Annotated in this window: 43 protein-coding genes, 7 pseudogenes and 1 riboswitch; of the genes and pseudogenes, 42 read left to right on the top strand and 8 right to left on the bottom strand. The window is 42.1% G+C overall.

The genetic code is table 11. The features are described 5' to 3' along the window. The first annotated feature begins 199 nt into the window (after positions 1-199). The 12 genes and pseudogenes from gmk to JCM14108_RS07180 all read left to right on the top strand — a co-directional run bounded on the left by gmk (position 200) and on the right by JCM14108_RS07180 (position 12,985). A complete protein-coding gene (gene gmk, locus JCM14108_RS07235; RefSeq protein ID WP_035179711.1) occupies positions 200-814 on the top strand; it encodes a guanylate kinase in 615 nt (204 codons plus the stop codon). Positions 815-816: 2 nt separating this feature from the next. Beyond that, positions 817-1,029 (top strand): DNA-directed RNA polymerase subunit omega, encoded by a 213-nt coding sequence (rpoZ, locus tag JCM14108_RS07230; RefSeq protein ID WP_035179709.1) that lies wholly within the window; start codon positions 817-819, stop codon positions 1,027-1,029. A 150-nt stretch (positions 1,030-1,179) separates the two neighbouring features. Continuing rightward, entirely contained in the window at positions 1,180-2,388 is a 1,209-nt protein-coding gene (gene coaBC / locus JCM14108_RS07225) for a bifunctional phosphopantothenoylcysteine decarboxylase/phosphopantothenate--cysteine ligase CoaBC (RefSeq protein ID WP_035179706.1), read from the top strand. A 26-nt stretch (positions 2,389-2,414) separates the two neighbouring features. Beyond that, positions 2,415-4,809 (top strand): annotated as a pseudogene (priA, locus tag JCM14108_RS07220) (primosomal protein N'). Positions 4,810-4,825: 16 nt separating this feature from the next. After that, positions 4,826-5,779, top strand: a complete 954-nt coding sequence (gene fmt / locus JCM14108_RS14320; protein WP_369385530.1) for a methionyl-tRNA formyltransferase — start codon at positions 4,826-4,828, stop codon at positions 5,777-5,779. After that, complete coding sequence (rsmB, locus tag JCM14108_RS07210; protein ID WP_035179703.1) at positions 5,780-7,114, top strand: 16S rRNA (cytosine(967)-C(5))-methyltransferase RsmB; 1,335 nt, start codon at positions 5,780-5,782, stop codon at positions 7,112-7,114. Positions 7,115-7,130: 16 nt separating this feature from the next. Further along, a complete protein-coding gene (locus JCM14108_RS07205) occupies positions 7,131-7,880 on the top strand; it encodes a Stp1/IreP family PP2C-type Ser/Thr phosphatase (protein ID WP_035179700.1) in 750 nt (249 codons plus the stop codon). After that, positions 7,873-9,939, top strand: a complete 2,067-nt coding sequence (gene pknB / locus JCM14108_RS07200) for a Stk1 family PASTA domain-containing Ser/Thr kinase (protein WP_035179697.1) — start codon at positions 7,873-7,875, stop codon at positions 9,937-9,939. Before JCM14108_RS07205 ends, pknB begins: the two co-directional genes overlap by 8 nt. A gap of 120 nt (positions 9,940-10,059) precedes the next feature. After that, complete coding sequence (rsgA, locus tag JCM14108_RS07195) at positions 10,060-10,950, top strand: ribosome small subunit-dependent GTPase A (RefSeq protein WP_035179694.1); 891 nt, start codon at positions 10,060-10,062, stop codon at positions 10,948-10,950. Between the two features lie 11 nt (positions 10,951-10,961). Then, entirely contained in the window at positions 10,962-11,615 is a 654-nt protein-coding gene (gene rpe, locus JCM14108_RS07190; RefSeq protein WP_035179691.1) for a ribulose-phosphate 3-epimerase, read from the top strand. After that, on the top strand, positions 11,615-12,277 hold the full coding sequence (locus tag JCM14108_RS07185; protein ID WP_035179688.1) for a thiamine diphosphokinase: 663 nt from the start codon (positions 11,615-11,617) through the stop codon (positions 12,275-12,277). Before rpe ends, JCM14108_RS07185 begins: the two co-directional genes overlap by 1 nt. A 177-nt stretch (positions 12,278-12,454) precedes the next feature. Continuing rightward, a complete protein-coding gene (locus tag JCM14108_RS07180; protein WP_035179723.1) occupies positions 12,455-12,985 on the top strand; it encodes a nitroreductase family protein in 531 nt (176 codons plus the stop codon). Between the two features lie 116 nt (positions 12,986-13,101). On the opposite strand, the gene rpmB is transcribed toward JCM14108_RS07180, so the two are convergent. Then, positions 13,102-13,287, bottom strand: coding sequence for a 50S ribosomal protein L28 (gene rpmB / locus JCM14108_RS07175; protein WP_035179685.1), 186 nt, complete (start codon positions 13,285-13,287; stop codon positions 13,102-13,104). Between the two features lie 227 nt (positions 13,288-13,514). Between rpmB and JCM14108_RS07170 the strand changes: the two genes are divergently transcribed. The 19 genes and pseudogenes from JCM14108_RS07170 (at position 13,515) to JCM14108_RS07080 (ending at position 33,308) form a co-directional block, all read left to right on the top strand. Next, on the top strand, positions 13,515-13,880 hold the full coding sequence (locus tag JCM14108_RS07170) for an Asp23/Gls24 family envelope stress response protein (protein ID WP_035179682.1): 366 nt from the start codon (positions 13,515-13,517) through the stop codon (positions 13,878-13,880). Between the two features lie 72 nt (positions 13,881-13,952). Next, positions 13,953-15,631 (top strand): annotated as a pseudogene (locus JCM14108_RS07165) (DAK2 domain-containing protein). A 129-nt stretch (positions 15,632-15,760) separates the two neighbouring features. Continuing rightward, complete coding sequence (gene recG / locus JCM14108_RS07160; RefSeq protein ID WP_035179720.1) at positions 15,761-17,791, top strand: ATP-dependent DNA helicase RecG; 2,031 nt, start codon at positions 15,761-15,763, stop codon at positions 17,789-17,791. Between the two features lie 11 nt (positions 17,792-17,802). Continuing rightward, positions 17,803-18,845, top strand: a pseudogene (plsX, locus tag JCM14108_RS07155) (phosphate acyltransferase PlsX). A gap of 65 nt (positions 18,846-18,910) precedes the next feature. After that, positions 18,911-19,153 carry an acyl carrier protein gene (acpP, locus tag JCM14108_RS07150; protein ID WP_035179680.1) on the top strand — a complete coding sequence of 81 codons (243 nt, stop codon included), beginning with the start codon at positions 18,911-18,913 and terminating at the stop codon, positions 19,151-19,153. 60 nt (positions 19,154-19,213) lie between these two features. Then, positions 19,214-19,924, top strand: coding sequence for a ribonuclease III (gene rnc, locus JCM14108_RS07145; RefSeq protein ID WP_035179678.1), 711 nt, complete (start codon positions 19,214-19,216; stop codon positions 19,922-19,924). A 14-nt stretch (positions 19,925-19,938) separates the two neighbouring features. Further along, a pseudogene (smc, locus tag JCM14108_RS07140) lies at positions 19,939-23,489 on the top strand (chromosome segregation protein SMC). Then, complete coding sequence (gene ftsY / locus JCM14108_RS07135; protein ID WP_035179675.1) at positions 23,490-24,911, top strand: signal recognition particle-docking protein FtsY; 1,422 nt, start codon at positions 23,490-23,492, stop codon at positions 24,909-24,911. It abuts the pseudogene before it with no gap. A 130-nt stretch (positions 24,912-25,041) separates the two neighbouring features. Beyond that, positions 25,042-25,389: a putative DNA-binding protein gene (locus JCM14108_RS07130; protein WP_035179672.1), complete on the top strand. Its 348-nt coding sequence runs from the start codon at positions 25,042-25,044 to the stop codon at positions 25,387-25,389. A 13-nt stretch (positions 25,390-25,402) separates the two neighbouring features. Further along, the gene (gene ffh / locus JCM14108_RS07125) at positions 25,403-26,842 is read left to right on the top strand and encodes a signal recognition particle protein (protein WP_035179669.1); all 1,440 of its coding nucleotides are present in this window, start codon (positions 25,403-25,405) and stop codon (positions 26,840-26,842) included. A gap of 106 nt (positions 26,843-26,948) precedes the next feature. Then, complete coding sequence (gene rpsP, locus JCM14108_RS07120; protein ID WP_035179666.1) at positions 26,949-27,224, top strand: 30S ribosomal protein S16; 276 nt, start codon at positions 26,949-26,951, stop codon at positions 27,222-27,224. 17 nt (positions 27,225-27,241) lie between these two features. Continuing rightward, complete coding sequence (locus JCM14108_RS07115) at positions 27,242-27,490, top strand: KH domain-containing protein (RefSeq protein ID WP_035179663.1); 249 nt, start codon at positions 27,242-27,244, stop codon at positions 27,488-27,490. Positions 27,491-27,556: 66 nt separating this feature from the next. Next, positions 27,557-28,081 carry a ribosome maturation factor RimM gene (gene rimM, locus JCM14108_RS07110; protein WP_035179661.1) on the top strand — a complete coding sequence of 175 codons (525 nt, stop codon included), beginning with the start codon at positions 27,557-27,559 and terminating at the stop codon, positions 28,079-28,081. Then, a complete protein-coding gene (trmD, locus tag JCM14108_RS07105) occupies positions 28,071-28,868 on the top strand; it encodes a tRNA (guanosine(37)-N1)-methyltransferase TrmD (RefSeq protein WP_035179658.1) in 798 nt (265 codons plus the stop codon). Before rimM ends, trmD begins: the two co-directional genes overlap by 11 nt. A gap of 92 nt (positions 28,869-28,960) precedes the next feature. Next, positions 28,961-29,320 carry a 50S ribosomal protein L19 gene (gene rplS, locus JCM14108_RS07100; protein WP_035179656.1) on the top strand — a complete coding sequence of 120 codons (360 nt, stop codon included), beginning with the start codon at positions 28,961-28,963 and terminating at the stop codon, positions 29,318-29,320. A gap of 180 nt (positions 29,321-29,500) precedes the next feature. After that, a pseudogene (gene xerC / locus JCM14108_RS07095) lies at positions 29,501-30,432 on the top strand (tyrosine recombinase XerC). Between the two features lie 11 nt (positions 30,433-30,443). Beyond that, the gene (hslV, locus tag JCM14108_RS07090) at positions 30,444-30,986 is read left to right on the top strand and encodes an ATP-dependent protease subunit HslV (RefSeq protein WP_035179654.1); all 543 of its coding nucleotides are present in this window, start codon (positions 30,444-30,446) and stop codon (positions 30,984-30,986) included. Between the two features lie 13 nt (positions 30,987-30,999). After that, complete coding sequence (gene hslU / locus JCM14108_RS07085) at positions 31,000-32,415, top strand: ATP-dependent protease ATPase subunit HslU (RefSeq protein ID WP_035179653.1); 1,416 nt, start codon at positions 31,000-31,002, stop codon at positions 32,413-32,415. Between the two features lie 20 nt (positions 32,416-32,435). Continuing rightward, positions 32,436-33,308 carry an aldose 1-epimerase family protein gene (locus tag JCM14108_RS07080; RefSeq protein WP_035179650.1) on the top strand — a complete coding sequence of 291 codons (873 nt, stop codon included), beginning with the start codon at positions 32,436-32,438 and terminating at the stop codon, positions 33,306-33,308. Between the two features lie 167 nt (positions 33,309-33,475). On the opposite strand, the gene plsY is transcribed toward JCM14108_RS07080, so the two are convergent. Beyond that, the gene (plsY, locus tag JCM14108_RS07075; RefSeq protein ID WP_035179645.1) at positions 33,476-34,105 is read right to left on the bottom strand and encodes a glycerol-3-phosphate 1-O-acyltransferase PlsY; all 630 of its coding nucleotides are present in this window, start codon (positions 34,103-34,105) and stop codon (positions 33,476-33,478) included. A gap of 148 nt (positions 34,106-34,253) precedes the next feature. Here plsY and parE point away from each other — a divergent pair. From parE to msrA, 6 genes and pseudogenes are all read left to right on the top strand, one after another. Continuing rightward, a pseudogene (parE, locus tag JCM14108_RS07070) lies at positions 34,254-36,208 on the top strand (DNA topoisomerase IV subunit B). Between the two features lie 20 nt (positions 36,209-36,228). After that, a pseudogene (parC, locus tag JCM14108_RS07065) lies at positions 36,229-38,666 on the top strand (DNA topoisomerase IV subunit A). Positions 38,667-38,867: 201 nt separating this feature from the next. Beyond that, complete coding sequence (locus JCM14108_RS07060) at positions 38,868-39,827, top strand: LysR family transcriptional regulator (RefSeq protein WP_035179642.1); 960 nt, start codon at positions 38,868-38,870, stop codon at positions 39,825-39,827. A 26-nt stretch (positions 39,828-39,853) separates the two neighbouring features. After that, positions 39,854-40,783 (top strand): manganese-dependent inorganic pyrophosphatase, encoded by a 930-nt coding sequence (locus tag JCM14108_RS07055; RefSeq protein WP_035179639.1) that lies wholly within the window; start codon positions 39,854-39,856, stop codon positions 40,781-40,783. Positions 40,784-40,946: 163 nt separating this feature from the next. After that, positions 40,947-41,378 (top strand): peptide-methionine (R)-S-oxide reductase MsrB, encoded by a 432-nt coding sequence (gene msrB, locus JCM14108_RS07050; RefSeq protein WP_035179638.1) that lies wholly within the window; start codon positions 40,947-40,949, stop codon positions 41,376-41,378. Between the two features lie 44 nt (positions 41,379-41,422). Beyond that, positions 41,423-41,956 (top strand): peptide-methionine (S)-S-oxide reductase MsrA, encoded by a 534-nt coding sequence (gene msrA, locus JCM14108_RS07045; protein ID WP_035179635.1) that lies wholly within the window; start codon positions 41,423-41,425, stop codon positions 41,954-41,956. Between the two features lie 118 nt (positions 41,957-42,074). Here msrA and JCM14108_RS15240 read toward each other — a convergent pair whose 3' ends face one another. Together JCM14108_RS15240 and JCM14108_RS07040 are read right to left on the bottom strand one after the other, a co-directional pair. Beyond that, positions 42,075-42,347, bottom strand: a complete 273-nt coding sequence (locus JCM14108_RS15240; protein ID WP_237745748.1) for a hypothetical protein — start codon at positions 42,345-42,347, stop codon at positions 42,075-42,077. Beyond that, the gene (locus JCM14108_RS07040; RefSeq protein ID WP_237745747.1) at positions 42,308-42,805 is read right to left on the bottom strand and encodes a class I SAM-dependent DNA methyltransferase; all 498 of its coding nucleotides are present in this window, start codon (positions 42,803-42,805) and stop codon (positions 42,308-42,310) included. The genes JCM14108_RS15240 and JCM14108_RS07040 overlap by 40 nt, the downstream gene beginning before the upstream one ends. 46 nt (positions 42,806-42,851) lie before the next feature. Further along, positions 42,852-42,944, bottom strand: a riboswitch (TPP riboswitch). Between the two features lie 193 nt (positions 42,945-43,137). Here JCM14108_RS07040 and JCM14108_RS07035 point away from each other — a divergent pair. Continuing rightward, positions 43,138-44,394, top strand: a complete 1,257-nt coding sequence (locus tag JCM14108_RS07035) for a M20/M25/M40 family metallo-hydrolase (RefSeq protein ID WP_035179633.1) — start codon at positions 43,138-43,140, stop codon at positions 44,392-44,394. A 431-nt stretch (positions 44,395-44,825) separates the two neighbouring features. Beyond that, positions 44,826-46,019 (top strand): CPBP family intramembrane glutamic endopeptidase, encoded by a 1,194-nt coding sequence (locus JCM14108_RS07030; protein WP_035179630.1) that lies wholly within the window; start codon positions 44,826-44,828, stop codon positions 46,017-46,019. Positions 46,020-46,370: 351 nt separating this feature from the next. Here JCM14108_RS07030 and JCM14108_RS07025 read toward each other — a convergent pair whose 3' ends face one another. From JCM14108_RS07025 to JCM14108_RS07010, 4 genes are all read right to left on the bottom strand, one after another. Continuing rightward, positions 46,371-46,868 (bottom strand): helix-turn-helix domain-containing protein, encoded by a 498-nt coding sequence (locus tag JCM14108_RS07025; RefSeq protein WP_152536916.1) that lies wholly within the window; start codon positions 46,866-46,868, stop codon positions 46,371-46,373. Between the two features lie 411 nt (positions 46,869-47,279). Next, positions 47,280-47,480: a hypothetical protein gene (locus JCM14108_RS07020; protein ID WP_035179627.1), complete on the bottom strand. Its 201-nt coding sequence runs from the start codon at positions 47,478-47,480 to the stop codon at positions 47,280-47,282. 30 nt (positions 47,481-47,510) lie between these two features. After that, a complete protein-coding gene (locus tag JCM14108_RS07015) occupies positions 47,511-48,023 on the bottom strand; it encodes an NUDIX hydrolase (protein WP_035179626.1) in 513 nt (170 codons plus the stop codon). Between the two features lie 85 nt (positions 48,024-48,108). Further along, the gene (locus JCM14108_RS07010; protein ID WP_235807107.1) at positions 48,109-49,293 is read right to left on the bottom strand and encodes an MFS transporter; all 1,185 of its coding nucleotides are present in this window, start codon (positions 49,291-49,293) and stop codon (positions 48,109-48,111) included. 150 nt (positions 49,294-49,443) lie between these two features. On the opposite strand from JCM14108_RS07010, the gene JCM14108_RS07005 reads away from it, so the two are divergent. From JCM14108_RS07005 to JCM14108_RS06995, 3 genes are all read left to right on the top strand, one after another. Then, complete coding sequence (locus JCM14108_RS07005) at positions 49,444-49,824, top strand: winged helix-turn-helix transcriptional regulator (RefSeq protein ID WP_035179625.1); 381 nt, start codon at positions 49,444-49,446, stop codon at positions 49,822-49,824. 1 nt (position 49,825) lies between these two features. Then, a complete protein-coding gene (locus tag JCM14108_RS07000) occupies positions 49,826-50,635 on the top strand; it encodes an alpha/beta fold hydrolase (RefSeq protein WP_035179623.1) in 810 nt (269 codons plus the stop codon). 111 nt (positions 50,636-50,746) lie between these two features. Beyond that, positions 50,747-51,106, top strand: coding sequence for a DUF1648 domain-containing protein (locus JCM14108_RS06995; RefSeq protein ID WP_035179621.1), 360 nt, complete (start codon positions 50,747-50,749; stop codon positions 51,104-51,106). Positions 51,107-51,215: the final 109 nt, after the last annotated feature.

The raw sequence follows: 51,215 nt of genomic DNA, 5'->3' as shown, positions 1-51,215 counted from the left end.
TTAGATAAGATTGATTGCTTTGCATTTTTCCTCACTCCGAACGCTCGTTTGTGACTCTATTATACGAACACTGGTTCGAAATATCAACCCCTAATATTAATTTTTTTATGATTTTTGCCGAAACAGAGGTTGGACTTGTAAAATTTGTGAAAATGAACGATAATGGTTGTTACTACAAATATTTGAAGGGATTTTGACGATGGCAAAAAGAGGAATGTTAATTGTTTTATCCGGCCCTTCCGGTGTTGGCAAGGGAACTGTCAGAAAGGCACTTTTTGAAGAACCGGATGTTGACTTTGAATACTCAACTTCAATGACGACAAGAAAACCTCGTCCTGGGGAGAAAAACGGTGTTGACTATTATTTTGTTTCAAAGGAGCAGTTCGAACAGAATATTCAAAATGGTGAGATGCTGGAATACGCTAAATACGTTGACAATTACTATGGAACCCCATTAAAATATGTCAATGAGACTTTGAATTCTGGTAAGGATGTTTTCCTTGAAATTGAAGTGAATGGTGCCATGCAGGTACGGGCAAATTGTCCGGACGCGGTCTTTGTCTTTTTGACACCACCGGATTTAATGGCGTTAAAGCACCGTTTAATTGGCCGTGGAACCGATAAAATGGATGTGATTAATAAGCGCATAAAAAAGGCAGTCGGTGAGATTAGTATGATGCGCAATTACGATTATGCTGTTTTAAATGATCGGGTTCCATTGGCAGTCGATCGGATTAAATCAATTATCAGAAGTGAACGTTTAAAAGTTGCCAGAGTAATGCCTGATTATGAATCGATGTTAGGAGACGATTAATAATGTTACTTTATCCATCAGTTGATAAGTTATTGGATAAAATTGATTCCAGATACTCGTTGATTATGCTTGCAAGCAAGCGGGCCCACGAGTTGGATTCCGGTGCAAAACCGTTACTGGATAGTTACAAATCAAAAAAATCAGTTGGCAAGGCCTTTGAAGAAATTGCGGCTGGTGTTTTAAAAATCGATCCCAAGAATCGCGAAATGGATTGATCAAATAACTTTTATAAAGTGGCCGGGACAAGCAGCGTTTTGTTCCAGCCATTTTTTTGGGAAAGATGAAAATTCAAACAGCTTTGTCTTTTGTCTACCCGGTTACTCTTGGTACAATTAAGAGTGAATTCTGAAAGGGTGGTGGCCAATTTGTTTCAAAATAAACGGGTTTCACTTTACGTAACCGGCAGTATCGCGGTTTATAAATCGCTCATTTTAACAAGATTATTAGTTAAAAACCATAATGACGTCCGAGTTGTCATGACTGAAGCAGCACAGAAATTTGTTAGTCCGTTGACGTTTCAAAGCCTAAGCAAAAATAAAGTAATCAAGGACGATTTTTCAACAGACAATCCAAAAACAATTCCGCATATTGATCTGGCTGATCATTCGGATTTGGCAATTGTCGCTCCGGCAACGGCCAATACAATTGCTAAAATGGCCAACGGCATTGCTGACAATGTCGTTAATGCGGCACTTTTGGCTACGACTGCGCCGATTTATGTTGTTCCGGCCATGAATGTGCATATGCTGGCTAATTTTGCCACTCAAGCAAATTTAAAAACGCTGACCGATGCAGGCATTCATATTATGGACACCGCGGAAGGCTTTTTGGCTGAAGGTTATGCTGGTAAAGGGCGGTTTCCCGAACCCGAAGAAATTTTAACGTGGCTTAATCAGCAGTTCAAATCACGGACAGCTGAACTGGCCGGCAAAAAATTATTAATTTCTGCCGGTGGTACCAGAGAACCGTTGGATCCGGTCCGCTATTTGACCAATCATTCTTCCGGTAAAATGGGGTTTGCAATTGCTGAGGCTGCTCAAGCTGCCGGTGCCGACGTGACATTAATTGCGGCCAACACCAGTTTACCCGTGCCTGATAACGTTAAAGTTGTTCGTGTTCAAACGGCTCGTGAATTATTAGCTGCGATTAAGGCGCGATTTAGTGAAGCGGACGCGTTAATCATGGCCGCTGCAGTGGCAGATTATCGGCCCGCCAACGTTGCCGAGCAGAAGATCAAAAAAACAGCTCAAAATACAACCATGACTTTGGAACTGGTTAGAAACCCGGATATTTTAAAAGAAATTGGACTGCTTAAAAAACCGGATCAGTTATTAATCGGTTTTGCGGCAGAAACTAATGATTTAATAACGAACGCCGAAAAAAAGATTAAGGCTAAGCACCTTGATTTAATTGTTGCCAACGATGTTTCACAGCGGGGAATTGGTTTTAATGCCGATAATAATCAAGTGACGTTCCTATTTAAAAATGGTGAGCAGCAAAAAACCGCGATTGAGAGTAAGCAAAGGGTCGCCAAGCAATTAATTGAAATTTTAAGCCATCGGTTATTTAATTAGTATTTTGTAAAAGGGGAGACTTATTTTTGCAGATTGCGCAAGTTATTGTAGATGTTCCAACCCGACAGACAAATGAACCGTATAGTTATGAAATCCCCGCCAATTTCGATGGTCAGGTCCAACCCGGTATGCGGGTTCAGGTCCCCTTTGGTCCCCGGAAAGTAACAGGATTTATTGTTGGCCTGACAGACCATTCGGATTTTGATGGGAAACTCAAAAAAATCAGCGGGTTGGTGGACCTTTCGCCGGTCATTACACCGGAGTTGCTTAAATTATCCGAATGGCTGGCTGGTCAGACGTTTTCATTTAAAATTAGTTGCCTGCAAACGATGCTGCCGGGCGGGATGCGAACTAAATTTAAAAAGAAATTGTTGACCGATAATCAAACCAAAGCAGCTTACCCGGAGATTTTTCACGGTGAAAACGAAATTAACTATGATCAGCAAAAGTTCGATAATCAAACTATCGGTAAAATTTTAACACTTCGAAAAGCCGATAAAATTAAAGTTCATTATGAACTGTCCAATCATTCAAAGCCGATGTTGGTCAAAGCGTTTCAAAGTAAACTAACCCCGACACAAATCGATGAAGCATTGGCAACCATTTCTAAACGGTTTGTTAGTCAGAGCAGGTTGCTGCAGATACTAAAAGACCAGCGCGACCTGCCGCTTCAGCAGGCGTGGTTGTCTAAGAAAGGCGTCACCAGCACGACTTTGGAGACGGCTGTTAAACGTGGGTGGGTTGATGAAACCCGTGTTAGGCGGATTCGTAACCCATTTTTGCAGCCGGTTAAAAAAAGTTATCCCCTGGCGTTGAACGACGATCAACAATCAGCAGTCGATCGTATAAATCGGGCGATTGAAAATCAGGCCAACACAACGTTTCTGCTGGAAGGGGTTACCGGTTCCGGAAAAACGGAGGTCTATCTTCAGGCAATGGCCCATGCGTTAAAAACTGGTAAGACCGCTTTAATGTTGGTTCCGGAAATTACGTTAACGCCTCAAATTGTTGGTAGAATTCGAAGTCGTTTCGGTGATCAGGTTGCGATGCTGCACAGTGCCATGTCCAGTGGTGAGCGTTACGATGAGTGGCAGCGAATTAATGACGGCCAGGCCAAGGTTGTGGTCGGTGTCCGCTCGGCCATTTTTGCGCCGTTGGAAAACATTGGTTGATTATTATGGACGAGGAACACGACAGTAGTTACAAGCAAACGGAGACCCCCCGTTATCAGACTCGGGACGTGGCCAAATGGCGGGCCGCATACAATCACTGCCCAGTTGTACTGGGAAGTGCCACCCCATCATTAGAATCCCGTGCGCGGGCAATGAAGGGGGTTTATGAGCTGATTTTGCTGCCGCATCGGTTTAACAATCACGCACTGCCCCATGTTTCCATTGTAGATATGAAAGATGAGATGGCCCGCAGCCGGAATATTCTGTCAAAAAAACTGGCTGATTTGGTTGATGACCGGTTGGCAAAACATGAACAGATTATTCTTTTGTTAAACAGACGGGGATATTCATCGTTTATTATGTGTCGGGATTGCGGATATGTCCCCCAGTGTCCGAATTGTGATATTTCATTGACAATGCACAAAGATACACATACTTTGAACTGTCACTTGTGTGGCCATAAAGAACCAATTCCGGTTGTTTGTCCAAAATGTCACAGTAAACGAATCCGCCATTATGGGATTGGCAGCCAGCAGCTTGAAGAACAGGTAAAGGAAATGTTTCCAAAGGCCCGGGTATTGCGGATGGATGTTGATACAACCCGGAAAAAGGGTTCCCATGAGGCGATTATTAACAAATTCGGTGCGCATCAGGCTGATATCCTGTTGGGAACCCAGATGATCGCAAAAGGGCTTGATTTCCCCGAAGTAACGCTGGTAGGCGTTTTGAATGCCGACTCAGCACTTCAATTTCCCGATTTTCGTTCAAGTGAGCGGACATTTCAACTATTGACCCAGGTTTCCGGACGTTCCGGGCGGGCCGATAAGCAGGGTGAAGTTGTTATTCAGACATTTAATCCGGATCATTATGCCATTCAACTAGCTAAAACCCAGGATTATGAAAAATTTTACCAAACGGAAATGCAGATTCGTCACATTGGGAAATATCCGCCGTATTATTTTACGGTTAAAATAACCGGGAGTTCTCCAAGTGAGAAGCAGACAGCTTATGAAATGCACCAGATTGCCCATTTCTTGAGGCGTTATTTAACGAACCAGGCAATTATTCTCGGTCCAACGCCAAAAACGATTAAACGGATTAATAATCGCTACTTCTACCAGATTATTATTAAGTATCGTCAGGAGCCCCACTTGAAGGACGTACTGGATAAAATATTGACAACTTCTCAAACCAAGGAACGAAAAGGGTTATTGATTTCAATTGATAATGAACACTGGATTTCATGTAATTCTCAGCAGAAAGGAATGATCGTGTTGACAACAGTCGTATTTATGGGAACCCCCAGTTTTGGGGTACCCGTTTTAAAAGGATTGGTTGATCACGGCTATCAGGTATTGGCAGCTGTTACCCAGCCGGATCGACCGGTCGGCAGAAAACATAAGATTCAAAAATCGCCAGTCAAACAGCAGGCCGAAGCACTTGAAATACCGGTCCTGCAGCCTGAAAAGATTAGCGGTAGTGACGAAATGAAACAAATTATTGAAATGCAGCCGGACTTAATTGTTACAGCTGCCTTTGGCCAATTTTTGCCCGACAAATTACTCAATGCTGTAAAAGTTGCCGCTGTAAACGTTCATGGTTCATTACTTCCCAAGTATCGCGGCGGCGCTCCGGTACAGTACGCGATTATGAACGGTGACAAAGAAACCGGTATCAGCATTATTTACATGGTTAAAAAAATGGATGCCGGCGATATTCTGGCACAACAGGCTGTGCCAATTGAAAATACGGATGACACGGCATCGATGTTTGAAAAACTAAGCCTGGTTGGCCGGGATTTATTACTTAAAACATTGCCGAAGGTGATTGACGGTACCGTTGAACCGGTTAAGCAAAATCCGGAGAAGGTAGTTTTTTCACCAAACATTAAACCGGAAGAAGAAGAATTGGATTTTTCCAAGCCGGCTTTTTTGGTTGATGCCAAAGTCCGGGCACTTCGCCCCGATCCAACTGCTTATACCGTTCTTAACGGGAAACGGACAAAAATTTGGCAGTCGGCCGTCGTTGACGAGACGACCACAGCGGCACCTGGAACAGTGGTTGAAAAGACAAAGCACGCATTAAAGCTTGCAGCGGGCAGCGGAACGGTGTTGGCCATTTTGGCACTTCAACCTGCCGGCAAACCCCGCCAAGCGATTACTGATTATTTGAACGGCGCAGGCCAAGCCTTAAAAGTTGGCCAAAAGGTGATTAATTAAATGAAATATCAGACAAACAACCCACGTGAACTGGCTGTAAAAACATTACTGCGAACCAGCAATGGTTCCTATTCAAATTTACAGATCAACGCGGTAATTGAATCAACAGCAATGAATGATGCCGATAAAGCGCTTTTTACCAATATTGTTTATGGCGTTATTCAGCATCGGCTGACACTTGAGTACCAATTGGCGCCGTTTTTAAAGAACCCTAAGAAGACCGATGACTGGGTAAAGGAATTACTTTATACGGCAATGTACCAGTTGACGTACTTGGATCGGGTGCCTAAACGGGCTATTTTTGACGAGTCAATTAAAATTGCTAAACAAATGGGGCATGATGGTACGCGTCGATTTGTGACGGGAATACTTCACCAAATGGATCGGCAGGGGCTTTTGGATCCCAATCAAATTAAAGATCCAATCCGTCGGGTTTCCATTAAATACAGCGTTCCTGAATGGCTGGTTTCATTGATTGGCGATCAGCTTGGTCAGGCCAAAGCTGAAAGAATTTTTGAATCGCTCAATCAAGCACCCAAGCAGTCGGTTCGCGTGAATAAAGTTAAGACCACCAAAGCACAATTACTTGATCAATTAACGCAAGCCGGCTATGAGACTGAAGAAAGTCGAGTAGCTGATGAAGCCCTGATTATTGATAAGGGTCAAATTGTGCACAGCCCGTTTTTTGAAAGCGGCTTATTAACAATTCAGGATGAAAGTGCGATGCTGCCCGTTGAATCGATGACGATTAAACCGGATGATATTATCTTGGACGCCTGCAGTGCCCCCGGCGGCAAAACAACGCAGATTGCTGCTAATCTAAAAACCGGTAAAGTGATTGCCTTGGATATTCATCAAAATAAGCTTAAAAACGTTACCCGAAACGCGAAACGGTTGGGCGTTGATCATTTGATTGAAACGCAGGCACTGGATGCCCGGAAGGTAAGCGACCGATTTGAAGATCAGATATTTGACCATATTTTGGTCGACGCACCCTGCTCCGGCTTTGGATTAATGAGACGCAAACCGGAAATTCGATATGATAAAAGCTTGGCCGATGTTAAACATTTATCACAGGTACAGCTTCAAATTCTTGAAGCCGTTGCCCCGAAAGTCAAAACTGGTGGTACTATTACATATAGTACCTGTACAATCGTCCAACAGGAGAATCAGGAGGTTATTAGGCAATTTATTGAAGCCCATCCTGATTTCCGGGTCGAACCAACCAAAACAGACCTAAATCTGCCGACCGATGATAACGGCATGCTCAATCTTTACCCTGATGATTTCGGTTCTGATGGATTTTTCGTGTGTTCTTTGGTTAGGAAAGCGTAACGGAGTTGATACAAATATGCAGATTGCTTATCAATCGTCTACCGGAAAAGTTCGGGACAAAAACGAGGACGCAGTTGGAAAATTTGAAAATAAACAGGGCTTGATTTTGGCTTTGATCACCGACGGTATTGGTGGTAATAATGCTGGCGAAGTCGCTTCCCAGATGGTTGTGGATCATATCGGCAGTAGTTTTAAAAAAACGGAAATTGATAGTTTGGCTGAAATCAAGGATTGGTTTATAAAAAAATTAGCCCAGGAAAACGCTGCGATTATTAGTGAATCAAATTCAGACCGCCGTTTAAAAGGAATGGGCACAACCATGGTGGCTGCCCTGATTAATAATAACGAAAGTTTGATTGCCAATATTGGCGACAGTCGCGGATACGTTCTCTCGGATAATAAGCTGACGCAGATTACCGAAGATCATTCGTATGTGAATGAACTTGTTAAGCATGGTGACATTACGCCTGATCAGGCGAAAAATAATCCATATAAAAATATTATTACCAAGAGTCTTGGAATTAATGACGACGCTACGGCTGACTTTAAATTCTATAAAATTAAAGAAAACGACCAGATTCTGCTTTGTACGGATGGGTTAACCAACATGGTTGACGATCCTGAAATTGAGAAAATTTTGTCAATGAAAGATGATCTTCAATCAAAATGTAATTTATTGGTATCACTTGCCAATCAAAACGGTGGACTTGATAATGTTACCGTTTTGGTTGCCCGATATGATTCGGAGGTGATGCCGGATGAATAAAGGGTATGTTTTGAATGGTCGTTATAAAATTATTGATCGGCTTGGCGAAGGTGGGATGGCGGATGTTTATCTGGCTGAGGATTTAATTTTGAACCGGGAAGTCGCAGTTAAATTGCTGAGACTTGATTTTCGGGATAATCCAAAAGCAAAGAAACGGTTTCAGCATGAAGCCATGGCTGCCACCGAACTGGACAACCCACACATCGTCGGTATTTATGATGTTGACGAGGTTGAGGGGATGCAATATCTGGTTATGGAGTATGTCGACGGGGAGGACTTGAAACACTATATCAAGGATCACTTCCCGATTCCCTATGCTGAAGTTGTTAATATCATGGAACAAATCTGTTCGGCTGTCAGTGAAGCGCATCATCATAACATTATTCATCGGGATCTAAAGCCTCAGAATATTTTAGTTGATAAAAATGGTTATATTAAGATTACCGATTTTGGGATTTCGCGGCTTGAGAGTGAAGACACCATGACACAGACCAAATCGATTATCGGTTCAATTCATTATCTTTCGCCCGAACAAATTAAGGGCCAAATGGCAACCAAACGGTCTGATATCTATTCATTGGGAATTATCCTCTATGAAATTTTGACCGGCAAAGTGCCTTTTAATGGTGACACGGCTGTTTCAATCGCGATTAAGCATTCCCAACAGCCGATTCCTTCCGTTCGGGATTTTGATCCGCGAATCCCCCAAGCTTTGGAAAATGTTGTTTTAAAGGCCACCACTAAGGATCCCCGTAATCGATACCCGGATGTTAACGCGATGGCTGCTGACTTGAATACGTCGTTAGACAGATCCAGAGCCAATGAGTCCAAGTTTGTGGTTCCCGATGAAGACGCGGAGATGGATGAGCGAACCAGGGTGATGCCGTTTTCGGCGTTATCAGAAAACGAAACGTCCGCGGCTGCCAATCCTGATAAACGGGAAGCTCAGGAAACCGACGAATCAGCTGAAGGCCGTCCCAAGCGAAAGAATCATAAACGCCGCCGTCGATGGCTGATTAGTGGCATTATCGGTTTTTTGATTTTGCTTTTTGCCGTGATCTTCTTTGTGAGTGCCAATAGTCAAACGACGGTGCCGGTGATTACCGGGACATTGAAGAGTGAAGCGGCCGAAAAATTGGAGAACGCGGATTTACAAGTCGGTAACGTTTCCTATCGCTATAGTGAAAAAGTTGATCGAAACCGGGTTATTTCGTCAAAGCCAAAGGAAAATACCAAGGTTAAAAAGAATACCCGGGTAGCTTTGGTAATCAGCTCGGGGATTAAAAAAGTTCGGTTGGATAATTATGTTGGCCAAGACTATGACGAAGTAAAATCACGGTTGGAAAAACAGGGCTTTAAAGTTCGCAGGCGAAACGCACCGTCCGGCACCTTTCAGTCTGGCAAAATTCTTCAACAGGACTTTGCTTCGGGAACCCGGGTTAATCCAAGCAAGCATACATTAACTTTTGTTGTTTCAACCGGGATTCAACAGGTTATTTTAAAGGATCTGACGGATATGACAAAAGCGCAGGTTATCAGTTACGCAAACAAGGAAAAAATTAATCCGACTTTTGACTATGTTTACTCAAATGAGCAAAAGAAGGGCCGGGTAGTCCGCCAGTCGCCGGCTGCCAATGAAAGTATTCAGCAAGGCGGCAATATCATTGTTTGGTTATCCAGAGGCCCGCAGGCAAAGGCCAAGGACCAATTGGAAAGCTTTAACGTTAAAGTAACGATTCCCTACTTCAATAACGCGACTGACCAGTCTTCCTCAAGTTCAGCCTTCAGCAGTAGTTCTCAAGCTCAAAGCTCATCGAGTACGCCTGCTGTGCCGGAAACTGAAGCCAGCACGACCGGTTCAGGAGAAAACGTGGTATTAATCTATTTGAAGGATCACGATCATGATTATTCCACGGTTTACAAACAAATGGTTATCACACGTGATACAACTGTGATGCTGCCGTTTAAACTAACCAAGAACGAGGTTGGCCGTTATAAGGTTGTTCGGGATGGCAAAACAATTTTGCGGGATAATAACATTACTTACGATTCCCATTAGTCTAAAATTTCCGGGGGAACTTTATTAAATCCCCCCAAGCGACCTGAGAAAGTTACACCGTCTGTTGTATAATAATAGATGGTGTAGCTTTTTTATTAATTTTAAGATAGAGGTGATTAATTGGCCAAAGGAAAAATTTATCAATCGTTGGCAGGCTTTTATGATGTCCATACTGAGAATCAGGTTTATCGCACGCGTGCGCGGGGGAACTTTAGGAAACGTAAAATTACCCCTTTGGTAGGAGACGATGTTGAATTTCAAATTGAGGATGATAATCAAGGCTATATTCTTGAAATTCTACCCCGGAAAAATTCATTGGTGCGCCCGCCTGTTGCCAACATTGACCAAGCAATTGTGACGACGGCAGCCACGCAACCGGTATTCTCCAGTAACTTGTTGGACCGTCAATTGATTGCGCTGGAAATTAGTAATATTAAGCCGATTATTTATTTTACGAAGACGGATTTGCTTGATCGGGCGCATCGGCAGCAGTTACAGGAAATTGCCGCCGGTTATGCAGCCATTCCGTATGAAGTGATTTTCCCGGAAAAGGCGTTTTCAGAAACGGCATTGACACAATTGCGTAAATTATTTTCAGGAAAAGAAAATGTGATTATGGGGCAGACCGGGGCAGGGAAATCCACACTGCTGAATCATTTGGCACCGCAATTGAATTTGAAAACCGGTGAAATTTCAGCTGCTTTGAATCGGGGCCGGCATACAACCCGCCGAGTGGCACTATTGGCAGTTAATGATGGTCTAATTGCTGATACACCGGGGTTTTCTTCGTATGATACTTTGGCGATTAATTTCCGAGAATTAGCTGCCTATTTCCCTGAATTTAAACGGGCATCGGTAAAATGTCGTTTTCGGGGATGTTTACATGTCAACGAGCCGGATTGTGAAGTGAAACGACAGGTAGAATCTGGTAAAATTATGAAAAGCCGTTACGAAAATTATTTACAGTTGTATACTGATATAAAGAATCGTAAACCAAATTATAAAAAGTGAGGAAGTTGATTATGATTAAGATTGCACCTTCAATTTTGAGTGCGGATTATGTAAATTTGCAAAGAGACATTGAAAAAGTTGATAAGGGCGGCGCTGAATTGCTGCACATTGATATTATGGATGGCGCTTTTGTGCCGGCACTGTCATATGGTCCAGGATGGGTAAAGGCCATTAAGCCGATTACCAACCTAACATTAGATGTTCATATGATGGTCCAAAATCCGGAACGTTATGTGGATGATTTTGCGGATGCCGGCGCCGATATTATCGGCGTTCACACGGAAGCCACGCCTCACATTCACCGAGCACTTCAAATGATTAAGAATCGAAATGTTAAGGCTGAGGTTGTTATCAACCCCGGCACACCTGTTGCGGCCATTACGCCGGTGCTTTACATGGTTGATCAGGTTTTGGTAATGACAGTCAATCCCGGCTTCGGTGGTCAAAAGTTCTTACCGGAAACCGTTAAAAAGATTGCTGAACTCGATCAAATCAAGAAGGAGCAAGGCTTGAATTTTGATATTGAAATTGATGGTGGTGTTAACGAGACGACCGTTGTCGGGGCTTATAAGGCCGGAGCAACGGTTGCGGTTGCCGGTTCATACATTTTTGATGCTGACGACCCTGTTTCAAGGATTAACGCGTTAAAGGATGCTACTAAATAATGAAAGTATTAAATCTTTTGGTCGGCGGACCAATTGACTTATGGCCCGATGATCTCAAAGCGGGTCGAATAAAGGGAAATTGGATCGGCATTGACCGTGGGAACCTGCATTTAATTGATATGGGTATTGACCCGCTGGTAGCGATCGGTGATTTTGATTCCTTAAAACCTGAAGAATTGCAGTTGGTTAAGGAACATATTCACGATATTCGCCAGTCCATTCCGGAAAAAGACGATACTGATACCCAGTTGGGCTTAAAGGTTGCGATTGAAGAACATCATGCTGATCGGCTTGATATTTACGGGGCAACGGGCGGTCGACTGGATCATTTTCTGGCTAATCTATGGATGGTTTTGGAACCGCGATTTAAAAAATACGCGCCCAAAATTCGGTTGATTGATCGCCAAAATACGATAACGTTTTTTTTACCGGGGGAATACGAGATTGTAAAAGAACCCGATAAGAAATATTTGGCTTTTGTGGCGTTGACACCGATGGCGCATTTAACCCTGTTTGATGAAAAATATAAATTACACGACTATCAGGTGAAACGACCAATTTCACTGGCAAGTAACGAGTTTGTCGGTGAGACTGCCCGCTTTAAGTTTGCGAGCGGTGTGATGTGTGTGATTCAAAGTAAGGATATTAATCGGTTTAATTAAGCTGATTTTATCCCAAAGCGGCGATCGATTAACTGGAAACAGTTGATCAATCGCCGCTTTTATTGAAATACGGGCGTGGTATAATTAACTATTGAAAGCGTTTACCGAATTTGAGTTGAGTGGCAGCTCAAGTGGGAAAATGCTTTGCAGAAAAAGGATTTGAAGGGAAGCTTTATTTTGAGAACAATCGATGCAATCTTAAATCGAAAATCGGTTCGAACCTATACCGGTAAACCGGTCTCGGATGCAGACCTGAAACAATTATTGAAGACCGCTTACGCGTCACCGGTTTCGATGGGTGAATACAGTCATTTAACACTTACTGTAGTAACGGCTTCCAAATGGCTGCAAAAATTGGATCAAAATGCACAGAAAACTTTTCATACTGATAAATCGATGTTGTATGGCGCACCACTGTTTATTATTGTTTCGACAAAACTACAGGGAACGCCAGCGGATAACGGTGCCTATTCCAATGCGGCAACGATCGTTGAGAACATGAACATCGAAGCAGTTGAACTTGGTTTGGGAGCCTGCCATATTTGGGGCGTCACCACCGCGTTAGCCCAAAATCATGAGCTGATGCGTGAAATAAAGGTACCAGACGGCCAAACACCGGTTGCCGGGCTGGTAGTTGGTGAGACGACCGAAGCGTATACCCCTCGTAATATTCCGATGGATCGGATCAACACCATCAAGTTGACCTGACTATATATTGTAGTTGCTAAAAAAGGATTCAGAAAATTGCTGCCGATAGTGGCGGTAACTTTCTGAATCCTTTTAAATTGTAAAAGACTGGTAAAACCAATCTCTTCAGTAATTAATTAAACGCGGGTAACTTTACCTGATTTAAGCGTCCGAGCAGATACCCAAACTTTCTTTGGTTTACCATCAACAAGGATCCGAACTTTTTGCAAATTTGGCTTCCAGCTGCGACGGCTTGAGTTCAAGGCATGTGAACGTTTGTTACCAAAGTGGGTCCGTTTGCCATTGATAAAATCTTTAGCCATGGGGTAACAAATCTCCCTTCTTTAAGTATTCCAGTGTTGAATTTCTGAATCATTACACTTGAATAATTTATCATAGTTGCCTTGATATTGCAATACTTTTCTTTCAAGTAATTATACTTGACACTGCTTTTTAATTTGAATGTGCTTACTTTGGTTTTGTACGGGATTGTGGTAATATTAATTATCGTTAATATGTTGACAGATTAATTGAAGGAGGCTGTTTATACATGGCCGTCAAAATAAAGACAAAATTTGGCACGGTAGATATTGACAACGACGTTATTGCAAACGTGGTTGGCGGTGCTGCCACCGATAATTACGGTGTTGTTGGTATGGCAAGCCGCAACCAAATTCGTGACAATATGAATGATATTTTGAATAGGGAAAACTATTTTAAGGGTGTTGAAGTTAAACAGCACGACAATGAAATTGTTATCAATGTCTATATCATTGTTGCTTACGGCAATAAAATTTCTGAGGTTGCCAAAGCCGTTCAGGCAAAGGTTAAATATGATTTACAAAGCATGCTTGGCGTAACCGCTAATTCGGTCAATGTAATTGTTCAAGGTGTTCAGGTAGCAACCGAAGACTAACATTACGAAAATTGACCAAGGAGGATAAACTAGTTGAAAGTAACGGAAATTACCAATACCGAATTTACGGCGATGGTTCAGGCTGCATCTAACAAATTAAATAAAAATACTGATTTTATAAACTCTTTAAACGTTTTTCCCGTTCCTGATGGAGATACCGGGACGAATATGAGTTTATCGTTGGCCAGTGGTTACAAGTACGTTAATAAGGACGTCAGTAACAAGGTTGGGGATCTTTGCGCCTCACTTGCCAAGGGGCTGCTGATGGGTGCCCGGGGGAATTCGGGTGTGATTCTGTCCCAAATCTTTCGTGGCTTTTCAAAATCAACTGAAAATAAGACGACGCTGAGTGCTCAGGATTTGGCGGATGCTTTTGTTTCGGGCACCGAAACGGCTTATAAATCAGTTATGAAGCCGACGGAAGGCACAATTCTAACCGTTATCCGCATGGCTGCTCAAGCCGGTAAAAAGACGGCAGCGATGACCAATGATGTTGTGGCGGTTATGGATGCGGTTTATGAAAATTCAAAAACGGCTTTGAAAAAAACGCCGGATTTATTGCCGGTTTTGAAGCAGGTTGGGGTTGTTGATTCCGGTGGTCAGGGATTAATGTTTGTTTTGGAAGCCTTTGACGATGTTTTAAATGGTCGCGTTGACGATGAAAGTGGTGAGTATCAACCGACTGATGCCGAAATGACCGAAATGATCGACGCAGCGCACCATCAAAGTGTCCAAAGTAAGCTGGACCCTGATGATATTGTTTACGGTTATTGCACGCAGATTATGGTGCGGCTTGGAAAGGGCAAGGAAGTAGACCGTCAGTTTGACTATCAGACCTTTTATGATTACCTGGCTAAGTTGGGTGATTCATTATTGGTTGTTAACGACGATGAAATTGTGAAGGTTCACGTTCACACGGAACATCCCGGAAAAGTGTTGGCCTGGGGCCAGGAATTTGGTGATTTGGCAACGGTTAAAGTTGACAATATGCGGCTTCAGCAGGAAACCATTATTGAAAATGACGATGCTGATAAACAGACTGCTTCACCAATTCAAAAAGCGGAAAGTCTGGAAGCCAAGGCAGACCAGCCGGTTTCCGATACGGCAGTTATTGCGATTTCCTCTGGGAATGGTTTAAATAAATTATTTAAGAGCTTAGGTGTTAATTACATTGTTAGTGGTGGTCAAACAATGAATCCAAGTACCGCCGACATTGTCAATGCAATTCAAAAAACCGGTGCCAAGCGCGCACTTGTTTTACCTAATAATAAAAATATTTTTTGGCAGCTGAACAGGCTGCTCAAGTGGCTGAAATACCAACTGAGATTGTGCATTCAAAGACGATCTCACAGGGAATTACAGCGATGTTGGGCTTCAATCCGGATAATTCGCTTGATGAGAATCATCAAGCAATGGAAGACAATCTCTCAACGGTTAAATCCGGCCAGGTGACTCACGCTATTCGGGATACAAATATTGATGGCTTTGAAATTAAAAAGGGCCAGTATATGGGGATCGCCGATGGTAAAATTGTTGTGGTTGAAGACAAAGCTGTTCCAGCAGCTATTTCAATGGTTGGTAAGATGCTGGATGAGGACAGTGAGGCAATCACAATCATTTGGGGTGATGGCGCCAATGAAAAGCTGGCCGATCAGGTTCAAGCCGGCATCCTTAAACTGGATGATGAACTTGAAGTTGAAGTTCATGAAGGCGATCAACCGGTTTATCCGTTTTTGATTTCCGTAGAATAGTATAAGTACGAAGAGAGGCTGGGACTGGTTCCCAACCTCTTTCTGCCGTCATACAAGCACTTTTAACCGGTGCTTTTGGATTAACGGAGAACGATGGTCGTGATTTTTGAAGGGAAGGGAACGGTTGACTTGGCTGGTTTAAATGATTCAGTAGCGGTACTTAAAGGTGTGGGCACAAAACGACAGGTTGCCCTTAATAAATTGGGGATTAATACCATCAACGACTTGTTAACCTATTTTCCCCGCCGATATGACGACCTTTCAATTAAAGATCCTTCAAGTGCCGTTGATGGTCAAAAAGTAACGGTGAAAGGCTTGGTGATTGCCCCACCGATGTTGACGTATTTTGGTAGAAAAAGAAGTCGGCTGGTTTTTAGGCTGAGAATAAATGATCAAATTTATACGGTTTCCTTTTTTAATCAGCCATGGTTGAAGCGGGAAATTCAGCCTAATAGTGAGTTGATTGTCTTTGGAACCTATAACCGAGCGCGAAACCAGATTCAGGGAATGAAGATTTTAAATGCGCAGACTTCAAATGCGTTTGATTCAATTTATCCAGCTAATAAAGAGGTCAAACAGGCAACCATCAAATCATTGGTCAAACTGGCTTACGAAACTTATCATGATCAAATAGTCGATATTATTCCCGCTTCACTGCGGGCTAAATATCGACTGGAATCTTTTTCGGACACAATTAGAAATATTCACTTCCCAGAATCTCCCAAGGCGGCTCAGCGCGCTTTTCGAACTGCCAAGTTTATGGAATTCTTTTTATTTGCGATGAAGGTTCAAATCTTAAAAGCCGCGCATCGCAAGCAGGATCCCCAAGCTGAAATTAACTATCAGGAATCTGTAGTAACAAAATTCCAAGAAAATTTACCGTTCAAACTAACAGCGGCGCAGCAAAAGGTGATTCAAGAGATTCTCGCTGATCTATCCCGACCCATTCAAATGAACCGACTACTTCAGGGAGACGTCGGCAGTGGTAAAACGGTGGTGGCCGCGACCGCTATTTTAGCGACGATCAGTGCTAATAAGCAGGCGGCAATTATGGCGCCAACTGAAATCTTGGCGGAGCAGCATGCCAATAATTTTGCCAAAATGTTTGCCGGTCTACCCGTTAATATCGCCCTGTTAACAGGGGATACGTCGGCTGCTGCCAGAAAGGCCATGCTGCCAAGTATTCAGACCGGTGAAGTTGATTTGGTAGTCGGTACCCACGCTTTATTTCAAGCCGATGTCCAGTATGCCGATCTGGGATTGGCGGTAATTGATGAACAGCATCGATTCGGGGTTAATCAACGGCAAGCGTTGCGTCAAAAAGGGACCAGCACCAATATGCTGGCCATGACAGCAACGCCGATTCCCCGGACACTGGCGATTACAATGTATGGTGACATGGACGTTTCGGTTATTAACCAGCTGCCTTCCGGTCGAAAACCCATTAAAACAACTTGGATAACCGCCAGTAAAACCAATGCCGCCGTTCGGTTCGTCAAAAAACAATTGGACAGTGGTAATCAAGTATACGTGGTAACACCGTTGATTGAGGAATCAGAAGCGGTTGATATGAAGAATGCCGTTGCGATTTTTGAACGGTTTAAAGCTATCTTTGAACCCCAATATCAGGTTGGCCTGCTGCATGGCCAGATGTCCAATCAGGAAAAAGACGCCACAATGCTTCAGTTTAAAAATAATCAATTTCAGGTTTTGGTTGCGACAACGGTTATTGAAGTAGGAGTCGACGTGGCCAATGCCAACACCATGTTGATTTTTGACGCGGATCATTTTGGGCTTGCTCAGCTGCATCAGTTAAGAGGCCGGGTTGGCCGGGGTGCCACGCAGGCGTACTGTATTCTGATTGCCGATCCAACTAATGAAATCGGCAAGGAACGGATGAAGGCAGTTGCCAGCAGTACAAACGGTTTTTTTCTTTCCCAAAAGGATTTGGAACTTCGTGGTCAGGGGGATATTACCGGTCAAAAGCAATCGGGGATGCCTGATTTCAAAGTTGCCGACCCGGTTGGTGATTTAAATATTCTAACGGTTGCCAATCAGGAAGCACAAAGGATTACTGCTGAAAAACATTGGAAAACCAAACCGGAAAATGTACAATTAGCAAAGTATTTACAATTTAGTCAAACTATTAATTACGATTAAGGAGATTCAAGATGAAAATTGCTGTTGACGCAATGGGTGGCGATTACGCCCCTAAAGAAATTGTTGAAGGTGTTGCACTTGCCAGGGATGCTTACCCGGAGATTGAGTTTTTATTATTTGGATTAACCGATCAGATTCAAAAATACTTAAAAGATGATACCCGAATTGAAATTAAGCAGGCCGATGAGGTGATTGAGATGGGCGATGAGCCGTTAAGGCCATCAGGACCAAAAAGCAGTCCAGCATGGTACTGGCTGCGACTGCCGTTAAAGAAGGGCAGGCAGATGCTTTCTTTTCAGCTGGTAACACGGGTGCCATATTAGCGGCCGGATTATTCATTATCGGCCGGATTAAAGGGATTGACCGACCGGGACTTGCAACAACCCTGCCGGTAGTCGCCGATAAAAAGCAGAAAAATTTTGTAATGCTTGATGTTGGTGCCAACGCTGATACCAAAGTGTTAAATATGTATCAATATGCTTTAATGGGTAAATATTATGCGGCCAACGTCATGAAGGTTGACAATCCAGGAATTGGTCTGCTGAACAACGGTACCGAAGCCGATAAAGGAAATATGGACCATCGAAAAGTTCATGATCTGCTTGAGGACGATCAGGATATTCGCTTTATTGGCAACGTTGAATCACGGGAATTGTTGAACGGTGCAGCCGACGTTGTCGTTACCGACGGATTTACGGGTAACGCAGTTCTCAAAAGTATTGAAGGTACGGCCTTATCCATGCTTCATTTGATAAAGGGTCGGATTATGTCGGGTGGTGTCTCTGCCAAACTTGGTGCTGCCATGCTAAAGGGGACTTTTGGTGAAATTGCCAAGGCAATGGACTATTCCCAGTACGGCGGTGCTGTTTTAATGGGTGTTAAAGCACCGGTTGTTAAAACCCACGGCAGCACCAAAGCGCCAACGGTTAAAAATACCATTGGCCAAATTAAACAAATGATTGATTCGAAAATGATTCCTGAATTAAATGACTATTTGACAAGTCATGCTGATCAGCTCCAGGAAATCAAAGAGACTATCAAAAACAGTAAATAGTTTGCTATAATGGGATTTGAATTTAATAAAGTTTGAATTAATAAAGCGAGACAGGTGTAAAATATATGGATAAAAAAGAAGTATTTAACAAAATTGCCGATCTGGTAGCCGATCAATTCAATATTGACCGGGAAAAAATTACCGGCAGTTTGAATTTCCGCAAGGACTTGGATGCTGATTCAATTGATTTTGTTGAATTTGTCCTTGATCTCGAAGATACATTTAATGCTGAAATTTCCGACGAAGACGCGGAAAAATTAAATACAATCGATGAAGCTGTCGATTATGTAATGAGTCATCAAAACTAGGCTGTGTGATAAATAAAGTGATGAGCCGAGTACCGTGAAAATTAAATTGGAGGCAATTGTTTGATACCAGGATTAAATGAAATGTTAAAGCATGACTTTAATATTCATGTTGATAATCAGGATTTACTTGATGAGGCTTTTACACAGGCCTCGTACGTCAATGAACATCGTGATCAACATTTAAAATTTTACGAACGGCTGGAGTTTCTCGGAGACGCCGTTCTTCAGTTGATTGTTTCAGAGTATATTTTTAAACGTTATCCCAAGTTACCCCAGGGCCGTTTGACCAGACTGCGGGCAGCAATGGTTAATGAACAAAGTTTTAGTACGTTTGCTAGGGAATGCCATTTTAATAAGTACATTCGGCTGGGAAAGGGTGAAGAAAAAGCCGGCGCTCGGGACCGTGACTCGTTACTGTGTGATATCTTTGAATCATTTGTCGGGGCACTGTATTTGGACCAGGGTAAAAAAGTGGTTGAGGGGTTTGTGCAGCAGGTCATCTTTCCGAAACTGGACGAGGGGATGTTTGCCAAATTCTTTGATCATAAGACTGAGTTACAAGAATTGGCTCAAGAAGACGGACCGGTTGATATTGACTACGAGTTGGTTGATGAATACGGCCCTGACAATGATCGACTTTTTAAAGTCAACGTTTCTATTGACGATAAGGTTTTGGGAGTTGGTGTTGGTCACTCTAAAAAGGACGCCGAGCAACGGGCTGCTCAGGAAGCCTTAAAGCATTTTAGCAAACGGGAAGATAATTTAGTTTAGATTGGAGAAACATCGTGCAACTTAAATCCATTGAAATCATTGGCTTTAAATCTTTCGCCGAAAAAACAACGATCACTTTTCCAAATGGCATGACCGGTATTGTCGGCCCAAATGGCAGCGGAAAAAGTAATATTGCCGAAGCAATTCGTTGGGTTCTGGGAGAACAGTCTGCCAAAAACTTGCGTGGGTCGAGAATGCCCGATGTTATTTTTTCAGGATCAGCTGATAGACGGTCGCTTAATATGGCGGCCGTTACTTTGCTGTTGGATAATTCTGATCATTACCTTGATTCACCATACTCGGAAATCAAGGTGTCGCGAAAGCTTTTTCGAAATGGTGATAGTTCCTATTTTATCAATGAGAAGCAGTGTCGTTTAAAAGATATTGCCGATCTTTTCATGGATACGGGAATCGGTCAGGGAAGCTTATCAATTATTTCGCAAGGAAATGTTGAAGAAATCTTTAACAGCAAACCAATTGATCGTCGCTCGATTTTTGAAAATGTCGCCGGAGTTTATAAATATAAGCGGCAAAAATCAACCGCGCAATCGGAAATTTTGCAGACAAGTGATAATTTGGACCGGGTTAACGACATTATTCATGAATTAGAAGTCAGATTACCCCCCTCGAGGAGCAAAGCAGCCAAGCAACAGATTATTTGGATCAAAAAAAACGGCTTGATGAGTTGGAAAAAAGACAGCTGATTATGTCTATTAAGCAGCGGTTTCAAGAGAAACAAAAGCTGGCAGACCAGTTAAAAGATGCTGAAGCGATGGTTAAAAAACTGACGGTCCAAATTCAAAAAACAAAGCAGCAGCGAAATACGTTGAAAGATCGGTTGGGTCAGGATCGTCAGACGGTTGATACTTTAAATTCAAAACTAATGTCAATTACAACGCATATCGAGTCGCTAAAAAGCAAGCAACAGTTATCATCACAGGAAAATAGCTTTAAGAACGCGGATTTACAGCGGTTAACCGGGCAGCTTGAGAAAACGGCCAGTCAGCTTAGCGAGCTTGAAGAAAAGCTGACCAGGGCGAAGCATTCGGTTGATCAAACCAAAGCCGGATTGGCTCAAAATCGGGATCAACTGCGACTGATCCGGCAGCAGGCTGACCAGAACCAGGTGCCAATTATTGAGGAAAAGATCAAACAACTCCACGCAGCGTATTTTGATCTTTTACAGCAACAAAGTGATCTTAAGAATCAAATCTCTTTAAATCAAAAAGACAGCCAACGTTTTGAAGAACAAGTAAATGCTCAAAAAGCCAGAATTGAGCAGGTTAATGAGGAACTGGCATCTTATGAGCCGCAACTTAAGACCCAGGCCGAAAAGGTGAGCAAATCACAAACGGCGCTAAAGGCCGAACAACAGAATTTAACGCAATTACAGGTGCAATTAAAGAATCAAAGTCAATTAGTTGATCAAACGCAAAGCAGTTGGCTGGGGGCCTTAAAGGTTGCCGAGCAGGCGCGGGCGAAAGCCGATTCATTGAAGTCGCTTCATGATTCCTACCGAGCTTTTTACCGCGGCACGGCCAACTTATTAAGGCATCGGGACGCGCTTTCCGGTATTTATGGGCCGGTTGCTGATTACCTAAAAGTAAATGATCGGTTTGTCAAAGCGATTGAAACAGCCCTTGGATCTCAGGCACAGCACGTTATTGTAACGGACAATCAAAGTGCTTCGGCGGCAATTAAATTTATGACCTCAAACCGGTATGGTCGAGTCACGTTATTGCCGGTTTCAACCATTAAAGCCCGTCGATTGAATACCGCTTTGGTCACAGCTGCCAAACAGGTGCCCGGCTATATTGGCATTGCATCGGAACTTATAACGATGCCAACGGAATTTCGTGAAATCAAACAATTCTTATTGGGGACAACGGTCATCGCAGATACGTTGGATAACGCCATTCAAATTTCCCAGCGGATTCATCATCGAACCAGAGTTGTTTCACTGGACGGTCAGGTTGTTAATGCCGGCGGTTCATTGACCGGTGGTGCCAATAAATCAGCCAATCAGGGTGTCTTGGTGCAAAAAAGTGAATTGGAAAAATTAAATCGGGCAACGGATGAAATGGCTGGCAGATTATCGCAAAAAGAACACCAGTTGAAAACGGCCAAGGAAGCACTTGAAAAGATTCGAACTGGTTATAATCAAAGCCGCCAGACGACATTTCGCTTACAACAACAGCTGGATAACCAGACAAAAACATTAACGGCCCTGCGCCAAGCACAGGCTGCCAAGAAGCGACATTTGGAAACGTTGAAGTTGTCCCTGGTTAATGCTCAAAAGCAAAATCAGAGTCAAAATGAACAGGACTTGGTTGCCCAAAAGGCTCGTTTGGATCAGCAGATTAAAGATACCAGCACTAAGATAGAGGCCAACCAGGCACAACTTGGCAACGTTAAAAAGAATGCCGAGCTTTTTTCACGAAAAGAACAGTCGCTTCATGATCAGATCGTCATTTCAAAGGAGCAGCTCCAACATTACCAGGACGATCAAAAACGGCTTACCAGTCAACTGACACAGTTAAAGGCACAACGTCAATCTCTGAAAAATCAGCTTTCAACTTTGAAAGCTGATTTAGCGGAACAGATTGATCCGGTAGAGATTGGCAAGGCAATTGAGCGAGACATTGCTGAACAAAAGACCATCACTGCCTCACTAAATACAAAAAAAGAAACTGTCAGCCAAGCCGACAGCCGGTATGATCAGCTTCAAGCCGAACTGCAGAACCGACAGTCGAACCTAACGACTGCTGTTTTCGAACAGAAAGCCGTTAAAAAGCAGTACCAGGAGTTGACTGAAAACCTGACTGCCTCACTGGAACGGTTAAAGAATATTTTTAATGTTACCAAGGCCGATTTGGAGCGGTCGGATTGGCACTGGGATCTTAATGAACTTACCAGCCAAATTAAAATATTAAAAATGGGAATTGAAGAGATCGGACCGGTTAACATTTCGGCAATTCAAGAGTTCCAAGACGTTTCGGATCGGTATCATTTTTTGCTGAAACAGCGTCAGGATTTGTTGGATGCAAAGAATCACTTGACTTCAACGATGAATAAGATGGATCATACGATTACCGAGAAGTTCCAAACAACTTTTAACAAGGTCGCGGCGGCCTTTTCAAAGGTATTTATTGAAATGTTTGGCGGTGGTGAAGCCAAGTTGGTGTTAACAGATCCGGATGATTTGCTGACAACCGGGATTGAAATTATGGTAAAGCCGCCTGGTAAGAATTACAGGAGTTTAAGTCTGCTTTCCGGTGGCGAAAAGGCGTTGACAGCCATTACGCTTTTGTTTGCGATCATTAAAGTTTCGCCCGTCCCATTCTGTATTTTAGATGAGGCCGAAGCAGCTCTGGACCCGTACAACGCGGATCGGTTTGCCCGGTATTTGAAAAAATTCGGTAATGAAACCCAGTTTATTGTTATTACCCATCGGAAAGAAACTATGGTTTATGCAGATACGCTTTATGGAATTACGATGCAGGAATCAGGTGTCTCAAAAGTCGTCAGTGTTAATTTGGATAATTTAAAAACAGAGGTGAGTTAAATGGGCTTATTTGATATTTTTAGACGACGTTCCAAGAAAAATCAGGATGAGGAAAAAGAAAAACCGGCCGAACCGGAAACCCAAGCCCCTGAAAGCGACTCGAAATCGGCTGAATCATCGGCTTCAGCTGCCCAATCAAAAGCAAATTTAACGGCCGAGCCCGCCAGTGAGGTGCCGGCAAGTGATGTAGGCGAAGCTTCATCGGAGAAACCACAGGCTAAAGAAACAGCGTCGGCATCCGCTGAGGCTGCACCGGATGATGTCAAAGCGCCCGATTCGCAGGCGGCCGATTCAGCTGAGGCAACTGCCAGGAAGAAAGCAGCATCAATCAGGACGCCAGCGCCTTCTCAGGATAATGTCGCAGTTGACACCGAAACTGAAGGTAAACTTGAAAAGCCGGAATCAACTGTGACACCGACATCTTCACAAGCAGCCGGGTCATCGTCGGCCGCTTCGGTGCCAGACGATTCGGCGACCGAAGAAACGGCCACAACAACTTCTTATGAAAAAGGATTGGCTAAATCCAGATCATCATTTGGTCAAAAGTTAAATGCCTTATTGGCTAATTTCAGGCACGTTGATGAGGGCTTCTTTGACGATTTGGAAGATATGCTGATTGAATCGGATGTTGGCTTTGACATGTCAATGCGAATCGCTGACGAACTTCGTGAAGAAGTCAAGCTGAAAAATGCCAAAAAGCCTAAAGATGTTCAAAACGTAATTGTCGAAAAAATGATTGACTTGTATGATCAGGCCGGCAATGGTGAAAATGCAGCTATTAATATGGCCAAAAGCGGTCCAACGGTCATTTTAATGGTTGGGGTCAATGGTGTCGGTAAAACGACGACGATTGGAAAAATGGCCAAAATGTATAAGGATCAGGGAAAGAAAGTTGTTTTGGCGGCTGCCGATACATTTAGAGCCGGTGCAATTGAACAGCTGAACGTATGGGCAGAGCGTGACGGTGTTGAAATTGTTAAAAGCAAGCCCAAGAGTGATCCGTCATCAGTTGTTTTTGATGCGGTCAGAAAAGCCCGGGATGAAAATTATGACATCCTAATGGTTGATACTGCTGGTCGGCTTCAAAACAAAGTCAATTTGATGAACGAATTAAGCAAAATGAAGAAGATTTTGACTCGTGAAATTCCTGAAGCCCCGCATGAGGTCCTGCTGGTACTTGATGCGACTACCGGGCAAAACGCGATGACTCAAGCCAAAATGTTTAAAGAGGCCACAAACGTTACCGGGATCGTTTTGACCAAACTTGACGGGACTGCCCGCGGCGGAATTGTGTTGGCAATCCGCTCGGAACTTCATTTACCCGTCAAATATGTTGGACTGGGTGAAAAGGTAACCGATTTAAAGCCGTTTGATCCCAATGATTTTGTCTATGGCTTATTTAAGGGATTGATTTCAGAGTAGTACCGTCGTAATTGAAATCGGAGTTGACGGCTTCATAAAAAGCCGGTAATCTAAGTAGATGTGTGGGGCTGTTGTCAACAGCCGGTTAATGAATAATAATCGTAAATTGCGCGATTAGAGGAGCCCGGGTATGGCTAATGAACTTGAAAAAACAAATTATATCAATGCTTTATTTGAATTTTACGAACCGCTCTTAACAAAAAAGCAGGCGAATTACATCCAATTGTATTATGCTGACGATTTTTCGTTGGGTGAAATTGCAGAAGAGTATGATATTAGCCGCCAAGCAGTTTATGATAACATTCGCCGATCCGAGAAAATTTTGCAGCAGTACGAAAACAAGCTCAATTTATATCATAATTTCATTGAGCGAAATGAAAAGTTGGATCAAATTCAGGCTTACGTAGCGAAACACTATCCCCATGATGCCGAATTAAACAAAATGATTAGTAGTTTGGAAACTACCGAAGAAGAATGAAAGTGGTGAAAAAATGGCTTTTGAAGGACTAACCGAACGTTTACAAAACGCGATGAAAAAGCTTCGTGGCAAAGGAAAAGTCAGTGAAGCCGATCTTCGGGCAACCATGCGGGAAATCCGGTTGGCGTTGCTTGAAGCCGATGTTAATTTCCAAGTTGTCCGAAAATTTGTCAAGACAGTTGAGCAACGGGCAAAAGGTGCCAAAGTGCTTGAGGGGCTGAATCCTTCTCAACAAATTGTTAAAATAGTTGATGAAGAATTAACCAAAACAATGGGAGAAGAAGCGGTTCCGCTCAATAAAGCGCCTAAAATTCCGACGATTATTATGATGTCCGGGCTTCAAGGTGCCGGTAAAACAACGACAGTCGGTAAATTAGCACTCAAATTAAAAAATGAGCAGAATGCCCGCCCATTGTTGATCGCGGATGACGTTTATCGACCAGCTGCCATCGAACAACTGCAAACAGTTGGCCAGCAGATTGATGTACCGGTCTTTCAGTTAGGGACGGATGTCGATCCGGTTGAGATTGCCAAACGGGGATTGGAACAGGCGAAAGCCGATCATAACGATTATGTGATTATCGATACCGCCGGTCGGCTTCAAATCGATGAAAAGTTAATGGGCGAGCTGCGCGACATTAAAGAAGCAGTCAACCCGAATGAAATTTTACTGGTAATTGATGCCATGACTGGGCAAAACGCCGTTGCGACTGCGGAAGGCTTTGATAAGGCACTGGACGTTACCGGGGTTGTCCTTACCAAGTTGGATGGCGATACCCGGGGCGGGGCTGCACTATCAATTCGGGCCGTGACCGGTAAGCCGATCAAGTTTGTTGGTCAGGGAGAAAAAATGGCCGATTTGGATGTCTTTCATCCTGATCGAATGGCTTCCCGAATTTTGGGAATGGGGGACATGCTTTCCCTGATTGAAAAGACCCAGAAAGAATATGACCAAAAGCAAGCTGAGGAACTTTCTGAAAAAATCAAGGAAAATACTTTTGATTTTAATGATTTTCTTGACCAACTTGATCAGATTCAAAAAATGGGTCCCTTGGATGAAATTATGAAAATGATTCCGGGAATGGCCAATAACCCGGCGCTTCAAAATGTTAACATGGGTCCCAAAGACATGGATCACTTAAAGGCAATTATTTATTCCATGACCGAGCAGGAACGAACTGATCCGGATGTCATGAATCCCTCAAGACGGCGGCGGATTTCGCGGGGATCAGGACGTCCAATTCAGGAAGTCAACCGCATGATCAAACAGTTTGGCCAGATGAAAACAATGATGAATAAGGTTTCCAAAGGCAACATGTCCGGAATGGAAAATATGATGAATCAAACCGGCATGGGCGGCAAATTATCCAATTTGGCGATGAAACAATTTAGTCGCAAAATGAAAAAGAATAAACGAAAGCGATTAAAAAAGAAACGCAAAAAGAAGCATTAAAGCTAATCTTTTAAAGAGTTTTAATGGTGTAAAGAAAAAAACCTTTACAAGCACTTCAAATGCTGGTATATTATTAATCGTTAAATGATTATAGGAGGTAAAATGCATGTCAGTTAAGATTCGCTTAAAGCGCATGGGTTCAAAGAAGCGTCCATACTACCGTATCGTCGTTGCAGATTCACGCAGCCCTCGTGATGGTCGTTTCATCGAAAACGTTGGTACTTATAGCCCATTAACGCAACCAGCCAAGGTTACTCTTGAAGAGGAATCCATTATGAACTGGTTGAATAACGGTGCGCAGCCATCTGATACAGTTCGTAATTTATTATCAGATGCAGGTATCATGAAGAAATATCACGAAGCTAAATACTCAAAAAAGTAAGTGAGTGATTTATCATCATGGTTAGTGTTGATGGATTAATTAAAAAAATAGTTTCACCGTTAGTCGATTATCCTGACGAAATTCAAATTTCGCACCATGAGTCGGATCGTTTTATGGAATACCATCTTCGGTTAAATGAAGAGGACGTTGGTCGAATTATTGGAAAGCATGGTCATGTTATCCAAACTATCCGGACAATTGTTTATAGTGTTCCAGTTGATGGGCCGAAAAAAGCTCGTTTAATCGTTGACGATGAAAAGCAATAAAGGGGTTCTTAAGCGAAACGAAGGTTTTGTTTGAGAGCTTTTTTATTATTTTAAACGGAGGCTTAAATGAATTACTATAACATTGGTAAAATTGTCAATACACAGGGAGTTAAGGGGGAAGTACGGGTCGTAACGATTACTGATTTTCCTGAGAAGCGCTTTAAAGTTGGCAACCGGCTATACGCACGGACTGCCAAATCCAAAACGTTAATTCCCCTGGAAGTTGATGGTGTTCGAAAACATAAGCAATTTATTTTATTACACTTTAAAGGCTACCCGACCATCAATGACGTTGAATTTCTTAAACCTTCCGAGTTGATGATTGATGAAACCAGTCTTTCAAATGATGATCTAAAACCGGGGGAATATTATTATCATCAAATTATCGGTTTGGACGTCTACGAAGGCGACCAATTAGTCGGCCAGGTTAAAGAAATTTTGTCACCCGGCGCCAATGATGTGTGGGTTGTACAGCGAAAAGCCAAAAAAGACCTATTGCTGCCAAAAATTGATTCGGTCATTAAAGATGTTGACTTGGAGAATCATCGAATTATGGTTGAGATTCCGGAGGGCTTGGATGATGCGGATTGATGTTTTAAGTTTATTTCCGGAAATGTTTACGGTACCGATGCACGATTCGATTATCGGCCGGGCAATTGAAAACAAGACAATTGATTTAGCCGTTACCAATTTTCGCGACTTTACCAAAGATAAGCACCGACATGTTGACGATTACCCGTTTGGCGGCGGTGCCGGGATGTTGCTTCAGGCGCAACCGATTATTGATGCCTACGAGCATACCAAAAAGGTTTCGACAGAAGCCGGGTACCCCGATGGTAAAGTTATTTTGATGGATCCTGCCGGCAAAACATTTCGGCAGGCTGACGCGGAGATGTTATCCCACGATACACACTTGACATTTATTTGTGGCCATTATGAAGGCTATGACGAACGGATCAGGTCCATTGTGACCGATGAGTATTCGTTGGGGGACTTTGTTCTGACCGGCGGTGAATTGCCGGCAATGGTGATGATAGACGCCATTACCAGGCTGATTCCGGGTGTCTTGGGAAATAATCAGTCCAAAGTAGAAGAATCCTTTTCAACCGGACTGCTGGAAGAACCGCAATATACCAGGCCGGCTGACTTTAGAGGGATGAAGGTTCCTGAAGTGTTGATGAACGGTGATCACAAAAAGATTGCACTGTGGAACCAAAAAGAGGCACTTCGACGAACCTACTTAAGAAGGCCGGACCTGATTGATCATCAAAAATTAACCAGCACCCAGAAGAAATTATTGGCCGATGTCCGAATTGAAGAAGCGGAAAAGCAACGGCTAAATACTTCTGACAAGAAAAACCACTTTACAGGAGAGTAACGACTGTGGTACACTAACTTTTGGCGCAAGCCGCAAAACAACATTCCGCTGTCGAACAAGATAATGAATGTTAGTGAAAGGAAGATTTGTTCATGCGACAAAACAAACTGATCGATATGATCAACGAAAAACAACTGCGGGATGATATGCCGGATTTCCGTGCCGGAGATACAGTTCGCGTCCACGTTAAAGTTGTTGAAGGTAACAGAGAACGTATCCAATTATTCGAAGGCGTTGTTATTAAACGTAAGGGATCAGGTATTCAATCCACATACACCGTTCGAAAGGTAAGTAACGGTGTTGGTGTTGAACGTATTTTCCCACTTCACTCACCACGAGTTGATAAACTGGAAGTTATCAGACATGGTCACGTACGTCGTGCCAAGCTTTATTACCTGCGTAACCTACAAGGTAAAGCTGCTCGTATTAAGGCTTCTGTTCGACCACGTTAATTACCTAAAAACCGTATCCCGTTGTGGATGCGGTTTTTTGTGTTATAATATTATTATTCGAACAAATGTTTGAGATTTTCTAAATATTAGCAATAATCACCTAATTACCAAGAAATTTAACGGGTAATTTGATATGATTAAGTAGTTCGATTGAATTAAGTTTAGAAAGCTGGGATTGGCATGGATGATTACCAAACAATGGATTGGTTTTTAAAGTATCTGCGAAGTGAACGTCACTATTCAGAGGATACCATTCTGGCTTATCAAAATGATTTGACCGAGTTTTTAAAGTTCTTAAAGGAAATACCGGGTGATCATGAAACTTTGGTAGAAATCGATTCCTTTGATGTGGAAGCTTACTTAACCAGTCTTTACGAAAAGAAATACGCGCGTAATAGCATCGCACAAAAGATATCGGCGTTGCGCTCGTTTTATAATTTCTTGATTAAGAATGAGACCATTAAAAATAATCCTTTTGAATATGTTCATTTAAAAAACCAGAATCGGCGCCTGCCGCGGTTTTTTATCCCAATGAAATGCAAGCGCTCTTTTCAGCAGCTAAAACCGGTGAACGCACATTGGCTTTCCGAAATTCGGCAATTCTTGAAGTTTTTTATTCAACTGGCATTCGGGTAAGCGAAGGTGTTAATCTGCAATTAAAGGATATGGATTTGAACAATCAGGTATTTTTAGTAACTGGGAAGGGAAACAAACAACGGTATATTCCGTTTGGTGATCCGGCTAAAGCTGCAATCGAAGCTTATTTGAAATATTCGCGGGAACCGATTATGACCAAATATCACCAAAAACATGATTATCTCTTTGTTAATCATTACGGGAAACCATTGACATCTCGAGGAATCGCGTATATTTTAGATGGCATCATTAAGGCAAGCAGCTTGACAACCAACATTCATCCGCATATGTTAAGACATACGTTTGCGACCGAAATGCTCAATAACGGTGCCGATATGCGGTCTGTGCAGGAGCTTCTGGGCCACAGCAGCTTATCAACGACCCAGATCTACACACACGTTACCAAGTCACACTTAATGAGTGATTATCAAAAGTATTTTCCAAGAAATAGTCAATCTCTAAAACCAAAAAAGTAAGGGAGTTTATTATGCCAGTAAAATTTGAAGCAACGACAATTGTAGCTGTACGTCACGGTGGCCATTTGGCAATGGCGGGTGACGGCCAGGTAACGATGGGTGAAAAAGTCATTATGAAGGGAACTGCCCACAAAGTTCGCCGAATTTATGACGGCAAAGTTGTTGTCGGCTTTGCCGGAAGTGTTGCCGACGCATTTAATCTTGAAGAACGATTTGAAAAGAAACTTAATCAATACGATGGCGATTTGAAACGTTCCGCCGTTGAATTGGCCCAAGATTGGCGCGGTGATCAACAATTACAAAAACTTGAAGCACTGTTAATTGTGATGAACGATAAAGATTTACTGCTGGTTTCAGGCCAGGGTGAGGTAATTGAGCCCGATGATGACATTTTGGCCATTGGTTCGGGCGGCAATTTTGCATTGGCGGCTGCAACGGCAATGAAACACCATGCCCAAGATATGAGTGCCCGAGAAATCGCCGAGGCCGCCATTCACATTGCCGGCAACATTGATATTTTCACGAATCAAAACGTTATTTCTGAAGAATTATAGAGGAGAGATTCAATTGACAGAGTCCACGAAAAGTCCCAAAGAAATAGTTGAAATTCTTGACCAATACATTGTTGGTCAAACCGAAGCTAAAAAAGCGGTTGCGGTCGCCTTACGAAATCGTTATCGGCGGATGCAGCTGTCAAAAGCGATGCAGGATGAAATTTCGCCTAAGAACCTGTTGATGATTGGACCGACGGGGGTCGGGAAAACTGAAATCGCCCGACGGTTGGCCAAAATTGTTAACGCCCCCTTTGTAAAGGTTGAAGCGACCAAATTTACCGAGGTTGGTTACGTAGGCGGCGATGTCGAATCCATGGTTCGGGATCTGGTTGAAAATGCAGTTTTGCTGGAACAAAATGACGCGTATAAAAAAGTGCGGGCCGATGCAGAAAAGCAGGCCAACAATCAGCTGGTAAAGCTTTTGGTACCGGCGCAAAAGAAAAAGAATCGGCAAAATGACATGCAGAACTTAATGAGCATGTTTAGTCAATTACAGAACGGCCAGATGCCTACTGAAAATAATGATGCTGATCAAGAAGAAGTAACCGAAGACGTCCGTGAAAAACGGATGTCGGTATCCGATAAACTTCGGGCCGGATTGCTTGAAAACGAACAGGTAGAAATTGAAATGGATGATCCATCTCAACAAGCTGCCGGTCAAAACTCAATGATGAATCAAATGGGGATTGATTTAAACGATGCCCTTTCAGGCTTAATGCCGAAAAAGAAGATTAAGCGAACGGTACCGGTTAGTGAAGCTCGCGAGATTTTAATCCGCCAGGCATCGGAAGAATTAGTTAACAAAGCTGATTTATATCACAATGCGATTGTCCGGGCTGAAAATACGGGAATTATCTTTATTGATGAAATTGATAAGATTGCGCCCGGAAAAGCTCAGAATTCCGGTGAAGTTTCCCGAGAAGGGGTTCAACGTGACATTCTGCCGATCGTCGAAGGTTCGCAGGTCAACACCAAGTATGGTCCCGTCAACACCGACCACATGCTTTTTATCGGTTCCGGTGCGTTTGCTGAAAGCAAGCCTTCCGATTTAATTCCCGAACTACAGGGACGATTTCCGATTCGGGTTGAGTTAAATGATTTAAGCAAGGATGATTTTGTCAAAATTCTAACCGAACCAACCAACTCGTTGACCAAACAGTATATTGCATTGATTGGAACTGATAATATCAAGGTAACGTTTACGATTGAGGCAATCAACCGCATTGCCGAAATTGCCACGGAGGTTAACCACAACACTGATAACATCGGGGCTCGGCGACTACACACCATTTTGGAAAAATTACTGGAAGATATCTTGTATGAGGGCCCTGATATGCAGATGGGTGATATTACCATTACGGAAAAGTATGTTGACGATAAGGTTGGCAAACTGGCAGGAAATAAGGACTTATCCAGATATATTCTTTAAAAACATTGTTGGAGGATTAAATGATAACCTTAAAAAATCAGTATTTAACTGTTCAGGTAAATGAATTTGGTGCCGAATTAACCAGTGTAAAGTCTGAAGATGGTGCCGAATACATTTGGCAGGCCGACCCGGCCTATTGGAAACGTCACGCGCCGATTCTCTTTCCAATTGTCGGTCGACTCAAAGATAATCAGTACGTTTATCAGGGAAAAGACTATCACATGACACAGCACGGGTTTGCCCGGGACAACCAATTTCAGGTGACAAATCAAAGTCAGACGGCAGTGACCCTGGTACTGACACAAAACGCGCAAACACTGGCAAAGTATCCCTTTAACTTTGAACTAAAAGTGAACTTTGAACTCAAAGAACATGAATTGGCGGTTCATTTTACAGTTACTAATCCAGATGATAACGAATTACTGTTTTCGTTGGGCGCTCATCCTGGTTTTAACGTGCCTTTCGCCGGTGTTGGTGATTTTACGGACTACTTTATTCGAGTGGCACCAAAAAAAGTCTATCGTCGGATTCCGTTAAAGCCACCGTATAGTGATCCCGAAGATCCTCAGGAATTAGATTTTACCAAACCACTGCAGCTGCAGCATGAGCTTTTTAAAGATGATGCACTGGTACTGGATCTAAAGGACCAGGAAACCACGGTTATGTTGGCCAATTCACACGATGATCATGGCGTCGCGTTGTCGTTAAGCAAGGCCCCTTACGTTGGAATTTGGTCACCATCCCCCAAACAAGCACCGTTCATCTGCATTGAGCCGTGGTGGGGACTGGCGGACACTGTTAACGCAACCGGTCAATTGGCAGATAAATTTGCCGTTAATCGCTTAACCGGCAAGCAGCGTTTTGACGCCGGTTATCAAATTAGTTTCTTTTAACTTGGAAAATAGAATTTTTGGACACATTAAAAGCGGGCAATTCTTATTGAATCGCTCGCTTTTAATTGGGCTGATTTTTCTAAAAGTATTAAGATTTCGTATCTTAACGTTGTCTTGTTGACGACGGTTATGATAGAATCAGATTTGCTTTGTATGAGTAAGCCGGCTTACTCATGACGGGTTCGCAGCAGATTACCAAGGCCAAATGGCACCATACGCTCGTTTCCGTGAAGAATCCGCTTAATATTAGCCCAGTGACGATAAATAATGAAGACGGTCAAAACTGCTGCTAGGATGAATAAGTAAGTGTCGTGAATAAAAAAGGTAGCAATCGTGATGCAAGGGAACGTAATGATACTGGCTAGGCTCACCATACTTGTTAGTAGAATGATGAGTATCCAAATGCCAGCCGCCAGGAAAAAGAATGACGGTTTATAGGCCAGCAGCATCCCGGCACTGGTAGCGACGGCCTTTCCCCCTTTGAACTTATCAAAGACGGAAAAGGTGTGCCCCAGAATCGCGGCCAGGCCGAATAAAAGCGGATTAATTGTGGCAACGTGAAAGAACATCGGCAGTAATGTCGCAACGGCACCTTTTGAGATATCCATCGCCATGACAACCGAACCGGCAATCGGGCCCAAAACCCGGTATGTATTGGTTGTGCCGATATTACCGGATCCGTGTCGACGAATATCGATATGAAAAAAGGCCTTTCCGATCCAGACGCCACTGGGAATTGAACCAAGCAAATAAGCAATAATGAACATCAGGACAATCTTTTCAATATTAGAATCCATGTTTAAACCCCACTACAATCATGTTTTGTTAATATAATAGCACTTCTAATATTAGCATGATAATGGCGAAGCGCCAATAAAATTTGTTTTCCAAAGATGTTAATTTAGGTTATGATGAAGTAGATTGTTTAAGAAGGAGTCATGAAAAATGGTAAAACAGAAACAAAAATACGATGATTCCTCGATTCAAATTCTTGAAGGACTCGAGGCAGTCAGAAAACGCCCCGGTATGTACATCGGGTCAACAGATTATCGAGGCCTGCATCATCTAGTATATGAAATTGTCGATAACGGTGTCGATGAAGTTTTAGCCGGATATGGTGACATGATCAACGTGACAATTCACGAGGACAACAGTATTACGGTTGTTGATCACGGCCGGGGAATGCCGGTCGGCATGCACGTTTCCGGCAAGCCGACGCCGGAAGTGATTTTAACCCAGCTGCACGCCGGTGGTAAGTTTGGCCAGGGCGGTTATAAAACTTCTGGCGGGCTTCATGGTGTGGGCGCCAGTGTTGTGAATGCTTTGTCAACTTGGTTGAAAGTGACCATTGTTCGAGATGGCTACAAGTATGAAGAGGACTTTAAGGACGGCGGCCATCCGGTCGGAACGCTGCGGAAATTAGGAAAGACAAAAGCGCACACCGGAACAACGGTTAGCTTTAAACCGGACCCAAGTATTTTTACCAGCACGGTCTATAATTTCTCGACGTTGTCAGAACGTCTTCGAGAATCGGCATTTTTGTTAAAGGGCACCAAGATTACGTTAAAAGATGAGCGCCCCGGACAGGAACAGGAAGAAACTTTCCACTACGAAGAAGGAATCAAGGAATTTGTTCAGTACTTGAATGAGGACAAGCATACGCTTGGCGACGTAATGTTTTTTGATGGGACCAAAGATGGTGTTGAAGTTGAAGTCGCTGCCCAGTATAACGACGGCTATTCAGAAACGATGATGTCATTTGTCAACAATGTCCGAACCAAGGATGGTGGTACCCATGAGGCGGGCTTAAGAAATGCCTGGACAAAGGCGTTTAACGATTATGCCCGCAAAGTTGGTTTGTTAAAAGATAAGGATAAGAACCTGGAAGGCAGTGATGTTCGTGAAGGTCTGTCAGTTGTCTTATCCTTACGAATTCCGGAAGAAATCCTGCAATTTGAGGGTCAGACCAAGGAGAAGTTGGGGACGCCCGAAGCCCGATCGATTGTTGACAGCGTTGTTAGTGAGAAGCTTGGCTACTATTTAATGGAAAATGGTGAATTTGCGCAAATGCTGGTACATAAGGCATTAAGAGCGCGCCAAGCTCGGCAGGCGGCTCGCCGGGCCAGGGATGAATCCCGAAACGGTAAGCGCCATAAGAAACAGGAGCGTCTGCTTTCAGGCAAATTAACACCGGCCCAGTCGAAGGATTACAGTCGAAATGAACTCTTTTTAGTCGAAGGGGATTCGGCCGGCGGATCAGCCAAGCAAGGTCGGGATCGTCGTTATCAGGCAATTTTACCGTTGCGAGGAAAAGTTTTAAATACCGAACGGGCCAAATTGCCGGAAATTATGAAGAACGAAGAAATCAACACGATGATTTATACAATCGGTGCCGGTGTCGGCGCTGACTTTAATATTAAAGATGCCAATTATGACAAAATTATCATCATGACGGATGCGGATGATGACGGAGCGCACATTCAGATCTTATTATTAACGTTCTTTTATAAGTATATGCGGCCGATGATTGATGATGGTCGCGTGTTTATCGCATTGCCGCCACTTTACAAGCTGCAGCGTGGAACCGGTAAAAAAGCCAAAATTCAGTACGCCTGGACAAACGAAGAGTTGGATTCGGTTTCCAAATCGTTTGGAAAGGGCTACAGTTTGCAGCGGTTTAAAGGATTAGGTGAAATGAATGCCGACCAACTGTGGGAGACAACCATGGATCCTAAAACCCGAACGCTGATTAGGGTCAGCATTGATGATGCCGCCTTGCTGAGCGCCGGGTAACCACTTTGATGGGGGATAAGGTTGAGCCTCGGCGAAAATGGATTGAACAGAACGTTAAATTCAATCTGGAGGAAGAAGGCAGTATTCTCGATAATACCGCGAAATAAAAGGATAGGGAGATTTAAAATTGAGCAAAATTGAAAATTTATCTCTTGAAGATGTAATGGGAGAACGATTTAGCCGCTATTCCCGTTCAATTATTCAGGAGCGGGCCCTGCCTGATATTCGGGATGGTTTGAAACCTGTTCAACGGCGAATCCTTTATGCAATGAACAAGGATGGCAATACGTATGATAAAGCCTTTCGAAAGTCAGCCAAGTCCGTTGGAAATGTCATGGGAAATTTTCATCCCCATGGCGACAGTTCGATTTATGAAGCTCTGGTTCGGATGAGCCAGGATTGGAAAGTCCGGGAGCCGTTAATTGAAATGCACGGCAATAATGGTTCAATGGACGGTGATCCGCCGGCTGCCATGCGATACACGGAAGCCCGTCTCAGTAAAATTTCGACTGAAATGCTTCGGGATATCGATAAAGATACGGTTGATTGGGTCTTAAATTTTGATGATACTGAATATGAACCACGGTGCTGCCATCCCGGTTTCCAAACCTGCTGGTAAACGGCTCTACTGGAATCTCCGCTGGTTATGCGACAGACATTCCGCCTCATAATCTGGGAGAAGTCATTGACGCGGTCCTTTATCTGCAAAAACATCCCAAAGCGACTTTGGATGATTTAATGCAGTTCGTAAAGGGACCTGATTTTCCAACCGGGGCAATCGTCCAGGGAATTGATGGTATTAAAAAAGCTTATGAAACCGGTCGGGGAAAAGTCATTGTCCGTTCCCGGACAACAATCGAACAATTAAAAGGGAACAAGTCCCAAATTGTTGTTTCTGAAATTCCTTACGAAGTCAATAAGGCCCAGTTGGTTAAAAGAATTGATGAACTTCGCCTGGCCAAAAAAGTTGATGGCATCTCGGAAGTTCGTGATCAAAGTGACCGCGAAGGGATGAGTATTGTCATTGAATTAAAACGGGACGTTGACTCAACGGGAATTTTAAACTACCTGTTTAAAAATACCGACCTTCAAGTATCGTATAACTTCAACATGGTTGCAATTGACCATATGCGGCCAAAGCGCCTGTCTTTAAAACGAATTCTGAGTTCCTACTTGGAATTTCAGCAAGAAGTTATTAAGAAACGAACCCAGTATGATCTGCAAAAAGCACTGGATCGTCAGCATATCGTTGAAGGCTTGATTAAAGCCTTATCGATTTTGGATAAAGTGATTAAAACCATTCGAGCCAGCAAAAACCGAAAGGATGCCAGGGATAATCTGGTTAAGACCTATCAGTTTTCAGAAAAGCAGGCCGATGCGATTGTTGCTTTGCAGCTGTATCGGTTAACCAATACGGATGTAACGCAGCTGGAAAAAGAATCGCAAGAATTGTCTGATCAAATTGCCGGCTTTAAAAAAATTCTGGCCGATCCAAAAGAACTTAACCGGGTGTTGGCTCGCGAATTAAGAGCAATTGCTAAAAAATACCGCAATCCCCGCCGAACAGAAATTCAGGCGAAAGTTGCAACCATTAAAATCAGTACAGACGTTATTATTCCCGATGAAGAAGTTGTGGTAATGGTTAGCCATGATGGGTATATTAAACGCAGTAGTATTCGGTCATTTAAGGCTTCCGGTGATGAGAACGGCCTGAAGGATGAAGATTATCCAATCTTTATGAAGCAGCTGAACGCGCGTGATCATCTCTTTATGTTTACCAGTAAAGGCAACTTGATTTATCGGCCGGTCTTTGAGATTACCGACGTCAGGTGGAAAGAAACCGGTGAGCATATTTCCCAAACAATCGGCTTGGATTCAGATGAGGAAATTATTGGCACGTTTGCCTTTAGTTCATTAAAGAATCCGGGTGTCTTCTTGATTGCAACGGATGACGGGCATATTAAGCGGACCAAATTAACTGATTTGGCGCCGGGGCGTGGTTACCGAAAGCACGCCTATATGTACGAAAAACTGAAGAATCCGAATACAAGGGTTGTGGCAATTGATTATTTGGCAAATTCAGAAGTTGATGGTAAATTATTATTAATTTCAAAACTTGGGCTGGCATTAAGGTATAATATTAGTGAAGTACCGGTTAACGGCGCGCGAACAACGGGAGTTAAGTCACAAAATCTCGGTGATGGCGACGTGATTGTCAATATGCAGCTGGTTAATGAAGATGATGTTGTGGCAATTATTACCCAACGAGGGGCTTTTAAGAAGTTGGCGGTTAAGGAAATTTCGGCAACTTCAAGGGCGCGAAAGGGTGTTATGATTCTGCGTGAATTAAAGCAGCATTCCCACCGGGTAGTTGATTTTACGGTTATCGGTAATGATACCCAGCCGCTTGAGGTGTTAACCGATCATCAGCGGGTCCATGATATCCTGCCAAATGAATTTTCACTGGGCGGTCGTTATTCAAATGGTTCGTTTGTGATTGATGTTGATAGCGAAGGGACACCTGTTAAGCTTCGCCAAAAGCCGGTTGAATTGACGATTAGTTAAAATTTTATGATCTCTTAATTGATTGTGATTTCATTTAGAATTATAATCAATAGTAATGGTTAATTATAAGTTATCTTATAAACAAGACGATGCTTATTTTCACTTTGAAAGCGGTAATTTACTTCGTCTTTGGCCTAATTTAGCTATCATATAGAAGTAGGGATTAAGTTGTTAATTCTGGCTTCATTAAGGAGAGACTGAATGAAAACCACTCAGGAAAGTATTTTTTCATCAAAAACGTTATCGTATTTTCTTCAGTTGGCTGATACAATGAATTATACGCAGGCAGCTCAAATCTTAGGAATTACGCAGCCTGCTTTAACTCAGCAGATCAAAAAACTGGAGCGGACCGTTGGCACATCGTTGTTTTATTCAGTAGGTAAAAAATTACGGTTGACCGATGCCGGTTTCATTATGTTGCGAACAACGCATCAAATTTATGATTTGTTAAATGATGCGACAGATGAAATTCAACAGGCAACCAGTTCAACCACCGGTGAAATTAATCTTGGTATCCTAGCTTCAATTGAAACGAAGGTTTTTGAAGACTTCGCGTTGGAACTTTATCATGAGAACCCTGATCTGGTTGTTAACTTCCACATGCTGACCCGAAAAGAAATTTGGGAAAGCTTGGAAAATAACAAGATTGACCTGGCGATTATGTATCTTCCCGATGAGTCGATTAAAAACTGGAAACCATACAGTTCCAAGAAAATCATTTCGGATGATTTACTGTTAATTCACCATAATCCGGACCTTTCAAAGAAAAAGCGGGTTCAGCTTAAGGATGTTAACGATCGACCGTGGGTTATGTATCCGCAAGATTATTATTTGAATCAAACGCTGCGGGAAACTTTCAAGAATCAGATGGTTGATTTCCCGACAGCGGCTGCCCGGTACACGATGCCTGAACAAATCTTAAAATTTGCGATCAATACGGGTACTAATACGGCTTTGCCAAAATCCTATATGGTCAATATTAATTTAAAGGATTTAACGAGTGAAGACATTTTCGTTTCTGAATTCGATCCTAAAGTTAAATTTGATTTGAAGTTTGTTTATCGAAAAAATAAGAATGAAATTCCGCGAATTGGTCGTTTCCTGTCCAAATTTGACGAGTTTTTAAATTCAAGAGATTATTTATCCCGATTAGCAGACTGATTAAATGAATAAAGGAGATTTTGTAAATGAGTAAAGAATTAGTTTTTGGTCACCAAAATCCTGATACAGATGCAATTGTTGCTGCAAAGGCCTATTCATATCTTCAAAATAAATTAGGATATGATACCGAAGCAGTTGCCTTGGGTCAGCCCAATGCTGAAACCAACTTTGTTTTGAATTACTTTGATGAACCGACACCTCGGGTTATTAAAACCGCTGCTAATGAGGTTGATGCGGTAATGCTGGTCGACCATAATGAATTCCAGCAAAGTGTCAGTGATATTAAAGACGTAAAAGTAACCCACGTTGTTGATCATCACCGGATTTCAAACTTTCAAACTGAGTTACCATTATATTACCGGGCAGAACCACTTGGCTGCTGCAGCACGATTTTGGTAAAAATGTTTGATGAAAACAAAGTTGAAATTCCTGCCCAACTGGCTGGTTTAATGCTTTCAGCAATCATTTCAGATACCTTGCTTTTGAAGTCACCGACCACAACAGATGATGATAAGATTGCGGTTAAGACTTTGGCAGAAATTGCCGATATCGATTACGAAAAATATGGGATTGAAATGCTGAAGGCTGGTACAAACGTTGCGGCTAAGAGTGACCAGGAATTAATTGATTCAGATGCAAAATCCTTTACGATGGGCAACAAGAGCGTTCGAATCGATCAAATCAACGTGGTTGACTTTGACGATATTGATAAGCGCCAAGATGATATTAAAAAGGCAATGTCTGCAGAAGCTGCCGATAAGGGATATGATTTATTCCTTGTGTTGGTAACGAATGTTTTGAACAGCGATTCCAAGTTAATTGCTGTCGGCTCTTCTCTTGATGCTGTTGAAAAAGCCTTCAATGCTAAATTTGCTAGTGATGACACCATGCCATTGCCAGGGGTTGTTTCCCGAAAGAAGCAAGTTGTTCCACCATTGACAGATGCATTGAGTTAATTTTTAAAAATATGATGTCAAATAAAGGGAATTGGGGTTCTAAATGGGCTTCCATTTCCTTTTTATTTTGGGCAGTATTGGTTTGCTTTACACACTCTGTTAGCCGGCTTATAATAAAGAAAAACGATTGTGTACAATTTATTACGCCTAACGGAGGAAAGATATGGCTAACAAAGAAGATTTAAAAAAGCGATTAACCCCAGAACAATACGCAGTTACCCAACAGGCTGCCACTGAAGCGCCTTTTAGCGGTCAGTATGATAATTTTTACCAAGCGGGCATTTATGTCGATGTGGTTAGCGGCGAGCCGCTTTTTTCTTCAACGGATAAATATGACGCCGGCTGTGGTTGGCCGTCATTTACAAAACCAATTGACACTGACAGTCTGCAAAAAGATTTGGATTTGTCACATGGTATGATTCGAGAAGAGGTTCGAAGTAAAAATGCCAAGTCACATTTAGGCCATGTCTTTAGTGATGGCCCCAAAGATGCCGGTGGTCAGCGTTACTGCATTAATTCTGCCGCGCTAAAATTTATTCCGGTTGACGAGTTGACAGCGGCGGGGTACGGTAAGTACAAGCAACTTTTTGAGTAAGCCGATTTATGATTAACTAAATTTAAATACGAGAGGTGTCAGTTATGGAAGATACAGCAATTTTTGCGGGTGGTTGTTTTTGGTGCATGGTTAAGCCGTTTGATACAATGCCGGGAATCAAGAAGGTTGTTTCCGGTTATACCGGCGGCCACGTTGCCAACCCAACCTATGAACAGGTCAGCAGCCATACTACGGGGCATACGGAAGCCGTTAAGATTACGTTTGACCCTGAAGTTATCAGCTATGAACAGTTGGTTCAAATTTATTGGCAGCAGACAGATCCAACCGATGCTATGGGCCAATTCCAAGATCGGGGCGATAATTATCGACCGGTAATTTTTGTTAAAAATGATGCGCAGCGAAAGATTGCTGAGGCTTCAAAAAAGAAATTAGCCGAAACCGGCATGTTTGACAAACCGATCGTAACCCAGATCGAAGACGCCAAGCCATTTTATCCAGCTGAAGAAGAACATCAGCAATTCTATCGAAAAAACCCACTTCGATTCCAAATGGAAGAAGCGGGTGGTCGTGAAAAATTTGTAAAAGAGCATTGGCAGCACGTCAAACAGGAACGTTAGAAACATTGGGAGTGACAGGAAGTTGCCCTTTGGCGCATGTTTCCACTCGATAATAATCGTGATTAAAGAAACGGGAGCGAGACAAAAGTAATTTTATCTCGCTCCCGTTTTGTTGCTGTTAACTACGCGGCTTTTCAGCAATAATTGCCACGTAGCCGCCTTTTTCAAATCCGGTTAACGGTTCCTCAACAGTTTCGTTTGTATATAATGGGTTTTTAACCAGAGTCTGTTGGAATGAAAGGTGAGTTAGCCCGAGATTCTGTTCTAAAATATGCTTTTTTTCCAAGGTTGTGTGCCAGTAAGCTGAATTAACCAACTCGATTGGGTAGGGCCATTTGGGCAGAACATCTGCTATCGCTGCTGATTGGTAACTACCAATTGTTTTTGCCAATAGATACAGCAACCCATAGGCACTCTCTTTGGCACATCAATTAAAATAAAGTGGCCGCCTGGTTTTAGGGCTTTTAAACAATTTTGATAGGCAGCCGTTAAATCTTTGATGTAACTGGAACTGCCGTTGAAATATACGGTATCATAAGCCTGATTTGGTAAGCTGACTGTTTCCGCTTTCCCAAGCAAAACTTGTAATCCTCGTTTTCTGGCTATTTGTGCCATATCTTTAGATGGTTCGACGCCATCAAACAATGGTAGGGCGTATTGGCGGTGAAGCGCGTCCTCAAACAAGCCACTCCCACAGCCGATGGAAAGCGCGCTTTTTGTCGAAGCTGTAGTTAATGCGGACTTTAACAGCTTTAATTCGCTTAAAAAGACCTGCTTATTTGCCATAAACCATTGATCATATTCAGTAGCATACCCATCAAAAATTTCCGTTTCATTTGTCTTCAACATAACAAACCTCCAAGAATGATTAATTGCTTGGAGAGAATCAGCATTTCCTTATTATTTAAAGCTTCCCTACGCGAGTATTGACTCACAGGTTCAAAGGGTTTCCAAAAGGTCTCAGCAAATTGCTCCCCTAGCTATACTTTTAGTATAAATGATCTTAAAACCGGGCGCATTAGAAATTTTAATTTAGTTATTAACGGTCTTGGGATTGCGTAAATTTGCTTGAAAATTCCATAAAATCAAGCGCTTTAGTTAAGATTGCCTTATAATAATATAAAGAGATTAAGCAGTTGTAAACAAAAAGCAAACTGATTTTAACAGGAGTTGTGAGTGTGATGGATCGAAAAGATCGGGTTAAATTATTAAGTGATTTGGTTAAAATTAATACTGTTGGCGGTCGTGAGGAAGCAACGGCCAAGTATCTCTCCCGATATTTGGCTGAATATGGGATTCACGGGAAAACAATTGAAGTTGAGCCGGGGCGCTTTAACTTGGTTGCCGAGATTGGTGATCACCCCACCCCGGTAATTGTTTTTGAGGGCCACCAGGACGTTGTGGATATCGGTAATCGAAATAAGTGGCTCCATAACCCTTTGGGCGCTGAAATTGTCGGTGATCGGATGTATGGCCGGGGAACCAGTGATATGAAGGCCGGACTGGCGGCCGAGATTATTGCGATGGTCGAGTTAAAAGAATCTGGTAAGCCGATTCATGGAACCATTCGCCTGTTGGCAACGGTAGGCGAGGAATCCAGCACAGTTAATCATATGCAGGGAGCCCAGTATTTTGCCAGTCACGGGTATTTGGACGATGTTTCGGCCGCAATTATTGCTGAACCCAGCGGTGAGCCGTTGGATTGGTTGACACAGGACGTACCATTGAATCCGTTTAAATTTTCAAAATCCCAAATTAAACAACTGGTAAACGATAATAATAGTACCGAACAATACTTATTAAGTTTTGCTCATAAAGGATCCATCACCTATGAAACGCTTTCAAAAGGAAAAACGGCACATAGTTCGTCGCCTCAACTGGGAATTAACGCGATTGCGCCATTGATCAAAACTTATAACAATGAGGTCAAATATTTCCGAACACTGCACGAAAAAAATCCAATTCTGGGTAAAACCATTCCGGTGGTTACCAAAATTGATGGTGGTGATCAGTTGAATTCTGTTCCCGCTTCAGCTTCTGTTTTTGCTAAGATTCGGACTATTCCGGAAGAACCCAACGATGATATTGTTGCGCATTTGAAACGAATCGTTGCTAAAAACAATCAGGAATCAACGGCAGATCTATCTCTCAAATTACTTGGCAATAAAACGCCGGTTGAAAGTGATCCGAATGATCGTTTCATTCAACTACTTAAACAATTTGGTGAACAGGAACTTCAACAGACATTACCGTTGGGCGGCTATCCGGGTGGTACAGATGCTTCCGAATTTGTTAAAGCCAACCCGGAGATTACCGTGGCAGTGTTTGGGCCTGGCAATATGACTGCTCATCAAGTGGATGAGTTTGTCGAGCTTGAGAATTTTGAGCGGTTTATTGATATATACAAACAGACAGCCCGCAGCTATTTAAATGATTAAAGCAAAAACACCTGATACGAATTGTGGCTTTCTTCGTTAGAAATGACGGAGGATTTTGCAAGGGATGTATCAGGTGTTTTAATTTTATAAATGTTATTAGCGATATTGTTTGGTAATTGTTGATTTGGTTTGAAATGGATCATTTTTGTGGTTTACTGTTGCCATTTCAAGCGCTTTATCTATTGTAGTAATTAATCATCTGAAGACAATTGATTTGGTAGCAAATTAAGAAAACCAATCAATAGAGTGGCGCTTTTGTTTGAATAATTACTGAAGCTGTGCGCCATCAGTGAAAAATTAAATAGAGATAATCATTGACGACAATCCCCATCTGAACTACGCTATCTGCATAACAAAAGAGCATTTTTACCAAATTTTAAATTTAATAGCAGCATAGTTAGGCATTGGCACCTCTGGGGGGAGTGGTCATTTTGGCAAGTAACGAAAATTGGAAACTTTCATTAACGTTTATATTTCAGTGCTTGTTGGCATCAGTCGTTTTAGGAATTGGTATTTGGACGAAACCGTCTCCATCGGATAACCTTGTTGTTCGAATAGATAACAAAGTTCTGTTCATTATTTTTTTAATAGCAAGTTTATTGGGCGTTTTTTTAGAACTGTTGGCTAAAAAAACTAAGCAGCATCATTTCGTAAATGGAGTGGGAAATGCGATTGAGTTGCTTTTGCTTCCAAGTGCATTTCTTGCGGCAATCAATTTGCTATGCTTGTTTCCGATGGTTAGATTCCAATTATCGAGTGAATTGCTGGGTTATCCGGTAATTATTCTTTTTATAGCTGCATTGTTTCCTTTGACATTTGTTCACGTTCAAAGAGCACAATCGCTAGGTCAACGGATATTACTGCTGATTCTATTCAATATCGCTTTTGACGTGGCATCGATTCAATTGGGCCTGCTGTCTGTTAAACTTCTTTCAAATACCATAATTGAAATTATTAGTAACGTAGGATTTATTTTAATAATCGGATGGGTAATGAGCTGGTGGGGATTTAAAATTCCCGAACTCTTAAAGTTCCGTTTAAATGCCAATGCTAGAATTGTGGTGTTGATAGGGGCTCTGTCTTTTTGGATGATTGCAATTGGAACTAGCGCGTTCTCAAGGGCGGACAGTTGGATACGTTTCCTTAATGATTGGTCCTTTAAAATACAAAGTGTTCCAGTAACTGTTATCATCGCGACTATTACAGGATCCTTTATTGAAGAATGGCTATTTCGTTATGCAATTCTTTGGCAGTTAGTCAAACACTATCGTCAGATTTCTAAAAACCCCATTTTAATTTCTGTTGTGATATCGTCAATTCTGTTTGGGGTAGCTCATTCGACAAACGTTTCGAATGGCCAAGCAATTCAGTCAACCATTTTTCAAGTTATTATGGCAATCGTTGTGGGGGTATTTTTAGCATCGATATACTTATATACCGGCGTATTTTGGTTTTCGGTAATTTTACACAGCGCAGCTGATTTATTGAGTGGCTTACTTGTTAAAGGTGCCAGTTTTACGGCAGGTATACCTGATTTCTTTCACGTTGAATTGTATGGTTTATACTATTGTTATTTTGTTGGCAATTTCATTTTATTTATTAATCAGGAAGAGAAAAACCGTTGAATTGACAGTTGATCAAATGATTGATCGCTCTGGTAGTAATTTTTAATGAATTACTGATAGACCATTTAAAGCTGGAAATAATAAAAGTGCCTTATTTACCGACAATCTTTGGTAGTTAAGGCGCTTTTATTGTTTTAAGACGATCACACTTAATCCTAAAAATTTGAGCGTGATGGAGATTTTTGGCCAGATAAAAAACCGGAATATTTATTTAAAAAATGATCTTGAGCAAAGGCAGGGAGACAAGAACCCAGCCAATGCAAATCACTAATAAAACGATGCCAAGTATCCATACCCACGAATGACTCTTTTGTTGAATTTCCGGGTTATTTGAATTTTGCCTCTTATAAGCTAAGCCAATTTTGGATCTTCTGCCATTGGATACTTACGACTTAAATACGGTTCTATCCACGATACCTGAATTATTTTGATAACACTAACTCCAAGCGGCCATAAGATTATCCAACAGATAATTCCCATCAGTTCTATCCATGAGTCATCATTAAGTAAAGATACTGCGGATGCGAGAGCAAACATTAAAATAATAAAAGCAGTATACATCCCTAAACGGTAGAAAGATCGAAGAGCAAGCCATTGTTGTGTTTGCTTAACTTTTTTGGAATCAAGGTTGATAATCTCTCTAGATTTATCCGAATCATCTAAAGATTCAAATAAATCAGCAATTTGGACATCAAGAGCGTTAACAATCAGCCTTAAAGTCTCTAAGCTTACATCTTCTCCAGATTCTAATCTTTGAACTGTGCGAGTGTTAACTTGGCTTTCTTCAGCCAGTTTTTCCTGTGTCCAACCACGTTGCTTTCTTAAACTAGCAATTTTTGTCTTAGTCATTATGCACAAGCGGTATTAAGAAAATCTTACCGCTTTTCACCTCCTCGTTTTTAACTACCCAAAATATAGCATATCTCATATAGGCGTACCACGACAGTATAACGACAATAAGGCGACAAGAGGACGACAAGAGGACGACAAGAGGACGACAACATTAAAGCCAACAAAGTATTATCGTTAATAGCCTTCTCACTAAAGAGTCTTATTAAGTCAAAGTCCAACCAATAATCTGAGTAATTACTCACTTCTTGCCGTTCTTGGTACTGGGTTATCTTGTTTTTTGAAAGAAGCAATTTTAGAGATAAAGTAAAGGGGGTGCCTGCTTATTGATCGATTATATTCCGGAAGTCGTTCAGCCACCATTACCAGAGAATTTTTGATTTTTAAGAATCAATTAAAAAGAATGAGACGTTAGATAATACATCCTTTTTGTTGGTTAATAATTTTAGTTTGCCTCTCATCAATAACGTAATCGTACAAAGCTTTAAAAACAGCTTTTTTAGCTGGATCTTTCTCATACAGTGCATGATTTAATAGATCGGTCACCGAAATTTCTTTTACATTTTCGAGGAATTCGTTTAACAATTGTTCATCTTTAGTTTGCTTTGACACATTAAGTTACCCTGATTTCTTTTTTATTCGTTAACTTTTCTTCCCAAATACCGGCCGATCCAATATATCCCATTCATCATAGGTCCAATCGCCACTATCAAAAATTTTATCATGTTCCAAAAAATCCTTGGCTTTCAAGACTAACGGCGAAGCGTTATTAATGTTTAGATTGGCTAAAGGAATTTCAAGGGCGCCTAGTGAATCTTGGCCGATAAATTGCGTCACTTGGCTGGCCATTTTGCCGTTAAGATTGGTGATCTCGTAAAAGACACAGATGTGTTGATTGTAGTTCCAATGCTTGTATTGCCATGGAAACCGAAAACTGGTAACGCCTAACTGTTCAAGTTGGATGGGAACCAGTCCGGTTTCCTCTTTTATTTCGCGAACAATTGCGTTTTGAAGCGGTTCACCATCTTCTAAGCTCCCGCCAGGTAAATCATATCGATTAATGTACGGACCGCCATTTTTCTTAATAACAACTAGGCGATTGTGATAGCTGATGATACCGTAAACGCTAAATGCCCGATGAAACTTTTTTGACATTGGAATACCTCCGAATTGTTTATGATTAAATCTTTTGAATTAGTTCATATTATATCATTTGTGACGTTTCACTTTGAAACCGATTTTAGAAATGAGGATTTCGAAAACTAAGCCATTTCGTAATCAGGACGGCAAGGAGTAAACCGATAATTGCACACAAGCCCACACCCTTAAATGCCCATTGAGGATAAACAATTCCGCCAATTAATGACCCCAATGTTAATCCGAGGTATAGAAAGGAACTGTTAAAGGACATGATAGTTGAGCGATTTTTAGGGACAATATTGACAATATAGGTTGTTAACGCAGTGACGCCTAATCCTTGTGCTAAGGCGAGCAGAATCAGGAACGTGATTAAAAGAAAAATTTTGTTTGCCGTAAAGGTCATCCCGAAAATAAAGATTATTGATAGCAGACCATTGATGATGACACTACGCATTGCGCCTAATTTAGTTGTGACAATTCCACCAAAAAAGCTGGCAATAAAGTTGCTAATACCGTAAGTGATAAAGACTAAGCCAGTTTGGGCGGTGTTATCGTGAAAGGTTTGTTCAATATAAGTTCCTAAGAATGTATAAAGGGTATAAAAACCAAACATCCAGACCAGGTTAATGCTGAGTGCCCAGGTTGCGTGATGGGTCGTTAATAACGTTCGAAAAGCATCAAGGTAGTTCGTCTGTTGATTGAGAAATGGTGTCATATTCGGGATCACGACTAAGAGAATCAAGTAAGCAATTAAAGTTAGTCCTGCTGATCCCCAGAAGGCCATATGCCAATTTGAAAGTTGCGCTAATCCGGTTCCTAACGGGACGCCTATGGCAATTGATAAAGAAAGCGCCGACATTGTAATGCCCATGACGGTATTTAATAAGTGGCCGTGAAAATGATCACCAATGGTTGCCCAGATATTTGGCATGGTTAATGCAGCACCGATTCCGGCAATTGCCCGAAAAATGTAAAATTGGCTAAGTGTTGTCGCAACTGCACAAAGAAGACTGCCAATTAGAAAGATCCCTATCCCAGTTGTCAAAATTCGTTTTTTATTAAACTGATCGCCAAGCGGTCCAAAAAATGGAGAACCGATAGCGTAACACACTGCATAAATTGTAACAGCCAGTGCAGCGGAACTTAAATTGACGTGATAATCTTGTCCAATTGCGGGAAGCAAAGGGGAAATAATAAACGAGTCAGCTCCCATAATAAAAACGATTAAGAATAAACCGGTTACCATTAAAACATCTTTAAAAGTTATTTGATTTGTTAATTCCAATTTAATTACCTCTCTGAATTAAAAGATAAAACCAGCGAGTGGAAATGCCAATAAGGGAATTTTTTGATACTTATTCCCAGTCAAAAATATGTGATAGAATAGGCACAAAAGTCGCTAAGCTATTTTTGGAAAGGAAGGATTGATTAGAAAATGAAAGCGTCTGAAATGAGCCGCCGGCATGGTGAACTTTGCCCGCTTGATACTACATTAAAAATTTTAGACGGCAAATGGAAATCGATTATTCTTTGCCGGTTAATGAAACATGACTTTCGATATACCGAATTATTGCGGACATTGCCGGGGTGTACGCGACGAATGCTATCGTTGCAACTTTTGCAATTGGAAACTGACCGGATTATTATTAAGCAGACTGATACCAGCTACGTTCCGGTTAAAACGAGTTATCGGTTGACGTCAGCTGGGCGATCGTTGGTGCCGATTATCTTGGCGATGAATAAATGGGGAGCAGCATATTTAAAGCGTCTGATTCCGGTTGGTGAGTCTGAAATTTCCGAAGTTAGGAATGATTAAAATGAATCAAATTCATCAAACAGCTAATAAGATAGCGTACTTTTCTGTTGGAACCGTTACGCCGATTGTTTTTTTGCACGGTTTGGCATTGGATCACCATTCGACTGCTGGCTTTTTCGAACCTTTCCTAAAAGGGTTGGATTACCGGCGGATTTATTTTGATTTGCCCGGAATGGGGGAGACGGCCGCGTTAACAAGTGCCACTAGCGATCAAATTCTTGAAGCGATTATGATAGCGGTTCGAGAGGTAGTCGGAAATGAAAAGTTGATTATCTATGGTCATTCGTTTGGCGGTTATTTGGCACGGGCGATTGCGGCGCACTTTTCCAACCAAATTCTAGGCATGTTTTTGACATGTCCAGTAATAACTGCCGACCATACAAAAAGAAAGGTTGGTAAACATATTAACATTGTTCAAGAAAGGATAACGCCAGCTGCCAATCAAGAATATTGGGATGACTTTCTGGACATGAATGTGGTCATTAACCAGGCCAGCTGGCAAGCTTATCAACGACTGATTATCCCTGGTTTACAAAATGCAGACCTGTCATTTATTGCGCAACTTGAAGCAACCAATTACCAGCTAAGTTGCGATTCCAAACTCAGAGAAATTCAATTGTCTTTTCCATTAGAAATGTTGGTTGGCAAAAATGATCATGTAGTTGGCTATCAAGAGCAAAGTGAGTTGGTAAGTCACACCCCATTGGCAAGGGTTCTTTTATTGAATCAAGCCGGCCATAATTTGATGATCGATCAACCGGCAGCAGTTAGGGTTCAGTTTAAACAATTTTTAGGTGGCCTAACCCCTTGATTGATTTTAACTTACATAATAATTCGTCCTTGTTTAATTAATAATTCGTGCTACTATATTGATTAGAATTTAAATTGATTAATCGCATTATCTATCTGGGAAGTGAGCTTGGTGAGTTACTCAATTATCATCTCAAAGATTTTTAACAAGTTTGCCATGTTCAACTGGGGCGTGACGGTTTTATCATTTATATTGGCGATTGTTTTGTATCCGCAATTGCCTAAAGAGGTCCCTGATCATATTAATGCTTTTGGTGTCGCTGACAGTTATGGCGGTAAGTTGACGGTGTTTATATTACCTTTTGCATTAGCGATGATTGGTCTGCTGGTTTCCAGTAAGTGGATTGATAACCGGTATGCGGACTTGACCATCCAGAATACCTTGGCAAAGACGTTAATGTTAGTGGTCATAATCCTGCTTTGGTATGCGGTTGGAATCTTTTTTCTGACCTATTATCAGCTGACCAAGTAGTTAGCTGCTTTTCGGGACTACTTAATAGATACGATGACCTTGAGTATTATGAAGTTATATTTACAAACCAGAACAAGAAAAAGGAACCTTTGGATGGGTTCCTTTTTCT

It is taken from the genome of Lentilactobacillus farraginis DSM 18382 = JCM 14108 (assembly GCF_000583655.1).
Taxonomy (GTDB): domain Bacteria; phylum Bacillota; class Bacilli; order Lactobacillales; family Lactobacillaceae; genus Lentilactobacillus; species Lentilactobacillus farraginis.
This window is presented reverse-complemented; position numbering and strand designations above follow the sequence as displayed.

Coding starts and splice junctions, on each gene's coding strand:
- gmk (WP_035179711.1), top strand. CDS start 200: ATGGCAAAAAGAGGAATGTTAATTGTTTTATCCGGCCCTTCCGGTGTT.
- rpoZ (WP_035179709.1), top strand. CDS start 817: ATGTTACTTTATCCATCAGTTGATAAGTTATTGGATAAAATTGATTCC.
- fmt (WP_369385530.1), top strand. CDS start 4,826: ATGATCGTGTTGACAACAGTCGTATTTATGGGAACCCCCAGTTTTGGG.
- rsmB (WP_035179703.1), top strand. CDS start 5,780: ATGAAATATCAGACAAACAACCCACGTGAACTGGCTGTAAAAACATTA.
- JCM14108_RS07205 (WP_035179700.1), top strand. CDS start 7,131: ATGCAGATTGCTTATCAATCGTCTACCGGAAAAGTTCGGGACAAAAAC.
- pknB (WP_035179697.1), top strand. CDS start 7,873: ATGAATAAAGGGTATGTTTTGAATGGTCGTTATAAAATTATTGATCGG.
- rpe (WP_035179691.1), top strand. CDS start 10,962: ATGATTAAGATTGCACCTTCAATTTTGAGTGCGGATTATGTAAATTTG.
- JCM14108_RS07185 (WP_035179688.1), top strand. CDS start 11,615: ATGAAAGTATTAAATCTTTTGGTCGGCGGACCAATTGACTTATGGCCC.
- rpmB (WP_035179685.1), bottom strand. CDS start 13,287: ATGGCTAAAGATTTTATCAATGGCAAACGGACCCACTTTGGTAACAAA.
- JCM14108_RS07170 (WP_035179682.1), top strand. CDS start 13,515: ATGGCCGTCAAAATAAAGACAAAATTTGGCACGGTAGATATTGACAAC.
- acpP (WP_035179680.1), top strand. CDS start 18,911: ATGGATAAAAAAGAAGTATTTAACAAAATTGCCGATCTGGTAGCCGAT.
- ftsY (WP_035179675.1), top strand. CDS start 23,490: ATGGGCTTATTTGATATTTTTAGACGACGTTCCAAGAAAAATCAGGAT.
- JCM14108_RS07130 (WP_035179672.1), top strand. CDS start 25,042: ATGGCTAATGAACTTGAAAAAACAAATTATATCAATGCTTTATTTGAA.
- ffh (WP_035179669.1), top strand. CDS start 25,403: ATGGCTTTTGAAGGACTAACCGAACGTTTACAAAACGCGATGAAAAAG.
- rpsP (WP_035179666.1), top strand. CDS start 26,949: ATGTCAGTTAAGATTCGCTTAAAGCGCATGGGTTCAAAGAAGCGTCCA.
- JCM14108_RS07115 (WP_035179663.1), top strand. CDS start 27,242: ATGGTTAGTGTTGATGGATTAATTAAAAAAATAGTTTCACCGTTAGTC.
- rimM (WP_035179661.1), top strand. CDS start 27,557: ATGAATTACTATAACATTGGTAAAATTGTCAATACACAGGGAGTTAAG.
- trmD (WP_035179658.1), top strand. CDS start 28,071: ATGCGGATTGATGTTTTAAGTTTATTTCCGGAAATGTTTACGGTACCG.
- rplS (WP_035179656.1), top strand. CDS start 28,961: ATGCGACAAAACAAACTGATCGATATGATCAACGAAAAACAACTGCGG.
- hslV (WP_035179654.1), top strand. CDS start 30,444: ATGCCAGTAAAATTTGAAGCAACGACAATTGTAGCTGTACGTCACGGT.
- JCM14108_RS07080 (WP_035179650.1), top strand. CDS start 32,436: ATGATAACCTTAAAAAATCAGTATTTAACTGTTCAGGTAAATGAATTT.
- plsY (WP_035179645.1), bottom strand. CDS start 34,105: ATGGATTCTAATATTGAAAAGATTGTCCTGATGTTCATTATTGCTTAT.
- JCM14108_RS07060 (WP_035179642.1), top strand. CDS start 38,868: ATGAAAACCACTCAGGAAAGTATTTTTTCATCAAAAACGTTATCGTAT.
- JCM14108_RS07055 (WP_035179639.1), top strand. CDS start 39,854: ATGAGTAAAGAATTAGTTTTTGGTCACCAAAATCCTGATACAGATGCA.
- msrB (WP_035179638.1), top strand. CDS start 40,947: ATGGCTAACAAAGAAGATTTAAAAAAGCGATTAACCCCAGAACAATAC.
- msrA (WP_035179635.1), top strand. CDS start 41,423: ATGGAAGATACAGCAATTTTTGCGGGTGGTTGTTTTTGGTGCATGGTT.
- JCM14108_RS07040 (WP_237745747.1), bottom strand. CDS start 42,805: ATGTTGAAGACAAATGAAACGGAAATTTTTGATGGGTATGCTACTGAA.
- JCM14108_RS07035 (WP_035179633.1), top strand. CDS start 43,138: ATGGATCGAAAAGATCGGGTTAAATTATTAAGTGATTTGGTTAAAATT.
- JCM14108_RS07025 (WP_152536916.1), bottom strand. CDS start 46,868: ATGACTAAGACAAAAATTGCTAGTTTAAGAAAGCAACGTGGTTGGACA.
- JCM14108_RS07015 (WP_035179626.1), bottom strand. CDS start 48,023: ATGTCAAAAAAGTTTCATCGGGCATTTAGCGTTTACGGTATCATCAGC.
- JCM14108_RS07005 (WP_035179625.1), top strand. CDS start 49,444: ATGAAAGCGTCTGAAATGAGCCGCCGGCATGGTGAACTTTGCCCGCTT.
- JCM14108_RS07000 (WP_035179623.1), top strand. CDS start 49,826: ATGAATCAAATTCATCAAACAGCTAATAAGATAGCGTACTTTTCTGTT.